This window comes from [Bacillus] enclensis (assembly GCF_001456935.1).
Classification (GTDB): Bacteria; Bacillota; Bacilli; order Bacillales; family Bacillaceae_B; genus Rossellomorea; species Rossellomorea enclensis.
This window is the reverse complement of record NZ_KQ758484.1, coordinates 368,135-425,805: the sequence shown is the minus strand read 5'-3', so window position 1 is coordinate 425,805 and position 57,671 is coordinate 368,135. Positions and strand designations below refer to the sequence as shown.

Sequence of the window (57,671 nt, the reverse complement as noted above, 5' to 3'; positions counted from 1 at the left end):
CAGTGTACTATCTGTCTTAATACAGTTAAAGTATATAACATGTTCTTCCATTTTAGAAGAGTTTTTTGGAAAAATTTTCGGGGAGCGTGACAACGGTGTTGATTTCCGTGCCGGCGTGTTGAAATATTTTAAATGTCGCACCCAATATCCTTTGGAATCCGTCAAATATCATAAGAAGGTACATATTCCAAATAAGGTAATTTATGTTAGCATGGAAAAATACTGCATAAGGAAAGAGGGGGACATCATGCAAGAGAGAGAAGAGCCGATATTGTTGATTAAAGGGCTGCGGAAGAGATATGGAAGCAAGGAAGTGTTGAGAGGTGTCGATCTGGAGGTCCATAAGGGTCAGATCATTGGATATATCGGGCCGAACGGGGCAGGGAAGAGTACGACGGTCAAGATTATCCTCGGTCTCGAGGAGGGGTATTCCGGAGAGGTGCGTCTTTTTGGTGAGAATATTTCTCGCCAGTCGGCAGCGTATAAAAAGAGGATTGGATATGTACCGGAAATGGCCGACTTGTATGATAATCTGACAGCCGAGGAATATTTGACGTTCATCGGTGAGCTGTACGGGCTTGAGCCGGATGACGCCGGGGAGAGGGCTGAAAAGTTGACTGCTTTATTCGGGCTGGAGGAAGTCTATCAATCTCGCATCGCATCCTATTCGAAAGGGATGAAGCAGAAGATCCTGATCATATCCAGTCTCCTGCATAATCCCGACATTCTGTTTTTTGATGAGCCGATCAACGGACTTGATGCCAACTCGGTCATGGTCTTTAAGGAGCTTCTTGCCCAGTTGGCTGCTCAGGGAAAAACCATATTCTATTCTTCCCACATCATGGATGTCGTCGAAAAGATCAGCAGCCGGATCATTCTTTTACATAATGGTTTGATTGTGGCGGATGGCAGTTTCGAAGAATTAAAGAATACGAACAGTGAAGGGACGCTGGAGGAAATCTTCAACCAACTGACCGGTTTCAATGAACATAGAGAAACGGCAGAGAAGATTGTTTCGGTTGTCCAAGGGGTGTAGGGGATGAAGGAATTTCGTACCCTTCTGTTTCTGGACTGGTTCCGGCTGATTTTTGAAAAAATGGGCTTCGACTACCGTGCTTTACGGAGGATCCTCCAGGTGAAATTCACTATGGATCAGCGGCGGGTCCCGACGATCTTTCAACAGCAGGGCAGTAAGGGGAAAGAATCCAAGGATGAAAACCGCTTCATTAAGTCGCTTTGGATTTATGCCCTGTTTGGCTTGTTCCTCATCCCGTTTGTCTTGATGGGAGAAAATTATATTTTTCAGATGAGCATCAGTTTTGCCGTGATCATGTTTATCATCATGATGTCGATGATCTCTGATTTCTCGGTTGTCATCTTGGACATCAGAGATAATAATATTCTGTTCACAAAACCGGTGGAGAAAAAGACGATCAGCCTGGCGAAGTCCATACATGTGTGTGTATATCTGTTCTTTTTGAGCGGGGCAATGACCGTCATCCCGCTGGTTGTCGCGTTGATCAATCAGGGATTTTGGTTTTTCCTCCTGTTCCTGGCAGGAATCATCCTGACCGACATCCTGATTGTCGTGTTCACCGCGCTCCTTTATTACCTTATCCTGAAATATTTTGACGGGGAGAGATTGAAGGATATCATCAACTATGTCCAGATCGGCCTGTCGATCGGGCTGGCTGTCGGTTATCAGGTCGTCGCCACATCCTTTGAATTGGTTGATCTGCAGGTGAACTTCACCGCAGAATGGTGGCAGATCTTTTTCCCGCCGATGTGGTTCGGTTCCTTATTTGAGTGGGTATTAAACGGAGCGGACAATCCTTTGATCATCCTGTTCTCGGGTCTGGCCGTTTTGTTTCCATTTGCTGCATTGGCTCTTTATATCAAAATCCTTCCCTCCTTTGAGAGGAATCTGCAGAAACTCAATTCTCATGGGGGAAAGAAGGCAAAGAAGTCCAATTTGATCGGAAAAAGCCTGATGAATCTCATGTGCAGCAAGGAAGAGCGTGCAATTTACCAATTTGCACATTATATGATGAAGAATGAGCGGGAGTTTAAACTGAAGGTTTATCCCGGACTCGGATTCGCAATCATACTGCCGTTTATTTTCATCTTCAACTTTTTGAGGACGTCTTCTTTTGACGACCTTTCTGTAAGCATGGTGTACCTCTCCATCTATACAAGTCTGACCGTCATCCCGACGGTCGTGATGCAGCTTGGATATTCAGGAAAATACAAAGGGGCGTGGATCTATAAAGTGGCGCCTGTGGAAAAGAATGCACCGATCCACAAAGGGACCCTGAAAGCGTTCCTGGCAAAACTTTTCATCCCATTGTACGTGGTGATGGCGGTATGCTTCCTTTATCTGTTCGGCCTAAAGCTGCTGACGGAGCTTATCATCGTCTTGATCAGTGCGCTCATCTACACGGTTGTTTGTTACAAGCTGCTGAGCAGCGGTCTTCCGTTTTCGGATAGTTTCGATGGGGTAAAACAAAGCGACGGCTGGAAGGTGCTGCCGTTTTATATCATCATCGGTGCATTTGTCGGCCTTCATTTTTTGGCAGTGAAAATGAATTATGGTGTGTATGTCTATTTGCTTTTCCTGTTGGTTGTGAATTTCTTTGTATGGAAATTTTCGTTCAAGGATTGAGATATGAACGGACCATGATTGAGGTGCATAAAAAACAAAGAGCTGGGCATCCCTGTATGGGTGCTTAGCTCTTTGTTTTTGAGGGAAGTATATGGAGAGGATAGACACAATCTGGAGCGGATGTCATATATATAGGAATGCAGACATTTGAGTTTACGCTTAAACATTTCCTTTGACGAAGAAAGTTTCCTTGATGCAAAATAGACGTATCAGAAAAAAGATGGGAGGAACGGGTATATGATGGATTGGTTTACAGCATTGAATCCGACCATGCAGGCGCTGCTGGGCGGAACGATGACGTGGGGACTTACAGCTCTCGGAGCGGCCACGGTATTTTTCTTCACGAAAATCGAAAAACACACGATGAACATGATGCTCGGATTTGCGGCAGGGGTCATGATTGCGGCGTCCTTCTGGTCGCTATTGGCGCCGTCCATAGAATTCAGTGAACAGAACGGACATATTCCATGGCTCGCACCGGCAATCGGATTTCTGCTCGGAGGAGTCTTTATCAGGCTTCTTGACTTCGTGGTTCCCCATCTTCATCTCGGCAACGCCCAGGATAAGGCGGAAGGACCGCAGACGAAGTTCAAGAAATCGACGCTCTTGTTCCTGGCCATCACTCTTCACAACATCCCTGAAGGCCTGGCCATCGGTGTCGCCTTCGGGGCTGCGGCGCTCGGAATCGGTGATGCAACGGTAATCGGAGCCCTCGGTCTTGCAATCGGAATCGGAATCCAGAATATGCCCGAGGGGGCTGCGCTCTCAATCCCATTGCGGGGAGAAGGAATGTCACGTGCGCGTGCTTTCAATTACGGCCAGCTTTCTGCCATCGTGGAGCCGATCTCAGCCGTCCTCGGGGCGGCCGCCGTCATCCTTGTCCAGCCCATCCTGCCCTATGCACTGGCATTCGCGGCAGGAGCGATGATCTTCGTCGTCGTCGAAGAGCTCATCCCCGAATCACAATCCTCCGGAAGCACCGACCTCGCGACACTCGGTCTGATGGCCGGGTTTGTTGTGATGATGATTTTGGATGTTTCGTTGGGGTGAATTTATTATAGTTTGTTAATGAGGTGTGCAGGTTGGGCTGCACGCCTTTTTTATGGTTTAAGAAATGTCATCAGCAAGGTGGACCCTTGAGGTGTTTACTAAACGGACTGCAGCGATAGATCATGGAGGGTTTGTTGGGTGTAAGGAGATATGACGTTTCTTAGGGTTTTGTGTAAAAAGCTCCTTTACCTTTACCGTGAGGGATCAAGCCGGAATTCTGAAGGATATGAAAGGCCACTTTACGGGAAGGAAGGCAAAGGAAGCGTCTTAATTCATTGTTTGTCATTTTACTGTTTACCAAAAGGAAATAATCTTCAATGGCTTTCAGGTGACCAGATGGGGACTGCTTAGAACATTTTGGACATAGCCAGGATTTACTGATTCTTATCATCGGGAAGTGTCCGCAATGCTCACACTGGACCCCCGGGAGGATTTCCTTCTTCGTAAGGTTATACGTTTGCAAGTAATTCGAAGGGGCATCTTCGTGATGGGTAAGAATGAGCTTCTTGATCTTTTTCAGTGTTTTATCTGTCAAAGTGTTCGTTTTGTAGAGATGGTTTAATTGTATAATCCGGTCGATGACATTTTGAGAATGAATGATATTAAGATATGGAGATTGGGCTTCCGGGCGGGAGGTATACTCAATGGTAGTGGATGGATTGCTGATGACGACGAGGTATTCGATGGGGAGCAGGGGTATCTTATGAAGCGATAACCACTTTTGAAGGAAGTGCTTTTGCCGTCTGACTTGGGAAATCGGATCGATAAATCCTTCTTGTGTGTCTTTGTAAATCCTTGTACATTGTTTGATCTGTGGGTCGATCCTGACGATTCCGGAGACGTTTTTCACTTCAATAGCCAGGATGTAGTAAGGAGTCAGCAGGAGGGTATCGATTTGAAAGTAGTGGGGGTCGAGCGGAAGGCGGATGTCGAAGAAGAGCCAGTAATTTTTCCCGGTCAGGAAGCTCAAATGATAATCGACGGCTTTTTCACCGTTGTAGCCGGCCTTTCTTTTCTTCAAATCAAGCTCGATCAGGGGCTTTGTTTCATGAAAGGGGGCGAGCCGCGTCAATAAAGCTTCGTTTTCCAGTATTTTTAACGGGATTGTTCGTTCTTTTAGTATCAAAACATCACTCCTTAAAGGTTGATATAGGTTTATTCGCCATAGAGAGGGAAAATCCCTCTATTAAATTTGTAATAAATGGAATATTATTGTAGATATGATCCATTTTAAGGATTTATGTTCCATTCTGGAGAAATATGTTCCATTCTGCGAATTTATAATCCATTTTCGAAATTTATGATCCATTCTAGAAATATATGATCCTTTAAGAATGATTCTAATTAACAGAGGTCGGCCATGCTATGCTACCTCAACTATGGGGCTGGGTGACAAGCCGGAAAACACCAATACGAACCAAACCCCAAAGGAACATACATATTCACTACAAAAACCCAAAAAGGAGCACCCAATGAAAATCGGACTAATCAGACACTACAAAGTAAAAAGGGGATATCCGAATTCAATCGTGTCCTCGGCTGAATTGATGAAGTGGGTGGAAGAATATGAAGCTTCAGATGTAGAAGAAAATGATGTGGATCTGAACGGGATTGAATGGAAGTCCTGCTATTCGAGCAGCATGCAGCGAGCGGAAATCACGGCACGCAGCATCTACGACAGGGATATCATTTTCCTGGATGAATTAAGGGAGGTTCCGTTATCACCGCTATTTCCTCCGAAGCTGAAGCTGCCGTTGTTCATCCATTTGCTCGGCATCCGCCTGGCATGGTGGTTCAATCATCCATCACAGGCTATAAGTAAGAGAGAGGTTCTGAAAAAAATAAACAAGGTCATAGACAGGGTCATCTCAGAGAATCAGGATGTATTGATTGTCGGGCACGGCGGAGTGATGATGTTCATGAGAAAGGAACTGATCAGGCGCGGGTTTTCGGGTCCTGCATTCAGAAGGCCGCAAAATGGTGTGGTCTACCTTTTTGAAAAAGAAAATGAAAAAGGATGATTCCAACCCGCGGGCTCATCCTTTTGTTCATTATTAACTATATCACGCGGACCCCGGAGACGCTTCACAGAGTCTAAACACTCAAATCAAAACAGCCGGGCCGTTCAAGGAATCGATTTATCAAGCAGGATCAGCTAGGCCGTTTGTGACGCCTAGAATTTCGCGCCAAAAATCAGTCTTGAACCAACAGCAAAATCTTGCCTTCATCCAGCTTTTCTTCGTACTGATCGGCTTCCTCTTTGGAAAAGCCCATCTCCTGAAGCTGGTTGCGCAGTTCGTCGCCTTTGCTTAAGATCATATTTCCGACAGCTGTACCGATGCCCGTTTCCCTTGCGCCGATTTCATTCGCGTTCGCATTGTCGGCCACACGCTCTGTGCGGTCATCGTCATGTGATAGTACATATAGGTTCTTTTTGCTTATGCCTTGAGAAGATAATTTTTCAACTTCAGAAATCAGTTCCTTATCATTGTAGAATTCCTTAACAGTTGGTTTCAAGTGAATCTCCTCCATAGTCATTTTCGTTTACAGTCGTTCTTTTCCCGTTTTGTAAAAAGATAAACATGGCCGCCTCGCGATTTCAGAAGGGCAGAATGGGGAATAGTTAACCATATCAGTTTATACAGAAAGGAAGGGATGGAAGGTGAAAGAGCAGCATACCCTTGAAGAAATAAAGAATACGATACATTCAGAAAAAATGGTGCTTTTATATATTTCACGGCCGAATTGCTCTGTGTGTCATGCTTTGCTGCCGCAGGTGGAAGAAGTGTTGAAAAAGTATCCAAGCATAAAGGCTATACATGCGGATGCGGAAGAAGTTCCTGAGATTGCAGGAGAGTATTCTATTTTCACGGTACCTGTTTTGATTGTGTTTATCGAAGGGAAAGAGATGATGAGGAAGGCCCGATTTGTCCCGATCGATGAACTGGACAGCGGATTATCGAGGATGATCTCCGCTCTTGAAGATTAAACAAACGTTTGATTAAAAGAACCGGGTCCTTGCGCTGCAAGGGATGAGGGAGTTAAACGATCGTTTAAGATTATTCTGGAGGGCTGCCTCCTCGTGGCAGCCCCGTCCTGTCAGTAATAGTGACACTGCATGCTTATTCTAAAAACAGTTCAAAAAGTAGCTCTTTTGTCATGTCCTGCTGAATAGGTATATAATAGAGATAATACACGGAAGATTCAGAATTATTTCCGTAGGAAGGAGGGAATGGATGCTGAGGTTGTCCAGAGCAAGTAAAGTTACCATTTCAGTTGCTGCTATTATTCTATTTATCGCTGCCAACCAGATTACGTTTGTTCAACACTTTACTGCCCGAGCGGCCACCAAACTTTATGTGGGATGGAAGTATAACCATCTCGACCTTGAATACGAAGACGTGGAGTTTTCTCCGCAATTCGGCGATTACTCGGTTGCCTATAAAGATAAAGAAGGCAGAGTCTATGGTTTCATGGTTGCCCCTAAGTCGATGCCGGTTATCATCTTGCACGATCCGCTTAATGAAAGTCCTTGATCGTTTCCTTCAATTTCATGTCCGCAATTTCTTTTACTATTGAATGTTTTCGTGTATAATACGAACTGAATTATAATTTAATAAACGTAACCACAAGGGGAGCGATTTGCTGAGAGTGAACGGCACTGCCTGTTCTGACCCTTTGAACCTGTTAGTTAGTACTAGCGTAGGAATGTGGATGATATAGGATCACTATGCCTATTTGAATTGACTGACTCTCCCTTATGGTTTCGTTTTAAAAAAGGGGAGATTTTTTTTATGAAATCTTTAAGTTTGGTCGTCATGATCGAAGCTGCATTGATGGCTGCATTTGCGTTGATTCTGGACCTGCTGCCGTCGATTGATCTTTCGCCGAGTATTTCCATTTCGTTCTCGATGGTGCCTATCTTCATCCTGGCATTCCGAAGAGGGGTGAAAGCGAGCCTGCTGGCCGGATTTGTGTGGGGTGTCCTGCAGGTGGCGCTCGGCAATGCGTGGATCGTCACACCTGTTCAAATGATCATTGAGTATTTCATTGCCTTCACGTTCATTGGATTTGCGGGTGTCTTTGTCAACCGCATCCAGCAGTCACTGCGTTCCGAAAATAAATCCAAGGTGTATGCCTGGATTATCGCGGCAACCGTACTTGGCAGTGCGGCCCGTTATTTCTGGCATTTCATCGCCGGCTTCATTTTCTTTAAAGAGTATGCGCCGGAAGGCATGTCGCCGATCCTGTTCTCACTTTTTGCAAACGGGGTGACGATGCTCGGTTCGGCAGTGTTGTGTTCAATCGTGCTTGTCCTCTTGATTGCCACTGCTCCGCGCCTGATCAGGCAGGGTGTGAATGCACAGCATGATCAGCGGAAAGCTTCATAAATACGTGTAAGGCCAGCCGATCCCAAATCCGGGGTCGGTTTTTTCATGTCTTCATTGCTTAGAGGCACACTTATCCTATAAACTATACCTATTCAAAAAATGCGCATGGAGAGATCTTATGGAAGCAAAAATGATAAGAAGGTATGACATAATGGAAGTTTGTCTGCTGGCAGGAAAGATCATGCTGCAGAGCGGGGCGGAAACGTATCGGGTCGAGGATACGATGATGAGGATTGCGGCTTCCTACGGGATCAAAGAATCGCACAGCTATGTGACACCGACCGGGATCATCTTTTCCATCGAAACGGATGAACCGACCAAAACCAAGCTGATCCGCATCAATGAGCGGTCGACCGATCTTGAAAAAGTCACCCTTGTGAACGGGATTTCAAGGAAGATCAGCGAGGGCTTATACAGCATAGAAGAGGCTTACAGCGAGCTGGAGGAACTTGAGAAATCGGATCATTCCTATTCCTTTTTGGTTCAGGTTTTTGCCGCATCAATCGCGAGCGGATGTTTTCTGATTATGTTCCTTGGAAGATGGGATGATTTTATCCCAGCGTTCATTACGGGAGGTGCCGGCTATATGAGTGTCGTGTATTTGCATCGGTTCGTACCGATTAAATTCTTTGCAGAGTTCCTTGCGTCGTTCATTATCGGGATCCTATCCTTTATGTTTGTCCACTTCGGGGCGGGACAGGAGCTGGATAAAATCATCATCGGTTCGGTCATGCCGCTTGTACCCGGGCTTCTGATCACAAATGCCGTCCGCGACCTGATGGCAGGCCATCTGGTGTCGGGATTATCTAAAGGGGCGGAAGCGTTTTTGACCGCGTTTGCGATCGGGACAGGCATCGCGGTGGTATTCACCATCATATAGTGCCGAACATGATTAAAAGGAGTGAATAGGGATGTTCATCATCAACCATCTGATCACCAGTTTCATCGCCGCTGCAGCATTCGGCATCATTTTTAATGCTCCGAAAAAGTCCCTGTTCAAGTGCGGGATCGTCGGAATGCTCGGCTGGGTCATCTATATGCTGATGTTTCTGAATGAAACGGATGCGGTCCTCGCCACGCTGCTCGCGTCATTTGTTGTAGCGGTCATCAGCCAGTTCTTTGCTAAAATGTATAAAACACCTGTCATCATCTTCAGTGTGGCAGGGATCATCCCCCTTGTGCCGGGCGGCCTTGCTTATGATGCCATGAGAAACTTCGTGGAAAATGACTACAATGCGGCAATCACCCTTGCCGCAAAGGCGTTTATGATTTCGGGTTCGATCGCGGTCGGGCTTATCTTTTCGGAGGTCATCAATCAAATCATACGCAATGCCAGGTTCAATGCAAGTGCTCGGAGAATGAGATAGACATTAAAATGACCTTGGGTACAGGGTCTTTTTTTTATGGAGAATTATCCGTGAGCTTGTCCTGTAACTTTCTTCCACTTTATCCGTCTAATGTGAAAATAGAACATAAAGGTGGGTCAACCATATGAAGAAACCCTATTTCTATCTCTTAATCCTTGCGGGAATCGTGTTGTGTGCTGCTTCTGGACTTTATTTTTATTTGCAAAAGCCATCGGTCATGGCAGAGGGAAGTATTGATGGAAAGCTGATGGTGATGGAGGAAAATCCGTGGAGCCTTCAGTTCTCGGCCCCGGTCAGGAAAAGTACCGTCAATTCGAAAAATATTTCAGTCAAGGATTCCGATGGCCGTAAAGTCGACGTTTCATTCAAACTCGACGATGATCTTAAAACTCTATATATCGAGCCCCCGGCCGGCGGTTATCCGGATGAGCCCCGCCATTTCACTCTTTCAGTCACCTCCGGCCTCAAGACGAAAATGGGATATTCCTACAGTGGAGACACGAATTTGACCTTTGCCGTTACGGAAACCCTGCCTGCATTCGATTCAACCAAAGAATTAACCAATTATTTTAAAACCATCGCAAAAAGACAAAAAGCACAGCAAAAAGCAGAGTTCAGCCTTTTCCGCAACAGCAGGACCGAATCATCTGAAGACAAGGCGGCATCCGGGGAAAGTTCCGGATCAGCCCACTCGGAAACGAATAACCAGGTTCAGGGTGTGGATGAAGGGGATATCGTCAAAACAGATGGGACATATATCTATCAGGTGAAAAACGGGGAACTTGTCATCTCTAAGGCAGTTCCGGCCGACAGCATGGAGGTTGTCTCTAAAGTGCCCTTCAAAGAAAATATCAATCCCCGGCATTTATTCCTGGACAGGGACAAGGTGGTGGTGATTGGTGACAGCTGGACTCATTACGTTGAGCCCAAAGCAGCTGATGACATCATCCGCCGCCCGGTACAAGGCTCAGCATTTGCGATGGTTTATGATATCTCAGATAAAGATAAGCCGGTATTTGAACGGAAGGTAGAAGTGGAAGGGCATTATATGACGTCCAGGAAAATAGGAGAGAACATTTATTTTATTGCCAATTTATATCCCGATTATTGGATGGCCGACAAGAATTCAGATATCGATTTGAGACCGAGGGTGATGGATAGTGAATCCGGTGAAAAACTTACACCCATTCCACTCAGCCGGATCAAATACTTCCCGCAGTCGATGCAGCCGAACTATACAATGATTGCATCTCTCAACATTGCTGATCCTAAAGGAGAATTCAACGTCCAGACATATCTGGGAAGCGGAAACGGGATGTATATGTCAAAAGAAAATCTTTATATTGCCGTTGAAAAGGTTGGGGATCCGGACAAATGGGACGTATCAAGTACGGAAGTATATAAATTTGCCGTGAAAAATTCAAATGTAACATTTAAAGCTTCCGGAAATGTGCCGGGAAGAATTCTGAATCAGTTCTCCATGGATGAACATGAAGGGTATTTCAGGATTGCCACAACGGATGGAGAGGTATGGAACGACGACCGGCCTTCTTCGAATGCCCTTTACATTATGGACGGAAACATGAAGAAAACGGGTGAAGTCACCGCTCTAGCGAAGGGTGAGCGGATTTATTCTGTAAGATTCATGGGGGATAAGGCGTATATCGTCACATTCAAGCAGGTGGATCCGTTGTTTGTCATCGACACGGCTGATCCTGAGCAGCCAAAGGTACTAGGGGAATTGAAGATTCCCGGTTTCAGTACGTATCTCCATCCAATCGGAGAAAATCATTTGATCGGTTTCGGGTTCGATACCAAGATCATGGATGATGGTAAATCATTTAACGGTGAGCCCCGGATCACACGGAACGGTATGAAAATCTCATTGTTTGATATTACGGATTTCAATAATCCCAAGGAAGCTGACACAGAGATCATCGGGGGTGCAGGCACCCATTCACCCCTCTTGGAGGATCATAAAGCGCTCTTTCGTGAGCCTACAAGGAATTTATACGGATTTCCTGTCTCTGTCTATCATGACAAAGAAGGAAGCGAATATGAGCAGGTATTTGATTACCAGGGTGCGCTGCTATATGAAATCACGCCGGAAAACGGGATTGAACGAAAGGCAGTGCTGACTGCGGAAGAAGGAATGCGGAAGGATATCTATGAAAGCTGGGAGAATAATGTCCAGCGCCTTCTCTATATCGACGATCATGTGTATACTTTATCCAATCAAAAGATTGACGCGTACTCGCTGGGTGATTTTAAAAAAGAAAGCTCGCTGATGATCGAGTAAGCCGGGGGGAAGGGACTAAACTAAAAAGCTACAATATAAAGACGAACAATATCAGTATAGGTTTTTTTATACCGCTAATGATTTCCGTGCAAGACTTCGCTTTCCGCGGGTAGCACGTGAGCCTCCTCGTCGCTGCGCTCCTGCGGGGTCTCACCTGTCCAGCTGCAGGGCTTAGAGGCACATGTCATAAGTCAAACCGGCCAAGAAGGCAAAGAACGCCTTCGTGGCCGATTCGTCTTATGCCACACGCCTCTGAACAAAGCCCTTCCGCTTTTCTTATAAGCTACTCTTCCCGCAGGAGTCTTCGCCTTGCACTCCAATCAACCGCTAGATAGGCTGGAAAAGCTAAATGTAATGTGAACAATTATAAACCCGAACTGATTTGCCTCATCGTGTGCAAATTAGTTCGGGTTTTACTTTGATTCAAATACCTTGGTCCCGGCCACTTTCCTTATACAGCAGGTTCTACACTTGAAAGTTCAGAAAAAGTTTCACGTGAAACCTTTCATCCGTGTCATATGGGAAGAGGGGGGCTTGTGAACCTATTATTGAAGTCACCAAACTACCCACCAACATTAAAAAGCGATATCATGGTACATATATACATATGATAAGAACGAGAGCGCAAGGGGTGTGTGAAATTGAGGATAATCGGTTTTTTGAAGCCCTATCGGTGGGCGATGGGGATTGCTTGGACATTGATGCTTGTAGAGCTCGCTGTTGAGCTTTTGAATCCATTATTCATGGCGAAGATCATTGATCAGGGAATCTTGAAGGAGGATATGGATGTGGTGCTCTTATGGGGCGGGATCATGGTCGGAATGTCATTTCTTTCATTTCTCTCCGGAGTGACGAATTCCTTCTTTGCTGCCCATACGAGCCAGGGCTTCGGATATGATGTGCGTGAAAGTTTATATAAGAAAATACAATCGTTTTCGTTTGCGAGTTTCAACCGGCTGCCTGCATCATCGCTCATCACGCGGCTGACAAATGATGTGAGGCAGCTCCAGAACACGATTTTTATGAGTTTACGAATCATGCTCAGGGCACCGCTGCTTGTCGTCGGATCAACCATCATGGCTTTGATTGTAAACGTGAAGCTGGCCGTCATTCTGCTCATCGTGATCCCTGTCCTGTGGCTGTTCTTATTGTGGGTCCTTAAGAGAGGGTGGAGTTTATTTGAAAAGGTACAAAAGCGGCTTGACCGGGTAAATGAAGTGATGAAGGAAAATTTGTCCGGCATCAGGCTCATCAAAGCCTATACAAGGGGAGAGCATGAGGAAAAACGATTCCACGGCGCCAATGAAGATTTAAAAGACAGGACTGTGAGCGCCCTAAGGTTCATGGAAATCATCATGCCCTTGTTGATGCTGGTGATGAACGGCGCCATCCTGGTCATCCTCTGGTCGGGGGGGACGGCGGTGAATACCGGCAGCGCGCAGGTGGGCGAGGTCGTGGCGATCGTTACATATGCGACGAGGATTTCTTCCGTATTTTCCATCTTTTCATTTATCATCACGAGTTTCTCGCGGGCACGTGCTTCTGCGGACCGGGTGGAAGAAGTGCTGAATACAGAAGTTGATTTAAGGGACGGACAAGAAGCGAGAATTGAAAATAAAGTCACCCGCGGGGATGTTGTGTTCGATGGAGTTTCCTTTCAATATCCTGAAACGAGGGGGCTTGTCCTCCAGGATGTCTCATTTCATGCCGCAGCAGGGGCGGCCGTATCCGTGCTGGGGGCGACCGGTTCAGGAAAGTCGACTCTGTTTCAGCTGCTCCCGAGAATGTATGACACGACGGAAGGTGAAATTAAGGTAGACGGCCATCCGCTGCGATCGTTTACGTTGGAAAATCTGAGAAAAAGCATCGGGTATGTTCCTCAGGAAGCGGTCCTCTTTTCCGGTTCGGTGAGGGAAAATCTTTTATGGGGAAAAGAGCATGCTTCTGATGAAGAAATGATCGAGGCTGCCAAGGATGCACAGATCCATGATACGATAGTGAATCTGAAGGATGGGTATGAAACGGAACTGGGGCAGAAGGGAGTGAATCTTTCGGGAGGTCAGAAGCAGAGGCTGTCGATTGCGAGGGCGCTGATCAGAAGACCGAAAATCCTCCTGCTGGATGACAGTACGAGTGCACTCGATTTGAAGACGGAAGCGAAACTGCTGGAAGCGATCAAGAAATATGATTGCACCACGATCATCATCACACAGAAAATCAGCACGGCGATGGAGTCGGATTCCATCCTTCTTCTTGAAGACGGAGTGGTCATCGGGAACGGATCCCATGAAACCCTTCTGAAAGAATCGGAACTCTATCAACGGATTTATCAATCTCAGTTCGGGGAGGTGCACCATGTCCAGGCATATGAGAAAAAAGCTCGGCAAGGATGACAAAGCAAGGGATACGAAAGGGACACTGCGAAGATTATGGGTTTATCTGTCAAAGATGAAAGGCCTCCTTTATCTCGTCATCCTGATGGTCATCATCAGTTCTGCAGCCTCCCTTCTGGGTCCGTTTTTAGTGGGCAGGGCCATCGATGATTTCATCGTCACGAAAGATGCCTCTGGGATCATCACCCTTCTTGCAGGCCTGGTGATCGTCTATATCCTTCACTCGGCATCTGTCTGGTTCCAGAACTACTGGATGATCGGTGTGGCCCAGGACACTGTCTACCGATTGAGGAAGGATTTGTTCCACCGGCTGCATCTGCTGTCAATCCCTTTTTTTGATAAAAGAAAGCACGGGGAGCTCATGAGCAGGGTCACGAATGATATTGATAATGTCAGTAATACATTGAATAGTTCCTTCATCCAGATCATTTCCAGTGTGCTGACACTGGCAGGAACCGCAGTAGTCATGCTGTGGTTGAGTCCCCTCTTGACGCTGATCACGCTCACGATCGTCCCTCTCATGGTACTCGGGATGAAATGGATCACGAAGAGGACAGGGCCGCTGTTCAGGCAATACCAGCACAATATCGGTGAGCTGAATGGGTATATCGAAGAAACGATTTCGGGACACAGCATCATTAAGACGTTTTCGAGGGAAGAGACCGCGATTGATGAATTCCAAGGGAAAAACAAAAAACTCCGGACGGCAGCATATTGGGCAGATACATATTCAGGTTTCATCCCGAAATTGATGAATATGCTGAACAACCTGAGCTTTGCCGTCATAGCCGGCGTCGGGGGGATCTTTGCGCTGAATGGCATGGTCACGATCGGTGTGATTGTGATTTTTGCTGAATATGCAAGGCAGTTCACCCGTCCGCTCAATGAACTCGCCAATCAATACAACACATTGTTATCAGCCATTGCAGGAGCTGAGCGTGTTTTTCAAATCATTGATGAAGAAGAAGCAAGGGATGAAGAGAATGCGGAAGAAATACATTCACTCCATGGGAAAATTGAGTTCCATCACGTTCATTTTTCTTATGGACAGGATGATTCGACCCTTCAGGATGTTACGTTTTCCATCAACCCGGGTGAAACGGTGGCCCTTGTCGGACCGACCGGCGCCGGGAAGACGACGATCACAAACTTGTTATCCCGATTTTATGATCATAATCAAGGCAGGATCCTGATTGACGGCCGGGATATCGAGACGCTCACCCGTAAAAGTCTTCGAAGGCAGCTTGGGTTTGTGCTTCAGGACAGCTTCCTCTTTCAGGGGACGATCATGGAAAACATCCGCTACGGAAGGCTTCTCGCATCTGACGCGGAAGTGGTGGAGGCTGCGAAATTGGCAAATGCGCATTCCTTCATCGAGAAGATGCCGAAAGGATATAACACGGTTCTCAGGAACGACGGAAGCGGCATAAGCCAGGGACAGAAGCAGCTGTTGTCGATTGCACGGGCAATCCTGTCAGATCCATCGATCCTCATACTTGATGAAGCCACCTCAAGCATCGATACCATTACGGAGCTGAAGATCCAGGATGCGCTGAAAAACCTGATGAAGGACCGTACATCAGTCGTGGTCGCCCACAGGCTGAACACGATCCGCCAGGCCGACCAGATACTCGTCCTCGACCAGGGGCGGATCATCGAAAAAGGAACCCATGAAGAGCTGCTGGCGCAAAAAGGCTTTTACCACGGCCTCTATCACAGTCAGTTGAAAGAGACGAGTTAATAAAAAAATGAAGGATCTTATTAGTCAAGAGAACGCTCTTTAGTCAACAGGTGAAGATGCTCTTCGACTTCAGTGAAGGAGAAAAAACTTCTCGAGAGGCTATGAACTGGCCAATTCTCAAATTAAGTTATAAATTATGAAAGAGGTTGGTACAAAAATATCTTGGCCAAATAAAAACCCGCACTAATCTGCATCTCTGAATGGAGAAAAGTGCGGGTTTTTATAGTCTTTTACAAATGGACTATATTTTTTAGTTGTTCCAGCGGTTGATTGGAGTGCAAGACGAAGACTCCTGCGGGAAGAGTAGCTTATGTGAGACCCCGCAGGCTTGCCGAGGAGGCTCACGGGCTACCCGCGGAAAGCGAAGTCTTGCACGGAAATCATTAGCGGTGATAAGAGCCTATACACTAAATTGTATCCTTCGTTTTGAACGGGCCTCTTCATAAATGGACAAAGCCCCCAGTAAGCGTCGGCGCTTCCTGAGGGCTTTTAAAATTGGTGAGGGACTGAACTTCCTGTCAGTGCTCCCTCCATCATGCCTTAATCGGAAAGGCATGTTCTGTAACTTGCAACATCACAAGTAATATATTTATTTCCTTTAAACGTATTCAGATAATAAACAGCCGCGGGCAATTCCTTGAGTCGTTTGATGAACCTAAACGACGTAAGCCCTACCTCTCTTACATCCTTACGGCTCCGAAGCCGATCCAGTGTGAATAAGTACATATCAAAACAGAATAGAATTACAGATTATCTGCTCTAGTCGTTTTAATTATGTCACAAGTTAACAATGATTAAATATATCATGCATTTGATTACTTGTCAACATTATAATTCAAGTGTGTGCGGCGACCCTTCATCATCATTCATCAATCGGATGGTATCAGGAGTGATTTTCAACACGATATAATTGGGATCATCCTTGCCGTCGAACCACTTTTCCATATGCTCATTCCAAAGCTTCTCCTTATATTCCCGTGACTCTTCGATCGATGCCTTTCCCTGGATTTCAACAAAAGTATCCCCGTATCCTTCGCCTTCATACCCGAGGAGGATATGGACATTCGGGTTCTCCTCAATTTCTTCCGTTTTATGTGTTTCTTTGCTTGTTGGTGTATAAAGAGTCAGATCATCATTGAAAAAAGTCATATAGCGTGAATGGGGTTTCCTGCCTTTTACCGTTGCCAGCGTCCCCACCTTGCTTTCCTCAAGGACTTTCATTATCTGCTGTTTAAGCTCAGTTTGATTCATCAATGCCATCTCCTTGTTCTGGTATATCCATACTATTCCTTAACAAAAGAAGAAATAAACATATGGATGTGTAAAGCTGGAGGCCGGTTGGGTATAAAGAAACTAACAGAGATGCGGCCGTTTCCGCCAGAGCGTTCCGAATGCGGAGGGGCGGCCGATGAAAAGGATGATGGAAGTGCTGCCGAAAGATTTGGTTGAACAATGCAAAAAAAGAATGGAGCCATACAATTGTGAAGGGTTTGTTTATGGCCGCGGTCCTGAGAATCCAGAAATCATGATCGTGGGGGAAGCCCCTGGAGAAACGGAAATTCATAATGGAATTCCTTTCAGCGGCAGGGCGGGGAAGGTCCTGAACGAATTTTTTGAATACCTGGGTGTTTCGCGGGATGATATTTATTTTACTTCTACAGTGAGGAGCAGACCTTTTAAAATCGTACACAAAGAGGGCCCGGATGGTGAAATCATCGAAAAGAAATACAACCGGGCGCCGAATATGAAGGAACAGCTTGCCCATGCGCCGATTGTCGATTATGAAATCCGCCATGTAAAGCCGAAGCAGATTGTAACCCTCGGCAACATCGGCCTGCAGAGGCTGCTTGGTAAGAACTATAAAATCTCGGAAGTCCATGGGAGACTGATCCAGGCGCCGGTCCGCAGGCTAAAAGATATGAATACAAACGAATGGACTCTCAGCGAAGAGGAATATTCAATATTTCCGACCTTTCATCCAGCGTCCATCTTTTATAATCGGTCCCTGCTTGAAAAAGTATATGAAGACCTGGATGAGCTGAAGAAAATCTTAACCAGCAAGAAATGATAAAGGAGGCATAAGATGCTTATTGGCAGTCTATATGGCATTTACCGTATCCTGGTCGTCGGGATCCTCGCATATATCTCACTGGTCGCATTGTTGAGGTTATCGGGAAAAAGGACGCTGTCTAAATTAAATGCCTATGACCTTGTGGTAACCGTTTCGATCGGGGCAATCCTGTCACAGATCCTTTTGAATAAGAAAGTGCCCTTGATAGAAGGTGTGGCCGCTATAGTACTGTTAATTACTTTACAGTTTATCGGTACCTGGATGTCTTCCCGCTCTGAAACGTTCAGCACCCTCCTTAAATCATCGCCGGCGCTTCTTTATTACAAGGATCAGTTTCATGAGAGAGTTCTCAGAAAGGAACGCATTACAAAGAGGGAAGTTCTTCAGGTGGTGCGAAATGCCGGTTACGCATCCCTGCAAGACGTGAATATAGTCATTTTGGAAAGTGATGGAGGATTTTCGGTAATCGGCCACACTGCTGAAGAAGATTCTGATTCACTTAAACATGTATTTGGATATGGGGAAGGGAAAAAGGACTGAATTCGTAAATTGAATTCAGTCCTTTTTCGTGGATTAATATGTGCAGGCAGCACTGCTGCTTCGACCTGTACATGCTTAAGCACCCTTCATTTCTTATTTAAATTTTCCTGAGCCATCCTCACTAACTCCTTGACCATATTCCCGCCCATCCGGCCGCCGATCTTCCCAGCCTGTTCGGAAGTCAGTTTCCCGTTGTAGCCGTTATCCAGAGGGATTCCCTGCTCCCTGGCAGCTTCAAATTTCGCTTCCTTCGGGTCGCTTACACCTGAAACCTTTGCTTTCAGCTGATCCATTGCCAGCCGGGCTTCTGGCACTAAAAGTTTTCTTCTCGACATGATATAACCTCCTTTTGACATTAGGGTGCCCAAAAAATTTTTTTATACAGGCCGGGTACTGCTATGAAAGGGTTTTGGAGTATAACGGCTTTTTTACGGAGAAAAAAAGATTGTCTAATTTGTGTCAAATAAAATATAATTCTTAATAGTTAGATAATTTTTGGGAGAAAAGGGGGAAACACTGTGGAAGAAATTGTAGGCAAATTGGTGGGTATTCTTTGGTCACCCGTGATGATTTACTTTTGTTTAGGTGTAGGTCTTTTATTTTCTATCTTAACAAGGTTTTTGCAGGTGCGTCTCATTAAGGACATGGTGGTTCAAATGTTTAAAGGGAGCAGCTCGAAATCCGGGGTATCCTCATTCCAGTCTCTGGCACTATCCTTGTCAGGGCGTGTAGGGACAGGGAATATTGCAGGTACGGCAACCGCCATCGCATTCGGCGGACCGGGTGCTGTCTTCTGGATGTGGGCCATCGCTTTCATCGGGGCGAGCAGCGCCTTCATCGAATCGACACTGGCACAGATCTATAAAGTGAAACAGGATGGGGAATACCGCGGGGGACCGGCGTATTATATTGAAAAAGGGATCGGTGTGAAGTGGTATGCAGTACTATTTTCACTGGCTACACTCCTTGCGATCGGGGTATTGATGCCGGGGATCCAATCAAACTCCATTGCACAGGGACTTGATAATGCGTTTGGAGTTAATACGTCCGTGACAGGAATTGGATTAGTCATCCTTCTTGCCGTGATCATCTTCGGGGGAGTTAAGCGTATTGCAGGTGTAGCTTCCTACGTCGTGCCATTCATGGCTGTTGCTTATATCCTTCTGGCTCTTGTGATTGTGGGGATGAACATTGGAGAGATTCCTGGTGTCATTTCACTTATTTTCAAAAGTGCATTCGGTGCAGACGCAGCATTCGGAGGAATCATCGGAAGCGCGATTGCCTGGGGCGTAAAACGAGGAGTCTACTCCAACGAAGCAGGTCAGGGTACTGGACCTCACCATGCAGCAGCAGCTGAAGTATCCCATCCGGCCAAACAAGGTTTGGTGCAGGCATCTTCCGTTTACATTGATACGCTTCTAGTTTGTTCGGCAACGGCATTCATGATTTTATTTACAGGTGCCTATAACGTAGAAAAACCTGACGGGACTGCGATTGTCACGAATCTGGAAGGCGTTGAGGCAGGTCCTGCTTATACACAGGCAGCGATTGAATCAGTCATTCCCGGCTTCGGTGCAGGGTTCGTTGCGGTCGCACTATTCTTCTTTGCCTTTACAACCATTATGGCATATTACTATATGGCTGAAACGAATGTAGCATATTTATTAAGAGGCAAAAACGCCAAGCCGGCCATTTTCATTCTCAAGCTTGTCTTGCTTGGAGTCACATTCTACGGAGCCGTAAAAGAAGCGGCGCTTGCATGGGCACTTGGGGATATCGGGCTTGGCCTCATGGTATGGCTCAACCTGATTGCCATCCTGATCCTTGCAAAGCCTGCTCTTCGTACCCTCAAGGATTACGAAGCACAGAAGAAGCAGGGGCTTGATCCGGTCTTTAACTCGACAAAGCTTGGTATCAAGAACGCTGAGTATTGGGAACAGGAATACAAGGTGGATAAAGAAGAGAACGCTTCATAACACAGGAAAAAACCTGCTGCATCGTCAACATTGCAGCAGGTTTTTTGTGTGCTTTCAAATCTGGCAGGTGTCACGAAACGACGAATAATAATTAATCAGATTGGTTTAATGGGACAAAATCTTTGTTTACTTAAAATAGATTGATTATCATAGAAGTAAGTCAATGTCGGCAGAGGAGGATTTTTAGTGGATTTATATGAATCATATCTTCAAAACGATCGTCAGCGAAAACTGCTGGAAATGGCAGGAAAGCTGGCTGATACATTTTCTGCACGTGCTGAAAGGTTTGACAGGGAAGAGGCTTTCCCATTTGAAAATTTCTCTGATATAAAGAAATCAGGTTATGCGTCCTTGAGCGTGCCGAGGGAATATGGCGGGGAAGAGATCAGTTTGTATGAAATGGTGATGCTTCAGGAAAGGCTGGCCACAGGGGATGCCGCTACATCGCTGTCAATCGGCTGGCATATCGGCGGGTTAATGGAACTCACTGAAAACCGTCCCTGGAAGGAAGAAACGTTCAAGAGCCTATGTGCAAAAGTCGTCAAAGACAAGGCGCTTATAAACCGGGCGGCAACGGAGCCGGCAACCGGAAGCCCGACCAGGGGAGGCCTTCCTGAAACAAAGGCGGACCAATCCGAAGATGGATGGATATTGAACGGACGCAAAACATTCACCTCGATGGCCAGGGTGCTGGATTATTCTTTGGTGTCGGCTCGAATCGGTGAATCCGGTGAGAAAGGATTCTTCCTTATCGATCATACTCAGGAAGGGGTATCGATTGAAGAGACCTGGGATACCATCTCTATGAAAGGTACGGGCAGTGATGATCTCGTCCTTCAGGATGTAACTGTTGCAGGGAATGCCCTGGTAGAACGGGACAGTGATGCACGTGATTCCCGGGAGGAGCTGCCGAAAGCATGGCTGCTGCATATCCCGGCCTGTTATATAGGAGTCGCGATTGCAGCCAGGAATGAGGCCATCAATTTTGCCAAAGAGTACTCTCCCAACAGCCTGCCGGGTCCGATCAAAGACGTTCCGGAGGTCAGAAGGAAAATTGGAGAAATTGAACTGGAGCTCTTCAAAGCAAGGCAGATTCTTTATTCAGTCGCCGATAAGTGGGATAAGGAACCGGATAAGAGGCACGGGATGGCAGCAGAGCTTGCCTCTGTAAAGCATATCGTGACAAACAGCGCTTTCCGGATTGTCGACACCGCCATGCGGATCGTCGGGGCCAGAAGTCTGTTCAGATCAAACCCTATGCAGAGGTACTACAGGGACGTAAGAGCAGGTCTCCATAACCCGCCGATGGATGACATGGTCATCTCCATGCTCGCTGGTAAAGCGTTAAAAGAATAATAGCCGTTATAAAAGGATCGCAGGAACAATGGTTCCACGCGATCCTTTTATACTTGCAGTGATTTCTCCAAGACGTTTTCATGCTGTTTTTCCAATACATGCAGTTCATTCAGCTCCTCCAATAAATCATGGATGGACAGCAGTTCATATAGTAAGATTGTCTCGCAGGAAAAATAATGCCTGATCGATTCCATGGTTCGGTTGTGAAGCTCCTCATGATCCTCCCAGAATTCCTGAAGCAACTCTTTCATCAAGAGGAAATGTCCATCCTCCATGTCATAAGAAGGATGATGGAGGATATTCTTGAGTGAATGAACAGCCTGGAGAATCTTATCCTTCTCCTGAGGAGTAAAAGACTTATCATGCACAGGGAGATAGATGAGATTGCCGATATGAAAATGGATCTGCCTTAACAGGTTGAGCTTCTTGAAATGATAATGATGGTTCCGCAGGGCTTTCCGGCTGGAACGGTGGAGCTTCATTTCTTCTTTTTCATATTCACACAGAAGATTTGTTTTATCGATCTCACGCGTGATGTCAGTGAAGATCATCTTCGTTTCCAGGTGCAGGGAGTTTCCCTTAATAACTTCGTTCACTCTTCTTTCTAATAAGTTCCCCGTTTTTACATATAAGTCATGGATATTCCTGCTGATGATCGGTGAATATTTAGGCGGAAGGATCCACAGATTGACCAGGGTGGATACGATCAGTCCCAAACTGGTTGTACCCAGCCTGATAAAGAATGTTGCAACATAATGATCATGAATCGTGGGAATCATGGCTATACCGGTCAAAGTAGCAACAAGTATCCCGGCATCAAGACGAAGCTTGTGGCAGGTTATGATCGTCAGGATGGCAACCAGTGCATACGTGATTGCGTGATCTCCGAGAAGCGGGGAAATGATCACCGCAAATAACGCACCCAATGCAGATGCGGGAAATCGGACAAACGCTTTTTTAATGGAATCTGCTGCTGTCGGCTCGATTGTCACAATGGCCGTAATGACAGCAAACATAGCGGGCCAGTTTAACAGTTCGCAGACAAAGGCCGTCAAAAAAACCGCAATCCCGGTCTTCGCAATCCGTCCCCCCGCAAACCTGAAACGTTTAAGAAAATTCATATAAGACTACCCTTTCAAAAAATCAATCCTATTACTATTATAAAGAAAATAGTGAAAAAATGAAAAAAACCATAAAACAAAAAAGAACTGTCCGGAATGAACAGTTCCTTTATATGAAATTATCTAAGAGGTAACGGCCGTAATCTGACGTGAATCGACCGGGGCATCAAGTTTTCATTCTGAGCCTCTTTCAAATACGTGAACATTTGTTTTCCGGCAACTGAGTTTGCCGAGTGAATCGTGATGGATTCAGCGAACAATTGATACTTCACCATGTAATGCACGAGCATGAGACCATTTCTCGTCTTGCTCTCCAAGTCATGATCCAATGAAAGATGAGAGATGGGAAATCTCTTCAGCAGGTCTATACATTCATCGATGTCTTTTGCCAGAACGTAACCTTGTGGACAGTGTCGGTAATCATCTAAAAACACATTTACTGTCATAGATATTCTACTTTCGTTGATTTGACTTACCTTCACCCTAACAGACTATGGGTGATACTTATATAGGCACAAAGGACTAATGGGTTTTAAAGTTATTGTACAAGTATAATAATCGATTTGTCACGAATATCAGAAATTGTTGTGAAATGTCGAAGGGAAAATAAAGCTTTTTTCCTTGATTACAATTACTTAGTTATCGAGCAGTTTCAAAAGCAGGTCAGGCCTGTCGGTTATGATCCCGTCAGCGCCGGCGTCAATCAGGCGTTTCATTGTCTGCCGGTCATTAACTGTCCAATAATGGACACGCAGGTTTAAGCGGTGAGCTCCGTTGATGAGAACAGGATCTGTAAAATCGATTTTTCCTTTTTGCAGCGGCAGCTGAAACCCTTGTACTTTCGGTTTATAGAGATTCCTCAATAAAAGCTTGTGCAGAATAACAAATTTTTTCACTTCTTGTGTGCCTGCCTGGACGGCAATCCTGCCTTCGGATGCAAGAATGAACCGGTCTACGATGCTTTGGTCGAATGAAGCAATTAGTACGTTGTTTTCCATATTATATTCTTTAATCAGCCCATTCAGCTTTTGGATGATCTCATCCACTCTTTCAGGAGGATTATCGTCTTTAACTTCAATATTCATTTTCATTTCGGGGAAACGCTGGAATACTTCTTCAAGGGTCGGGATATAGACGCCTTTACCTCGAAATGAATGTTCTCTTTCTTCATTCTTAAATGTATATCCGGCGTCCAGACGCTGCAGTTCTTCCAGTGTATAGTCTGCAACCAGCCCCTGCCCGTCGGTGGTGGCATCGACAGTTGGGTCATGGATGGTCACCAGATGCCCGTCCTTGGTTATATGTATATCCATTTCAAGTACATCTACCCCAAGCTTTTCAGCGTTCCGGAATGCTTCTATTGTATTACCGGGTGCAAGCAGCTTTCCGCCTTGATGTGCAATCACAAGCGGCTTTCTCTGTTCATTTTGAAAGAAAGGAAAGGTTTGTCCTTTATCTGCCGGCAGGAAATAAGCGATGCAGAAGAATATCCCGATAAAAAGGATAAGCGAAATCCAGTAAAAAGGTTTGGTCCGTATAAAGGGAGAGGGGCTCGATTTAAGATTATTCATAGACAGTCATCCTTTATTGTAGTAGTTCGTGTGAATTCTTCTTCCTTAATATCTATTAACGAAGGGGCCGGGACATGAATGGTTTTTCTTTTAATTTTCCAAAGGGACTTCTGGATCAGTGAGAGAGGAGTCAGCAGTGAACAGGAAAAAGTGAAAAAGGATATTTGTGGCAATAACGTGAACTTAAATTCTTTTGAGAGTAAAAAAATTACTTTAAAGGGAAATTATTATTGTTTTAAAGCGTAATATATATTACTCTATAAAGTAAGGAGGCGATTTCAAATGCAAGATCAATTATCATTGAATGTTTCATTGCTTCGCCGCAGAGTGCCGAATTTGACTACAGCTGCGAAAGCGGTGGGTCTTAGACCCGCGACAGTATCAAATCTTTGCACCGGCAAAATATCCGTCGGCCGTGCAGAAGTGAGAACTCTGGTCACGCTGGCCAATCTTGCCAATTGTTCTCTGGATGAATTGATTATTCAAGGAGGGAAATTAAGTATGATTGAAACGGGAATAAAAACAGTGGATTTATTTGCTCCAATCGTAAAAGGCGGAATCAACGGTTTTGTTGCGAGGGCACAGGTGGGGCAGCTCGTTGTATTGGCAGAAATCACCCAAAACTTAAAAGAAAAAGGTTTTGAGACCATCCTGTTGGCACCAGATAAAGAATTCACAGGGTTAAGCGATCTTGAAGGGTTTATTGACGCAAAAGTGCATTCCATCGAGGATGCATTTGCTGAGGTCTCATTGAGGGATGAGAAGGCGAAGGTCATTCTGCAGGTAGACCGCTCATTTGTGGTTTCCGGTGATCTTTATCAGCTGCGGGAACGGTTTGAAGCGGAGGGTTATCCTGATATCACGACCATCCTGTTCGACCCAAGCGGAACGGCAGTGGATGAAGACGATCCATACGGCCCGCTTGATACGATGTGTTATTTCGATATCGACTTGGCGAGCCGGGGCATCTATCCAGCTATCCATCCTGTCCAGTCCACATCTTTATTGATGGAAGAGGACTCACTGGAGGATCGTCACAGTAAAGTGAATCGCAAAGCGAAAAAACTGCTAAGACGTTATAAAGAAATCAGGGTTCTATTAAACTCTCTCGGTAAAGATAAGATACCTGAAGCGGATCTTGAGCTTTACGCCATCGGAGAAAGACTTGAAGCCTATCTCAGCCAGCCGTTTCATGTTGCAGAAGAATTCACACGTATTAAAGGAGAACGGGTCTCCGTGCAGGACAGTATAATAGATATCGAAAAAATCCTTTCAGGTGATTACAATCATCTCAAACCTGTAGAATTAAAGTTTAGGGGAAGGTTATGATAAATCACTAAAATAGGAGTGGATTTGAAATGAAAATTCATACTATAAAACCAGAGCGATCTACCTTACATGGCTCATTTTCGAAAGAATTTGAACCGGTTATTACCATTGAGTCCGGCGAAACACTTCATATTTCAACACTTGAAGCAGCATGGGGATTAGAGCCGCATCGGAAAGATCGTCAGCGTAAACGATTCGAACCCCGAGAAAATCCGATAGACCAAGGGCATGCTATGATTGGTCCTATCTCAATTAATGGTGCTGAACCAGGGATGGCGTTGGAGATACAAATTAACGATATACGCCCTGGGAGCTGGGGGTGGACATCTGCGGGAGGTTTCCCTTCTGAAAATAATAATAGATTAGGACTGGCTGAAGGGGAAGAATACCACCTTAACTGGCAGTTGGATACGGAACAAATGGTTGGTCAAAGCAATAAAGGTCACCAAGTAACTTTGTCGCCATTTATGGGGATTATGGGGATGCCCCCAGATGAATCAGGAATTCACTCTACATCTCCACCTAGATATTGTGGTGGAAATATTGATTGTAAAGAATTAGTTGCAGGGAGTACGCTTTATTTGCCCATTTCGGTTTCAGGTGGTTTATTCTCTGTTGGTGACGGACACGCGGTGCAAGGTGATGGAGAAGTAGCTTCACCAGCATTAGAATGCCCCATGGAGCACGTAAGTTTGACGCTTAGTGTTCGCGATGATGTGAAAATTGATTTCCCCAGAGCCAAAACCCCCACTGGCTGGGTTACGATGGGTTTTCATGAAGACTTGAATGAAGCGACGATGATTGCTCTAGATGAGATGCTCTCATTAATGACGGAGCTGTTAGAAATGGAACGAAAGGAAGCGATGGCTTTAGCAAGCTTAGTTGTCAATCTGCGCATCACACAAACTGTTAATGGTGTTAAAGGGGTGCACGCACTATTGCCGCATGGGGCAATAAGAAAATAATGACCATTTTCTTTTTTATTACCTTAAAAGAGGGACTATTCTTGTGATAAGGATAGCTCTTTTTTTGATTGGTGAGCCTGGATGAAATGCTTTCGAACTAATTACTCCATTTACCGTACATATGTTCCATGATAGGATAGAAGAAATGAATGATGAAACCTAGCGTACAGGCAACGATGACAGTCCCGATGCCGACTGCTCCGTGAAAGACCATGGCGAGCGTGATGGCTATGGCTTCGTTCAGCAGGCGTGCATTACGGAGATTGAGGCCGAAGCGGCGGTGGAGCGCGATCATGAATGTATCCATCGGACTTGAAGGGAGCTTTGCCTGCAGGTAGATGGAAATGCCTAAGCCGAGGATCAATATGCCGGCGAGGACGAATGACAGCTGCTGAGTAAAGCCTGCAGGCTCAACTTGTGATAGACCGGTTTTAATCCAAAAGTCCACCATCATACCTATAAGAAATATGGACAGGGCAGCGGGCCATTCAATTCTTTCCCTTAATAATAGCGCATTGATGACGATGAGAAGGCAGCCATTCAGAAAGATGCATGTCCCGATACTGAGATGAAACAAGTAAGACTCCCCTACGGCCAGTGCATCCCATGGAGCTGCTCCCAGGTTTCCTTTTATGATGAGTGAGACCCCAAAGGAAAGGCATAGGAGTCCGATGCAGTAAAAGGTGAATCTTACTTTCATTCTATTTTCCTCCGTTCGATCGAAAATGTATCTATTATCAACGATATGAGTTGTCCCAATAAGTTAGAAGAATAATTTAACGAAGGTCGTGGTGAGGCGTGGTGGAAAAAGTGAAAGTGTCCGTCAGGGAACTGGTGGAGTTCGTTTATAGAGAAGGAAGCATCGACTTGAAATTTCAGGCCCGTTCTTCAATGACGATTGGGACAAGACTGCATCAGCTTCTGCAGAAAGGGTACAAAGACGGCGATGAGAAGGAAGTATTCCTGAAGGGTGAAATCATGTCAGATGAGCTTTCTTTTATCCTGGAAGGCCGATGTGACGGGATTTTGTACGAGGGAGAAAAAGTTAAGATCGATGAAATAAAATCCTCCGCAAAAGACCTTTCGGATATTGACGGGGGTTCCCGTGTCCATTGGGCGCAGGCAGAGTGCTATGCCTATTTGCTGGCCAGGGACAGAAACCTCGAATCCATCGACGTTCAGCTGACCTATATTCAAGTCGATACAGAACAAGTGAAAATCCTTGAAAGGACATATCGTTTCATCGACCTTGAAGATATCGTCCGAAATACGCTCATTGCATTTACACCATTCGCGAAAGTGATGTTGCAGAATAGAAAAAGATTCAGGGAAAGCATCTCTGAGGTTTCTTTCCCTTTCCCTTCTTTCAGAAAAGGGCAGAAGCAGCTCGCCGGGGCGGTTTATAAAACGGTTGGTGAGGAGAAAACACTTTACGCAAATGCACCAACCGGCACCGGGAAGACGATATCCACTCTTTTCCCGACAATCAAAGGGATGAACGGCGATGGGCCGGAAAAATGGTTCTATCTGACGGCAAAAACGATTACCAGGACGGTGGCAGAGGAGGCGCTTTCCCTTCTTGAGGAAAAAGGACTCCGCCAAACCTCCGTGACGATAACGGCCAAAGATAAAATCTGTTTCAAGGAAGAAACCAACTGTCAGAAAGAATACTGTGAATTTGCGAACGGCTATTATGATCGAATCAATGGTGCCCTCCTTGATATACTTGATCAAGAAACAATTATGACGCGCGAGATCATTGAGCGGTATGCAAGGAAACATAAGGTATGTCCTTTTGAATTTTCAATCGACCTATCTTATTTAGTCGACGGGGTGATCTGTGATTACAACTATGTGTTCGACCCGAAAGTATCGTTGAAAAGATTAAGCGATGAAAGCAGGAAGAACTCTGTTCTTTTAATAGATGAATCGCATAATCTCGTAAACAGGGGGAGGGAGATGTTTTCGGCAGTGTTGAGCAAGTCCTCATTCCTTGACGTGAAAAATCTGTACCAGGAACACGGGGCTCTAAAGAAAAGCATCCAGGCTGTTAATAAACAATTCATTTCATTAAGAAAAGAAATGCAAGGAAAAGGTGAATGGAAAAAAGATATGGATCAGGAGCTTCTGGAGGAAGTAGAAGCTTTTGTGGAAACGGCAGAAAAGTGTTTGGGAGAGACAGGCAAAGAGTGGTCCCAGGGTTTTCTGCAGTTATACTTTGATTCCCTTCACTATGTGAGGATATCCAGGATATATGGGGGAGAACACCGATTTGTCCTTGATTCGCAAGGGACGGATCTGACTGTGAAGCTCTCCTGCATCGATCCTTCCAGGTTGATATCTGATGTGAAAAAACCATATCACTCCTCCGTCTTCTTTTCAGCTACCCTGCATCCGTTTTCTTATTACTTCCAGCAGCTGGGGGGAAGTGAAGAAGATTACCGATTCCTCATTCCTTCGCCTTTTGAAAAGGACCAATGGAAAGTGGAAATCGATCCGATATCGACACGGTACAGGGACAGGGAGCGCACACTGCCGAGAATCGTCCAATCCATTGCCGATTGTATACTGTATAACAAAGGTAATTTCCTCGTATTCTTTTCCTCGTATGCCTATATGAGGGAAGTATATGAGAAGTTAAAGGAGCTTTCACTTGATGCTGAATTTCTTATTCAGGAAACGATTATGAGTGAAAATGAGAGAGAAGAATTCCTGCAGTGCTTTCAGGCAGAACCAGAGAAGAGAGTAATCGGGCTCGGTGTACTGGGAGGAATCTTTTCTGAAGGCATCGATTTGAAAGGGGATCGATTGAATGGAGTGGTTGTTGTAGGTGTCGGTCTCCCGCAGCCCGGGCTGGAACAGGATATGATGAAAGAGTTTTACGGGGAAGACGGAAAGAACGGATTTGATTATACGTACGTTTATCCAGGGTTAAACAAGGTGTTCCAGTCAGGTGGGAGGCTGATTCGTTCGGAAAAAGACAAAGGGGTTTTGCGGTTGATCGATGACCGTTATCTGACACCGAAGTATAAAGCCCTCCTGCCTGAAGAGTGGACACCATTCGAAGTCATAAAAAAATAAGGAAAGACCGGTCAAAAATACGGTCTTTCCTTATTTTTATAATTTAACTGAAAGAAGGATCTTTCAGCAGACGGTCAAATTCTTCAAGGTGATGCGTTTCATCCGCAATCATATCCTCAAGCTTGATGACAAGCTCCGTCAAGCCAAGCTCCTCAGCCTGCTCTTTGCGTTTTTTGTAGCGTTCAATTGTGTCAGCTTCCGCTTTGCGGCCTTCCACAAGCATTTCTTTCACGTCATCTGTCTGTTTGACAGGAGCGGGAGTCGTTGTGGGATCTCCGCCTAATGTTTTGATTTTTTCTGCTAAGTATAAAGCGTGACCTTGTTCATCAGGAATTTCCTCTTCGAAGAAAGGCTTCAATATCTGACGATAAAGTCCGCTGACGACTGCAGCATAGTTCGTATATAGAATGACTGCTGCATATTCGTTAGCCAGGTCTTCATTTAATCCATCGATTAATTCTTTTTTCTTTGCATCCATTATGTTACCACCTTTTGTTAATTGTTTATATAGAGTATTTACCCGGAGAGCCGGCAAGTAAACATATCCAATTGGATTTGAACACTCTTTGTTATTTTGTCTTGAATCAGGGTTTCTAAACATTTTGGTGTAATATCCTGGACCGTTCCTTTTCGCTTCAGGCATTTGCTTTCCGCGGGGAGGAAGTCAAGCCTCCTCGTCGCTGCGCTCCTGCGGGGTCTCGACCTTTCCTCTCTTCCCGCAGGAGTCAAATGCCTTCCGCTCCAATCCACTCCGGGTTTTAAGTTAGTGTTAAGGTACCACCAATCAATTTCCTTCAAAACAAATATAGTTATGATGACCGTTTACTTCTCTGGGAAAATGAATTTGGGAATCAATTATGAGTCATCTCCATCTGTTGATTGGTGTACAAGACGAAGCCTCCTGCTGAAAGCGAAGTCTTGTACGGAAATCAACAGCGGTGATAGTACCCCACAAAATCTTCGGAAGTTTGATGAATATCTTTTTGGCGGAAGGAAAATCCTAATGTTAGAAATATGAAAGCGGAGGCGGGGTGCCGCCGGAGCTTGATAAAAAATGGAGGTAGTTTGAGATGGCAAGAAAAATTGGTGTTGAAGAGTCTCTTACAAATGTTGTGGAAGCTTTGCGTGCAAAAGGACATGACGTTGTTGAACTTAAGCAGGAATCAGATGCGCAGGGCTGTGACTGCTGTGTTGTGACTGGATTGGACTCAAACGTGATGGGCATCCAGAATACTGTCACTCAAGGTTCAGTCATTGAAGCAAGCGGGATGAGTGCTGATGAAGTTTGTCAGCAAGTTGAAAGCAGACTTCAATAATTCATAGTTAAAAACAGGGCCGCAGCGTGCGGTCCTGTTTTGTTGTTTCCGGACATTATCCAATCTGAGCCAAAGGCTGATTCCGTATATGTTCCTTTAAGAGGTCGGGGGCAGTCAAATAAAGCATTCCGTTTCCTTCGAGTGTCTTTGGGAAGTTCAGCGGCACTGTCCGTTTTATGAGCTGTGCATAAAGTTCCGGTTCAGACAGCGGACGCTCAAATGCTGCCTGTTCATATTGTTTGATGAGGGCAAGAGCACCGGAAACATGGGGAGCAGACATGGAAGTTCCGCTTAGCTTGGCATATTTATCACCCGGAATTGTAGATAATATTTTCTCGCCGGGGGCAACCAGATCCACTTCGTTATTAGAATTGGTGAAGTAGGAAGATTTCCGCTGCAGATCAATCGCTCCGACAGCAATGACTTCATTATAGGAAGCCGGATAGGAGAATTCATCGGTCGAACTGTTTGAATCGCCTTCATTTCCAGCTGCGCAAACGACTGATACGCCGGCCGCAACAGCTTTTTGTATCACTTCATGCAAAGGTTTATAATCCGTCGGACCGCCTAGGGACATGGAGATGATATCAGCACCTTGATCGATCGCATATTGGATGCCATTTACGATCCAATCATAGTCCCCGCTCCCACGGCTTCCTGCCAGCACTTTTATGACAAGCAGTTCTGCAAGCGGCGCAACCCCGATGACGCCGTTTCCGTCTTCGTTCGCTGCGATGGTTCCGGCAACATGTGTACCATGTCCGCTGTAATCCGTCACATTGTTTTCATCTCCGTCATCATCATCCGTGAAATTCCTGACGCCTTTTACTTTTCCTTTAAGGTCAGGGTGATCGACGTCACAACCCGTATCTAGGACCGCAACCGTAATGCCTTTTCCTTTATAACCATTTTTCCATAAGGTTGGAGCTTGGATTAAATCAATGCCTTTGGGAATCTCATTCGTATCAGCCAATTTTTCTTCCATGAAATATGGAATCAACCTGATTTCACCTTGCATATCAATCCCTCCCGAAAATGGTAGTATACATTGAGGTAAAGAATCTGAAGTTTCTGAAAATATAACATTTTTCGGACGAGTTTTCCAGTGTAATTGGTAATAGGAAAATAAAACCATTTACTGGAATAACAGACAGGCTCAAATTATGAAGGCGGAATTTTAAACAAACGTTTGATTAAACCCCGGAAGTGTTGATGAATAAGGGGTAATCAATTTTAAACAAACGTTTGAATGAATTTGTCATGAACGTCCTTATCTTTTCATAAAGTGGTTATGAAGCACAGAGAAGGAGGCGGTATCAATGAATTATTATCAATACGGCTATCCTGCCTATTCATATTATCCTTACAGGAATATTCCCGAAATGGCATACGCCATGATTCAGGGAGGCCCTCTTGCTCCGAAGATAAACGGTTATGTCTTCTTCAGGGAAGTACCGAATGGAGTGGAAGTTTTCATAGAGGTGCACGGGCTGCCTCAATATCAGCAAGGCAGCGGGGATAAAAAACCTGTAGGGCCCCATGGCTTTCACCTCCATGAAAAAGGGGTCTGTGAAATCGGAGACAAGTCAGATCCATTTCAATCTGCAGGCGGACATTGGAATCCTGACAAGCAGCCGCACGGAAACCATGCAGGTGATTTCCCGGTCCTGTTCTCCAACGACGGGTACAGTAAGATGTCCTTCTTCACAAACCGGTTCAGAGTGGAAGATGTCATCGGGAAAGGCGTCATCATCCACCAGAATCCGGACGATTACCAGTCACAGCCCTCGGGAGATGCAGGGAAGAGGCTGGCGTGCGGCGTGATCATGAAATATGGGATGTGAAAAAGCGGACCTTCATCAATGAGGTCCGCTTTTTCTTTATTTTATATAATTCCAAGTACATCAAGCATGACGGCAATGATCAGAATCGGGGCGACGAAACGGATCAGGAAATACCACGTCTCGAACAACCCTCTCTTCAACGAACTGCCGCGCTTCAGTTCTTCATACAGCGCTGTCTTCTTCATCTTAAGCGGGATGAAGATGGCGATGAGCAGGGAACCGATCGGCAGGAGTACGTTGCTCACTGTAAAGTCAGCCAGATCGAAAATCGTCTTCCCGAAAATGATGACATCCGCAAGTACACCGTATGATAAGGCAGAAGGAATACCGAAGACGAAAATCGCCAAACCGACGATCCATGACCATTTTTTCCTCTGTGCAGGTTCCCCTTTGGAAATGGCCGAAACGATGATCTCAAGCATCGAGAAAGCAGATGTCAGGGCTGCAAACAAAAAGAGTACCAGAAAAGCGATAAAGAAAAGCATTCCGAACGGCAATTGATTAAAGATGGTCGGAAGTACGTTGAATAACAGGACAGGTCCAGCACCCGGTTCAAGCCCGAATGCGAATACAGCCGGGAAGACGGCCAGGCCGGCAAGCAGGACGATGAAAAGGTTCATCGCAACAATCGACCCCGCTGAACGCGGCAGGCTTTGATCTTTCGGCAGGTAAGAACTGTAGGTGACCATCACCGATACCCCGACGCTCAGTGTAAAGAATGACTGCCCCATTGCTTCAAGGATCGTCTGGGACGTCACTTTGGAAAAATCGGGCTGGAGAAGGAACGTAATCCCTTCCATCGCTCCATCAAGCGTAACGGCACGGATCACGAGAATGATGAACAGGACGAAGAGTGCCGGCATCATGATTTTGCTTGCCCGTTCGATTCCATCCTGTACCCCTTTTGCAACGACTAAAATCGTCATAAGGATAAAGATGAATTGTACCAATATGCTCAATCCCGGATTAGAAATCGTGGCGCCGAAAAGCTCGCCATACTGTTCTGAGCTAAGACCGTTCATCTCTCCAGTGACGGCTTTGAACAAATAGGCAACGATCCATCCCCCGATGACGCTGTAGAAAGATAAAAGGATGAAAGATGTAACCATCCCTAGAATCCCTACCCAGTGCCACTTCGTACCCGGGGCTATTTTTTTGTAAGAATCAACCGCATTGCTCTGGGCAGTCCTTCCTATGGAGAACTCCGCAAGCAGTAGTGGAAGGCCGAGAAGTAAGGTAAAAAGTATAAAGATCAGGAAAAAAGCTCCGCCTCCATTTTGACCTGCGGTGTAAGGGAATTTCCAGATGGCCCCGAGGCCGATTGCCGACCCTGCAGCGGCAAGGATGAATCCAAGTTTTGATGACCATTGTTCACGTTGACTCATATACAATCTCCTTTCTGTTCGATTTGATTAAATTAATAAGAAATCAACCTTGCATTTTAGAATTGGCCAGCTCCAGCGCCTAGCCCCTCGAGACGTTTCGGTCCGCCCACTGAAGTCAAAGAACGACTTCAATGTTCGGCCCTCCAACGCTTGTCGGGGCTGAACAAGGCGCTTCCGCTTTTCGTAGTGTTCCGCATAAAGACATAAAAAATCGCCCCTACGTATCGTAGGGACGATTGAATATCGCGGTACCACCCTAGTTATGAGAAAATATTCTCATCACTTTAGTAAAATAACGGCTGTGCCGTCTTTTGATCTCGTCAAAAGAAGCTCCAGAATCGAAATTCGCTACCCATCTTTGTACCGGTTTCCACCAACCACCGGCTCTCTGTCACAGGGAAATGATCACTACTAGTTTCCTTCAAAGCTTGTTCAATATTAGGTTATTCAAGTTTTATCATGAAACGAAACAACTTGTCAATAAATTTCGAAAATACAAATTTTGTATGTACTTCATGGAAAGGATTACATCCCTCGCCTGCGCGTGATTGTATCGGGCTTCTTTCTCTTGTACAATAGCTAACAGAATCCAAATGAAAAATATGATCGGAAAAGGTGTTTTTAATGGGAAAAATCATTGTCATCGGAGCAGGCATCCTTGGCGCTTCCACAGCCTATCATCTCGGTAAAAGAGGAGCAAGGGTCACGCTTGTGGACAGGAATGAAAAGGGACAGGCTACGGATGCAGCCGCAGGAATCGTCTGCCCGTGGCTGTCGCAGAGGCGGAATAAAATATGGTACCGGCTTGCAAGTTCCGGGGCGGGATACTATCCATGGCTGATCCGGGAGCTCGAGGAAATGGGCGAGACGGAAACAGGTTACAAGCGGGTGGGGGCGCTCAGTCTTCACACAGACGAGAGAAAGCTTGACAAGATGATCGAACGCGCGTTGAAACGCAGGGAGGATGCGCCTGAAATTGGCGATATTATCAAGCTGAACCCTTTCGAAACACAAAAACGCTTCCCATTGTTGTCGGAAGAATTCTCCTCTGTTTTTGTCAGCGGTGCTGCGAGAGTGGACGGCAGGGCGCTTCGTCATGCATTGGTCCGTGCTGCAGAAAAGAGGGGTGTGACGATTCTTAATGGAAATGCGTCTCTTTTAACAGAACAAAACCGGGCTGTCGGTGTGAAGATCGGTGAAGAAACGATAAAAGCTGATAAAATCATCGTGACTGCAGGAGTATGGGCTAAGCAGTTGTTCGCAGAAGCGGGGATTGATTTCCTCGTTTCCGCGCAAAAAGCACAGATCCTCCATTTGAAAGCTAAAGAAGAAGAAAGCGGCTTTTGGCCAGTCGTCATGCCGCCGGGCAGCCAATATCTCCTTGGGTTCCCCGAAGGCAAAGTGGTGGCAGGGGCGACCCACGAAGATGAAGCGGGTCTTGACCTTAGCGTGACAGCGGGAGGGGTGCATGAAGTCCTTCATAAAGCGATTGAAACCGCCCCTCATACCGCCGATTGTACCATTGTTGAAACAAGGGTCGGGTTCCGTCCGTTCACTCCGGGCTTCCTGCCGGTATTCGGTGCCGTACCAGGATTCGAAGGAGTATTTACAGCGAACGGACTAGGTGCATCCGGGCTGACTTCCGGACCATTCCTGGGCTCGGAGCTCGCCAAACTCGTCATGGGGGAGGAAACGGAACTCGATCCAGCCGATTATCCGGTGGAGGGTGCCATTGGATAGCGGCAACATTCCATCCTGAGTCACGATTTTCCTCTATCTTCTAAACGGCCGGGCCTTTATAATAGAGGGAGTGTCTAATTTTTAAAAAACAATAGTTTATATAGAAAAGGTGTAGTCATATATGAGTTTATTATCTGTAAAGAATTTAACCCACGGTTTCGGTGACCGTGCGATTTTCAATGATGTATCGTTCCGCCTGTTAAAAGGGGAGCACATCGGATTGATCGGTGCGAACGGCGAGGGTAAATCGACCTTCATGAATATCATTACGGGCAAGCTTGAGCCGGACGAAGGAAAAGTCGAATGGGCAAAGCGTATCCGCATCGGCTATCTCGATCAGCATGCCCAGCTTAAACAGGGGATGACGATCCGTGATGTATTGAAAACGGCATTTCAGTATCTGTTTGATATGGAAGCAGAAATGAATGAACTGTTCGGGAAGATGGGGGATGCCTCCCCTGAAGAGCTGGAAGAACTGCTTGAAGAGACCGGCACGCTTCAGGATGCATTGACGAATAATGATTTCTACATCATCGACGCAAAGGTGGAAGAAATCGGCCGCGGGCTGGGTCTTGATGATATCGGTTTGGACAAAGACGTCCACGACTTGAGCGGAGGGCAAAGAACTAAAGTCCTGCTTGCCAAGCTCTTACTTGAAAAACCGGACATCCTGCTACTGGATGAGCCGACCAACTATCTTGATGAACAGCATATCGAGTGGCTGAAGAGATATCTTCAGGAGTATGAAAATGCGTTTATCTTGATCTCGCATGATATCCCGTTTCTGAACAGCGTCATCAATTTGATCTACCATATGGAAAACCAAGAACTGAACCGCTATGCAGGGGATTACCATGAATTCAAGAAAGTCCATGAAATGAAGAAGCAGCAGCTTGAAGCCGCTTATAAAAAGCAGCAGCAGGAAATGAAGGATCTGAAGGATTTCGTGGCACGCAATAAAGCCCGTGTATCAACACGGAATATGGCGATGTCCCGTCAGAAAAAGCTTGATAAGATGGACGTCATCGAATTGGCAGCCGAAAAGCCAAAGCCTGAATTCAATTTCAAGTTGGCGAGAACGGCCGGCCGTGTCATTTTCGAAACGAAGGATCTGGTCATCGGGTATGATACGCCGCTTTCCAAGCCGCTCAATTTGAAAATGGAGCGCGGACAGAAGATTGCCCTTTCAGGTGCAAACGGAATCGGTAAGACGACGCTATTAAGAAGCATTTTAGGGGAAATCCGTCCGATCTCCGGTTCAGTCGAGCTTGGGGACTACCTGCATATCGGCTACTTCGAGCAGGAAATCAAGACCCAGAACTACAACACCTGCATTGAAGAAGTGTGGAATGAGTTCCCGTCCTTCAATCAGGCTGAAGTACGTGCGGCCCTTGCAAAATGCGGCCTGACAACCAAGCATATCGAAAGCAAAGTGGAAGTGCTGAGCGGAGGGGAAAAAGCGAAGGTGCGCCTCTGCAAACTGATGAATAAAGAAAGCAACGTCCTCGTCTTTGACGAGCCGACCAACCACTTGGACGTCGAAGCGAAAGAAGAGCTGAAACGTGCGTTGAAGGAATATAAAGGCACGGTCCTCCTCATCAGTCACGAACCTGAATTTTATAATGATGTGGCGACTGAAGTGTGGAACTGTGAGTCTTGGACGACGAAACTGTTTTAATAAGAGATGAAGAATGCTCCCTTTTGAAAGGGGGCATTTTTTTGATATACCTCGCATCTGCTTAGTTTAGTGGAAATTCGACAATTCGAGCATAAAAACAAGATTCCGAGCATATTTCTTCCGTATTCGAGCATATCAATAAAATTTCAAGCATAAAAGCAAAGTTATCGCGCATATCATTTGCCAGTGATGCCGTGTACGTGTCGAATCTTGTAGAAAAATCTACAGCTCGCACATATATCCCGGGTTTCGCACATATATGAAAAATTCCGCACATATATCCTTGAACCTTTTCAATCTCTGTGCACGAACTGTATCATGCACCTGCCTATAACCCCAGGGTTCCCTACATGAATGACAATTTCCATATACCAATACCAATACACACAAATACTTACAACTTGCTAATAGATCCTCTTTCCTATGTAAATCCAACACATTTTCCATGTTTTAATTTTCTGAAAATATATTGACATTTTCCAGTAAAGACGTTATCTTTTGAGTAGTTGAATATAACACTTATTTTAATAAACGAATTAATAACGTTATATGATTATAGTTTTACATAAGGGGAGGCATGGATATTGATTCTGCATGAGATTGAAACGGCCGGTCGAGATCAGATGGAAAGCCTGCAGCTGGAGCGTCTCCGCAAGACTGCCAGCCTGGTTTATCATTCCGTACCTTTTTACAGGGACCATTTCGAAGCAAGGGACATCCACCCGGATGATATCCGGTCTTTAGAGGACTTAAAAATGTTACCGCTTACAACAAAGAAGGACCTGCGTGATCATTATCCTTTCGGGATGTTCGCGGTGGGACAGGAAGAGCTGGTGAGGGTGCATGCTTCTTCCGGGACGAGCGGGAAGCCGACGGTGGTCGGTTATACGCAGAAGGATATCGACATGTGGGGGGATATCGTCGCACGGGCAATTGCGATGGCAGGTGGCAGACCCGGCAGCGTGCTCCACAATGCTTATGGATATGGATTGTTCACAGGGGGCCTCGGACTTCATTACGGAAGTGAGAAACTCGGGATGATCACCGTGCCGGTTTCGGGCGGGAATATGGATAGGCAGATTACATTGATCGAGGATTTCAAGCCGACCGTCATATGCGGTACCCCTTCTTATGTGCTGAACCTGGCCGAGACGATTGAATCGCAGGGGAAAGATCCGGCCCGGCTTTCACTACAAGTCGGAATCTTCGGGGCTGAACCCTGGTCCGATAAGATGAGGGAGACACTTGAAGGAATCCTTGACATAAAAGCCTGTGATATTTACGGGCTGAGTGAGGTCATCGGTCCCGGAGTCGCCATGGAGTGTCCCGAAGCGCAGGACGGCCTTCATATTGCAGAGGATCATTTCCTGGTTGAAGTCATCAACCCGGATACCCTTGAACCAGTTGCTGACGGAGAAGCAGGGGAACTCGTATTCACAAGCTTGACCAAGGAAGCATTCCCGATCATCCGCTACCGGACAGGGGACATTGCGTCCATCCAGCGCGGGTCTTGCCCATGCGGAAGGACGACTGTCAAGATGTCCAGGGTGAAGGGGCGCGTCGATGACATGCTCATCATCAGGGGCGTGAATGTCTTTCCTTCTGAGATGGAGCATCACCTTTTTGAGCTGAAGGAACTTGCTCCCCATTATCAGCTTCACCTGAAGAAAAAGGGAGCACTCGATACAGTGGAGCTTCATGTGGAAGTCAGCCCGGAATATTATGCGGGGCTGTCAGGAAATATCGGACATGAAAAAGTCGGTGAACTGATTACGAAAGTAAAACGGGTGATGAAGAACGGTTGCCTTGTGTCCATGGATATAAGAGTGAGGGCGCCGAAGGAAATACCGAGGTCGGAAGGAAAGGCTATCCGGATCGTGGATCTTCGGGAAGAAGCGGTTCTTCCGTAAAAAAATTTGCTCTATAAATCTATTACATTCTTAAAGATAATCGTGAAAACAGTGTGATAAAGGAGGCAGTGCAATGAGTCTGCAGATGACTGAAGAAGAACACATGGCACGCTTTATGAAAAAAATCGAAAATGATGAAAAAATCGAGGCGGATGACTGGATGCCCGATGAATACCGCAATGCGCTGATCAAGTTGATTTCAATGCACGGGATCAGTGAGATCATGGGGGCCCTCCCCGAGAAGGAGTGGGTGCCGAAAGCACCGTCCCTCCGCAGGAAGCTCGGCATCATGGCCAAGGTCCAGGATGAGATGGGGCACGGACAGCTTCTCCTCCGTGTGGCTGAGGATCTGATGAAGCCTTACGGAAAAACCAGGGAACACATCATGAGGGATTTATTTTCAGGAGATTTGAAGTTTCATAATGTCTTCCATATGGAAGCACCGACGTGGGGCGATGCGGGACTGATAGGATGGCTCGTCGACGGCGCCGCAATCATCTCGCAGACCAATATGCTCGGCGCATCTTACGGTCCCTATGCCCGTGCCTTGAAGCGCATATGCGCGGAAGAAGTGTTTCACGCGCAGCATGGCGAAGCGATCATCATGGCGCTTGCAGAAGGGACGGATGAACAGAAAGCCCTCGTGCAGGATGCGGTCGACCGCTGGTGGGAGGCACTGCTGATGTTCTTCGGACCTGCCGATGCAAAAACGACCGGATCATCCAAACAGGATATCACCATTAAATATAAGATTAGGACGAAAACAAACGAACAGCTCCGCCAGGATTTCTTCACGAAATATGTACCGCGGATGCTGTCATTGGGCCTTACGCTTCCTGACGAAACGATGTATTACGACGAAGAGCAGGAGCTGTGGATTTATAAGCAGCCTGACTGGAGCCGTTTTAAAGAAATCATCCGCAATAACGGGCCGAAATCGAAGGAACGTCTTCGCCTGCGGGAGTTATCCTATGACAACAACGCCTGGGTGAGGGAAGCACTGAGCCCAAGCGGGAGAGTCGGTTAGAAAGGAATGAGGCAGATGTCTGACAAGGGGCAGAATTTTTACCAGGAGTTTGAAGTGTTCAGCAAACGTACAGACGGGGCGCAGATGCAGCATCAATTCAGTCTGCTTGCCCCCAACCATGAATTGGCGATGGTCATGGCGCAGGAGAATTTCATGAGAAGGGAGCCGGTGGCGGACATTTGGGTCGTCAAACGCTCGGACCTCAGAAAGATGACGCCTGAAGAAAGGGAAAGTGTAAAGCGCCTGGATAATAAGGATTACCGGAATGCAAAAGGATACGGCTACCTTAAGAAGAAGTGGCGGCAATATGAACAGGAGATGCTTGATGAGAAAGAGATCATGTCCTGGGGAGAGTTGGTGAAGAAAAAATGATCGTAAAAAGTCCGGATGACATCCCGAATAAAGAATACAAAGAAGCGCTGCTGAGCCTGCTCTATCAGCTTGCAGATGACGATTTCATCCTTGCGTACCGCGGATCTGAATGGCTGGGGCTTGCTCCTCATATCGAGGAGGATGTCGCATTCTCTTCCATCAATCAGGATACGATGGGTCACGCGACAATGTATTATCAGCTGCTTGAAGAGCTTGGTGAAGGGAGCCAGGATTCACTGGCCCATGCCCGTCCTTCCGGAGAAAGAAGGAACGCGGTTCTTTTAGAGGAAGTGAACGGACCGGGGGACTATTTGACGGAACCACGCTACGACTGGGCATTTACCGTGGTCAGGAACTATTTTTACAGTGTGGCTAAAAAGGTTCGGATCGATTCATTGAAAAACTCTTCATATGAACCATTGGCTGATCTCGCCATTAAGATCAATACGGAATTATACTATCATCTCCTTCACTGGAAAACGTGGTTCCTGCAGCTGGTGAATGCCGGCGGGGAAGCAGGGGCGAGAATGAAGGAAGCAATGGAAAGGGTGCTCCATGAGTTTCAGGGAGTCCTGACACTTGGACCACAAGGCAAAGAAATGTCCGTTATGGGATTGATCGAAGGAGAAGAAAATCTCAAAAAGCGCTGGGAGCTCGCCATTCAGCCCGTCTTCCAATCTGCGAATCTCGCATTTCCGCCGAAAACCGGCATGAAAAAAGGAGACGGCCGCCAAGGAGAGCATACATCAGACCTGGATCAGGCATTATCCATTCTCAGTGAAGTGTATAACTCAGATCCGGCAGCAATCTGGTAAAGGATGATCAGAAATGAGAGAAACGATTTGGAATGTCCTTCACACGGTGAAGGATCCGGAAATCGATTCAATAAGTATCGTAGATTTGGGAATGGTGAATAGAATTATAGTGGGCGATGGGCCGGTGACCATCGAACTGCTTCCTACATTCATGGGCTGCCCGGCACTCGACATCATTAAATCCAATGTGGAGGAAGCCTTCAGGGACCAGTTGGGAAATACGGGAGTCGAAGTGAAGTTCGTCTATTCCCCGCCCTGGACCTCGAGCCGGCTGACCGAAAAAGGACGAGAAAGCCTGAAGGAATTCGGCATTGCACCGCCGCCGAAGGACTTCACGGGAGAAGAAGACTGGCAGATCCACTGCCCATACTGTGATTCTCCCTATACATCCATGGAAAACCTCTTCGGGCCCACCGCCTGCAGAAGCATCCTCTACTGCAAACAATGCAAAAACCCGTTCGAAGCCATGAAGCCTATTTCGACCATGATGTGATCAGAAAAGCGGAGGCAGAGTGATCGACCCGACAAGCATAAGCTAAATGGGCCAGGAAGTTCGCCTCTTGGACCATTTAGCTTAAGACCTCTCAGGTCTAACCGGCAGAACTGGACATATGAAAAACGGAAGGGATCACTTGGTCAGTTCTAAAGAGGATTGGTTAATCTTCAATATTAACCGAATCCAGCGGTTGATTGGAGTGGAAGACGAAGACTCCTGCGGGAAAAGTAGCTAGTGTGAGACCCCGCAGGAGCGCATGCGACGAGGAGGCTTACGAGCTACCCGCGGAAAGCGAAGTCTTCCACGGAAATCAAAAGCGGTATAAAAACAAATTTTTAAATAATAAGGAGAGATTAACAATGGTAAAACTAATCGCATTATACAAACACCCTGAAAACAAGGAACAATTCGACGAGCACTACTTCAATACCCATGCCCCGATCACATCAAAAATCCCTGGTCTTAAAGAAATGAAGGTTACGAGAATCACAGGTTCCCCAATGGGCGGGGAAGGCAAGTACTACCTCATGTGCGAGATGTACTATGAAAGCCATGAAGCACTTAAAGCAGGACTTAAATCCGACGAAGGAAAAGCTTCAGGAAAAGATTTGATGGGCTTCGCTGCCGAACTGGTCACGCTCATGATCGGTGAAGAAGTGGATGAGTAAGCACGAATACATTGCAGTCAGCGAAAGGGACGGGCTCGGATTCATCGAGCTTAACCGTCCCAAGGTGCTGAACGCCATCAATCGCCCCATGGTTTCGGAAATCGTTGAAGCTTTTGAGGAGTTTGACCGCAATGACAATGTGAAAGTGATCATCCTGTCCGGAAAGGGGAGGGCATTCGCCGCAGGAGCCGACATTGATGAAATGTCGGAAGACGGCGCCATCGACCTTGAACTTCTCAACCAGTTTACGGAATGGGACCGCCTCGCGTGGATCAAAAAGCCGGTCATCGGCGCTGTCCAAGGCTTCGCTCTCGGCGGCGGATTTGAACTCGCGCTTTGCTGTGACATGTTGTTTGCCGCTGAAGACGCCAGTTTCGGTTTCCCCGAAGTGAATCTCGGTGTGATGCCGGGCGCTGGAGGGACCCAGCGCCTGACAAAGCTCATCGGTAAATCAAGGGCGATGGAATGGCTCCTCTCAGGCGACCGCTTCACGGCTCTGCAGGCACTCGAATGGGGTGTCATCAACCGTGCAATCGCTCCGGAACTATTAATGGAAGAAACAGAGAAGTTCGCGAAGAAACTGGCCTCCAAGCCGCCGCTTTCCATACGGTTGATAAAAGAATCCGTACATAAAGCGGTTGATTATTCCCTTTACGAAGGAATGCAGTATGAACGGAAGAATTTCTATCTTCTTTTTGCCTCCGAGGATCAGAAAGAAGGCATGAAAGCGTTCGTGGAAAAACGCAAACCACATTTCAAAGGAAAGTAAGGAGGCTGCATCGTGTACGAAACCATTAAATATGAAGTGAAAAATCATGTAGCCTGGATCACCCTGAACCGGCCGGATAAATTGAATGCGTTCATTCGCCAGCTCAATCTTGAAGTTGCAAAGGCAGTCAAGGAATCATCCCGTGACAAGGATGTGAGGGCCGTCGTCATAACGGGCGAAGGGCGTGCATTTTGTTCGGGGCAGGATTTGAGTGAAGTGGACGAAGAGATGGATCACGGGGAAGTGCTGCGGAATAACTACGGACCCATGGTGAAGGAAATCGAAGCCTGCGAGAAACCCGTGATCGCCGCGGTGAACGGTGTGGCGGCAGGGGCCGGTTTTTCATTGGCTCTGGCATGCGATTTCAGGATTGTATCAGAGAAAGCAAGCTTCGTTCAAGCGTTCGTCCATGTCGGTCTGGTCCCGGATTCAGGAAACCTCTACTACTTAACGAATCTGGTAGGCTATGCAAAAGCACTGGAACTCGCTGTTTTTGGTGAAAAAATCACTGCAGACCAAGCTGAAAAGCTCGGATTGGTGACGAAGCTTATCCCGGTTGAAGGATGGCAGGAAGAAACAACGGCCTTTGCAGAACGGATTGCCTCCATGCCGACGAAGGCAATCGGACTCATGAAAAGGCTCTTGAAAGGAAGTCATGATGTATCCTTCCATGAATACTTAGAAAAAGAAGCCTTTGCCCAGCGAATCGCCGGTCAAACCCAAGACCACCGCGAAGGCGTCACCGCGTTTCTTGAAAAACGAAGACCAGCTTTTCACGGTAAATAGATTGCTTTTGATTTAAGGCTGCAGCCAGCGTTTGATTGGAGTGCAAGACGAAGACTCCTGCGGGAAAAGCGAGTTAGGTGAGACCCCGCAGGCTTGACGAGGAGGTTCACCAACCGCCCGCGGAAAGCGAAGTCTTGCACGGAAATCAAAAGCGGTGTTTAGCATACTAAAATGAAAAAGGAGATGGGACGATGTCTACAGTAAAAGAACAAAGCTTTGAAGTACTTGAAATGAAAAGAGAGCATTATTCATTGGTGATCAACGGTCAGCGTATGGAAAGTGAATCAGGGGAAACGTTCACGACGTATAATCCTGCAACCGGCGAACCGATTGCAACGGTATCACTTGCTTCCGTGGAAGATGCAGAAAAAGCCGTCCAGGCTGCAAGGAATGCATTTGATCACGGTAAGTGGAAGAAGTTCCCAATCAACAAACGTTCCCGAGTACTGAATAAGATTGCCGGTATTATGCGTTCCCGCTTCAATGAACTGGTTTCACTTGAGATCATGGACAGCGGAAAATCGTTATCTGCAGCTCAAGGCCAGGTCATGCAGGCAATCGAAGACTTCGAATTCTACGCAGGAGCGATTGTGGGGCACCGCGGAACAGTGAACAATGTACCCGGTCAATTCACAAACACAGCAGAAAAAGAGCCTGTCGGTGTCTGTGCGCAGATCATTCCTTGGAATTATCCGCTCATGATGGCGGCCTGGAAGATCGCACCCGCGATTGCGTCTGGATGCTCTGTCGTCGTAAAGCCTGCGACACTTACTCCATTAACTGCAATTGTCCTCGGTGAAATCTGTATCGAAGCAGGAGTTCCTGAAGGAGTCGTAAATATTGTACCGGGGGCCGGATCCTCAGTCGGAAACTACCTTGTTGAGCATAAAAAAGTAGACAAAGTGGCCTTCACGGGTTCAACACCGATCGGGAAAAATATCATGGAGAAGGCTTCTCAAACCCTTAAGCGTGTGACATTGGAGCTTGGAGGCAAATCTCCGAACATCGTCTTTGATGATGCAGATGTAGACGCAGCGGTGGACGGATCGCTGTTCGGTATCTTCTATAATACTGGACAGTCCTGTGAAGCACGCTCAAGGCTTTATGTTCATGAAGACATTTATGATGAATTCATGGAAAAATTCGTCGAGAAGACGAAAAAGCTTGCGCTTGGAGATCCGCACGACAAAGGGACTCATATCGGTGCGATCATCAACCAGGGTCAGGTCGATACCATCCACAGCTACGTGGAATCAGCCAAAGAGGACGGCGCCACCATCGTGACCGGAGGGAAGCCGGCAACTGTGGAAGGTTTCGAAAAAGGTTACTGGTATGAGCCGACAATCATCACGGATGTCACTCATGACATGAAGGCTGTAAAGGAAGAAATCTTCGGACCGGTTGTTGTGGTCATGAAATTCAAAGATGAAAAAGAAGCCATCAAGATGGCCAACGACAGTGAATACGGACTTGGCTCAGCTGTATGGACACAGAATCATGGCCGCGCGACACGAGTATCGAAAGCAATCCAGGCAGGTATTGTCATGGTGAACTGCCCATTCTCCGCATTCCCGGGCACACCGTTCGGAGGTTACAAGCAATCAGGATTCGGCCGCGAACTTTGTGTTGAAACGCTGGATCTATATACAGAAACGAAGAGCATCATCTCTTACTTCGGTAATCGTTCGCTGAATCCGTTCGGCGTATAAAATAACAGCTTGATACAGGGGTTGTCCTTTCCGGGTCAACCCCTTATTGCACTAAAGGAGGAATAACAATGACACAGCATATCGTGGTTGTAGGTTCAGGGGTTATGGGAAGAGGCATTGCCTACGTAAGTGCCGTCGGGGGCTTCAGAACCACCCTGGTGGATATAAAGCAAGAACAGCTGGATCATGCCAAATCGGAAATTCAGGGCATTTTTGAAAAAGGTGTGGAAAGAGGGAAGATCACCGGTCAGGAATATATGGAGGCACGCGAACAGCTTTCATATTCCACCAATCTCTCGATCACAGTCCGTGATGCAGATGTCGTCATCGAAGCGGTGCCGGAGAAGGCGGATATCAAGCGCGGGGTTTTTGAAGTGCTGGATGCGCATGCTCCTGACTACTGCTATCTTGCAACAAACACTTCAACGATGAGCCCGACAGAAATCGGCTCATTTACAAAGCGTCCGGAAAAAGTCATTGCCATGCATTTCTTCAACCCTGTACATAAAATGCCGCTGGTGGAGATCGTACGTGGACTGGAGACAAGTGATGAAACGGCCGAAGTGATTGAACAGGTTGCGCGCCTGATGGGCAAGGAAACAGTCGTCATCAATGAGTTTCCCGGTTTCGTTACAAGCAGGATCAGCGCACTGGTCGGAAACGAAGCCTTTTATATGCTGCAAGAAGGCCTCGGTTCACCGGAAGAAATCGATAAGGCCATCAAGCTGGGTCTGAATTATCCGATGGGTCCGTTTGAGCTTGGGGATCTTGTCGGATTGGATACGCGCTTGAACAACCTGAAATATCTTCATGAAAAGCTTGGTGAGAAATACCGGCCGGCACCGCTTTTGGAAAAGTACGTCAAGGCGGGGAGACTCGGCAGGAAATCCGGCAGGGGCGTGTATGATTACTCGGAAACGAAAGAAAAGGAGAGCCGGCCATGAAGGAAGTAGTCATTGTAGATGCAGTGCGCACACCGATCGGAAAGTATAAAGGAGCATTGAAAGATGTCCGTCCGGATGATCTTGGGGCAATTGTGATCAAAGCACTGGTTGAACGAAATGACATGATGCCGATGGATGAGATCGAAGAGGTTGTGCTAGGTAATGCCAACGGGGCAGGGGAGGACAATAGAAACGTAGCACGTATGTCCGCCTTGCTGGCAGGACTGCCTGTTGAAGTTGGAGCGACGACGATCAACCGGCTGTGCGGCTCCGGGCTGGATGCGGTGAATTATGCTGCACGTGCAATTCTTGCCGGGGAAGGGGATATTTTCATTGCCGGCGGGACGGAAAGTATGACACGGGCACCCTTTGTCATGGCGAAGCCTTCCAAAGAATTTCCGAGAGGCAATATGGAAATGTTCGACACAACTATCGGGTGGCGATTCGTCAACTCGCGCCTGAAGCAGAGATACGGGACGGATTCCATGCCTGAAACAGCTGAAAATGTAGCAAAGCAATATGAAATCACCAGGGAGGAACAGGACCGCTTTTCCTTTGAGAGCCAGATGAAGGCGAAGCATGCAATGGAAGAAGGGCGATTCAGCGACGAAATCGTTCCAGTGGAAATCACCGACCGAAAAGGGAATGTCACCACTGTTACAGTCGACGAGCATCCCCGTCCCCAGTCAAGTATGGAAAAGCTCGGTAAGCTCTCCCCGCTATTTAATGAAGGAACAGTCACGGCAGGGAATGCGTCAGGAGTGAATGACGGAGCATCCGCGCTGTTATTGATGAGCAGGGAGAAAGCGGAGGAACTAGGCCTGAAACCGCTGGCACGGTATATCACCTCTGCGACTGCGGGACTGGAGCCTTCAGTCATGGGACTCGGGCCAATCTATGCAACGCGCAAGGCACTGAAGCGTGCAGGCCTTTCGCTTGATGAAATCGGGCTGGTGGAGCTAAACGAAGCGTTTGCGGCACAGTCGATCGCCTGCATGAGGGATCTCGGACTTAACGCGGAAATTGTTAACGTCAACGGCGGGGCAATTGCGTTCGGTCACCCGCTTGGTGCAAGCGGTGCGAGGATTCTGACCACCCTTGTACATGAAATGAAAAAGCGAGGAACCCGCTACGGCCTCTCGACGATGTGCATCGGTGTGGGGCAGGGGATTGCAACGCTGGTGGAGCAGGTGGAATAGTTTTTGTTAAACAAAAATAAGGAAGGAGGCGTCCTTCCTTTATTGTCTGCTCGTCTTTCGTTTTAACTTTTTATTGACCTTCCTCATGATGAAGTAGCCTGCGTTGATATAGACGGCGAGGATCAAGAATTCATACCATAATGCCAGGTATGTTTCAGTGGTGATTGGCGTGAATAAGTTTGCTGCGGCGAGTCCGGCATACAGGGAAATTCCCAGCACAGCCGTGTCCATCAAGGACTGATAGGGGGACAACAGATCTTTTAAGTATGTTCCTAAAAGAATAAGTGCCATGGCTGAAAAAAAGAGGCTATGTACATTGTCAAAGGACTGATCACGCCCTACCTCCCAGCCAGGGATCCAAAACAGTGCGGTTAAAAAGGAACTAACGGCAAGGAATGCTGTGAGTTTCTTCTTTTTATATGCCCATTTCGAGTTACTTGTTTCTTCTCTTTTCTGGTAAGAGTCAGGGCGCCATTGAGGATGAGTGCTATGTTCTTTAGTCACAGCCATTACGTCAGGAAGCTGGGAATTGGATGTAAGCTGCTTTTTCTTTATATCCCCATAAAATAACTTATAATCCTTATGAGGTATATCCTTTAAATCCAGATCAGTAGTGTATACAGGAATAGTGTGGTCGTTGAACAGTTGCAGCCATTTGGCCAGGTCTTCCTGAGTTTCCGCTAAGAATAGTAAATACTGGTCGGTTTGTTTATCTTTATATTGAATGACTATGTTTGCAGCGACCCTGAATCGAATCGTGCGGTCTGTACTCCTGGATGAAGTCCAAGGCAGATATGCATAGCCTATTAATGCCTCGGTCATATTTTGATATGGTACAGCCTTTTCTTCCATTTTCTTTGTTTCCTTATTGAATAATCTTTGGACGTAACCTTTTTCATCCCACCATGATTTATGAGCGGTCTTTCCTTCAATTGTATGATATTTTTGTAGATCCATATGCTCTCCTTCAAAATAATCTTTATATACTTTACGAACTTACCATATATAAGTTTCACTAATACTCTACCATTTTTGAGATTGGATCTGCCTGAAAGCTTTTCTAATATGAATTAAATTATGATATGATAATATTTAAACGTAAAATAAACGGTATAATATATTTTGGAAAGATAGTAAAAAGGAGAGGCATCAATGAATACCAGATCAATGATTTTTACCCTTTACGGGGATTACATACGCCACTATGGAAATAAAATTTGGATCGGCAGTCTCATCCGGCTGCTGAATGAATTCGGCCATAATGACCAGGCCGTCCGGGCGGCGATCTCGAGGATGAACAAACAAGGCTGGGTACAGGCGGAGAAACAAGGGAATAAAAGCTATTATTCGTTGACAGAGCCCGGTGTCGACCGCATGGAAGAGGCGGCAAACAGGATCTTCAAGCTCAAGCCGCAGGACTGGGACGGGAAATGGAGAATCTTCATGTACAGCATCCCTGAAGAAATCCGCAGCATCCGTGATGAACTTCGAAAGGAACTGGTTTGGAGCGGGTTTGGAACGCTTTCGACTTCGACGTGGATTTCACCGAACAATTTGGAAAAACAGGTTCAGTCGCTGATCAAGAAATATGATATTAAAGAATACGTCGATTTCTTTATAGCAGAATATCAAGGTCCGAATGAAAATCAGCGGATCGTCGAAAAGAGCTGGGATTTAAAAGAGATCAATGAACGTTACCAGGATTTCATTGCTCACTACAGCCAGCAGTATATGATTGATAAAAACAAAATTAAAAAAGGCGATATGAGCGACGCGGAATGCTTTGTGGAACGCACGAAGCTCGTACATGAGTATCGTAAATTCCTATTCGTCGATCCCGGACTGCCTGAGGAGCTTCTTCCGGAAAAGTGGCTTGGGTCCCATGCAGCCTCCTTATTCGCCGAGTACTACAAAGAACTCGCGGAACCGGCATCCCGCTTCTTCGAAAGTGTATTCGAAGACGGAAACGAACTGAAAAATAAAGATCGAAGCTACGATATCATGACCCATCCTTTATTGCTGGATTAAAAAAAGTGTTTTAGCATATGTTAAACCCGAACTAAATGGCTTTTTTACTGCCAAATTAGTTCGGGTTTTAGTTTTCATTTATGCTTGTTGGCGTCTTCACAGCGGTTGATTGGAGTGCAAGACGAAGACTCCTAACCGAAATGCGGAAGGGCTTTGCTCAGAGGCGTGTGGTATAAGACGAATCGGCCTGCAAGGCGCACTTGGACGGTTTGGCTTATGACATGTGCCACTAAGCCCTGAAGCTGGACAGTTCTTATCCTGAATAAGGAGAGGAGGCTCACCAACCGCCCGGGGAAAGCGAAGTCTTGCACGGAAATCATTAGCGGTTTTAAGTATCGATTATCATTTTACTAGAATAACGAAAGTTACCTCTTGTCTAAATTTTTGTAAACGTATAACATGAATTTAACGAAGGGGGATTATAATGAATAACTTAACGGGGATTCTCAATATTGATGTTCCCATTCTTCAGGGGGGGATGGGGAATATCAGCAATGCTCCTCTGACTGCAGCCGTTTCAGAAGCAGGTGCACTGGGTACGATCGGCGTTGGTACAATGGACGTCGATGAAGTTGAAAGTATAATCATAGAGACAAAGAATCTTACAACAAAACCATTTGCGTTAAATATTCCGATCGCCATCACTCCTCATTTACAGGAGATGGTCCGCCTGGTGGTTAAACATGGGGTCCCAGTCGTATCCTTATCGGCAGGAAATCCGACGCCGCTCATCCCATATTTTCATGAACATGGTGTGAAGGTCATCTGTGTGGTCGCTTCAAAGAAACAGGCGGTGAAAGCAGAACAAGCAGGGGCGGATATTATCGTGGGCGAAGGATATGAAGCGGCTGGGATCAATTCCAACCTGGAAACGACGACCCTTGCCCTCATTCCTCAGCTCGTTGATGCCGTCAGTATCCCCGTGGCCGCTGCAGGAGGCATCGGGGATGGAAGAGGGCTTGCGTCCATGCTTGCACTCGGAGCAAGCGGGGTTCAGATGGGGACGCGCCTGATCGCGACAAAGGAAGCGCCGTTTCATGAAAACTATAAAACAGCGCTTTTGAATGCAAAGGATGACAGTACGGTGATTGTCGGGCGCTCAGTCGGAAAAGTAAGAAGGGTCATGAAGGCTCCTTACTCTGCGGAATTGCTGCAAAAAGAGAAAGAAGGCGTTCCTGCCGAGGAGTTCGGAAAGCTTACTTCAGAAGATTTTCATAGAATCGGTGCACTGGAAGGGAAGCTGGACCGGGGTTTCATCAATGGGGGACAGATCTCCGGACTGGTATCGGATATCCCGACAGTGAAAGAGTTGATAGAGAAAATGATGAGAGATGCAGAGGGCATTTTTACGCGGTTAGTGAATCACAAAGTTAAATGATGGAGAAGAGGCATGTTCCTTTTAGGGGGGCATGCTTTGTTGTTGGAAGCAATCTTCAATACAACAGATGGGCACTGGCCAGACAACGGGTTATCGACCGTTTATCGATTTTATCGTCCGTTTTTTGAGATATCTCCTAAAACCTTTTTTTTATCGATCATAATATCAATTTATCGTCCGAAATTTTAATATATCGACCATTCTACAAAATACGACACTATTCGCGCTCACCACGAAAGCAACACCCTTCCCTCCCGGTCACACTATTAAAAAATCAAAAATTCATCTAGATATTCAGACCCAAACCGTCTATACTAGTATTAATTTTTAAATTTTCGGAATATTATTGACTATTTTGTGACGGTGATGATAATATAACGTTGTATTCACGAAGGTGGCATTTTTTATTACAATGGGGATCTAGTAGTCTATTAGACTATTAATCATAAAATTTTTCAAGAGAAAAAGGGGGATATCAATGAAGAAGAAGAGTTTGTTGTTCGGTGCCATGACAATGCTTCTGGGTATGACGATATTATCCGGATGCGGCAGCAGTGAAAAGAGTTCGGCAGATGATGGTGACAAGAAATATGTCATCGGTGTCACCCAGATCGTAGAACATCCTTCCCTGGATGCTGCATTTGAAGGATTTAAAAAAGCATTGGAGGAGAACGGCTTTAAAGAAGGCGAAAATGTTGAATACAATGTTCAGATAGCCCAGGGAGATCAAAGTAATTCACAAACGGCGGCCAAGAACCTTGTGGGTGACGGCGTAGACCTTATCTTCGCAAACTCAACCCCAAGCGCACAGCATGCGCTCAATGCCACAAAAGAAATTCCGATCGTTTTCACTTCGGTGACGGACCCAGTGGGTGCTGAATTGGTGAAATCGTTTGATGAGCCAGGCGAAAATATCACGGGTACGACGGATACTCATCCTGAAGCGATTTCCAAGACCCTTTCTTTTGTCACAGACGAAATGAAAGCGAAAACAATCGGTATCATTTATAACTCCGGTGAACAAAATGCTGTCGTTCAGGCAGAGGAAATCAATAAGTTTGCCAAAGACAAAGGAGTCAAAGTCGTAGAAGCTTCCGTTTCCACATCAGCGGATGTCAAGCAGGCAGCTGAATCCTTGACAGGGCGGGTGGATGCCATTTATATCCCTAAGGACAACACGGTGGTATCAGCACTAGAGTCGGTCATCGGTGTTGCGAACGAAAAGGATATCCCTTTATTCGTGGGTGAACTAGATTCATTGAAAAAAGGTGCGATTGCAGCAAGCGGCTTCAATTACGAAGATCTTGGTTACGAAACGGGAATGATGGCCGTCAAGATTTTGAAAGGTGAGAAAAAACCGTCTGAAATTCCTGTACAGGCTCCGCAAAATTTCGAGTTGATGTTTAATAAAAAAGCAGCGGAAGAGCAAGGTGTGGAAGTGAAAGATTCATGGTCTGATTTAGGAAAATTTCTTGAAGAATAAGGGAGGATGAAGATTCGTGCCAACAGCAATATTCGCATCCTTTGAATCTGGAATCATATACGCAATTATGGCCCTTGGAGTCTACCTGTCCTTTCGGATATTGGATTTTCCTGATTTAACGGTGGATGGCAGCTTCGTGACCGGGGCTGCTGTCGCCGCCACCATGATTGTCAGCGGCTACAATCCCGTTACAGCAACACTGACAGCAATCGTAATTGGATTTGCAGCGGGGTGCATAACAGGTCTGCTTCATACATTTGGAAAAATCAATGCATTATTATCAGGGATACTGATGATGATTGCCCTTTATTCCATCAACCTCAGGATCATGGGACGATCGAATGTCCCTTTATTGAACCAGGATACAGCTTTTACAGGTGTTGAAAGTGTATGGGCACCGCTCGGCATCGATACAGCGCTCAACAAGCTCTGGATGGCAGTGGGACTTGGGGAACCTCTCCCGGGGACGTGGAGCATCCTGTTCATCATGGTGATCATCACACTCGCCATCAAGTTCCTGACGGATGCTTTCTTGAAAACCGAGGTTGGTCTGGCGCTTCGAGCAACAGGCGACAATCAGCGGATGATCCGCAGCTTTTCCGCCAATACAAATCTTATGATCATACTTGGACTTGGGATTTCAAACGGCATGGTGGCGCTGTCGGGTGCACTGATCGCCCAGTACAGCCGTTTTGCCGATGTCGGAATGGGGATCGGGATGATCATCATCGGTCTTGCTTCTGTCATCATCGGTGAAGCGTTATTCGGGACAAAGACGATCGCACGCACGACTCTTGCCGTCATAGGCGGTGCAATCATCTACCGGCTGGTCGTCAGTATGGCACTCCGGGTTGAGTTCCTTGAAACCGGGGACATGAAGCTGATCACTGCGGTCATCGTCATCCTTGCTCTGATCATGCCGAAAGTGATGGACAGATACAAGGATAAGAAACGTAAAGCACAGCGTATGGCGGAAAGAATGAATAAGGTTCCTCTTACTGAAAGGAAGGGTGATGACGGTGCTGCAATTAAATCGAATTCATAAAGTTTTCAATGAAGGCACACCGGATGAGAAAATCGCCCTCGACGATATCCAGCTGACCATGAAACCGGGGGACTTCGTCACGGTCATCGGAAGTAACGGTGCAGGGAAATCGACTCTCATGAACATCGTATCGGGAGTCCTGCTTCCGGATGTTGGTAACGTCCTCATTGATGGCCATGATGTTTCCAGGGTATCGGAGTATAAGCGTTCAAAGCTGATCGGACGCGTCTTCCAGGACCCGATGGCAGGGACGGCCCCTTCCATGACGATCGAGGAGAACTTGGCGATGGCTTATTCCCGGAACCGGACAAGAACCTTCCGGATCGGTGTCACGAAGAAGAGGAAAGAATTTTTCAAAGAAGTACTCGAAACCCTCCATCTCGGTCTCGAGAACCGGCTTAACGCAAAAGTCGGAATGCTGTCCGGCGGGGAGAGACAGGCGCTGTCCCTTTTGATGGCGACTTTCACCGAGCCGTCGATCCTGCTGCTTGATGAACATACCGCAGCACTTGATCCGGCCCGGGCCGATTTGATCACGAACCTGACGAAAGAAATTGTGGAGAAATATCAGCTGACAACCCTGATGGTCACCCATAATATGCAGCAGGCACTCGATCTCGGCAACCGCCTGATCATGATGGACAAAGGACAGATCATCCTTGAAGTCAATGAAGATGAGAAGAAACACCTCACAGTTGAAGGACTTCTCAATGAATTCCAGCGGATCCGCGGCAGCAAACTCGCAAGCGACCGCGCGCTTCTATCCTAAAAAGAGATTGGATCATAATCATTTTAGTCAAAGTATACCCCGAGCAAATTAGCTCGGGGTTTTAATTTTGTTTAAATATAGTGAGATGTTAGTCCATTCCAGCGGTTGATTGAAGCTGGACAGTTACGCCCTGTTAACGTGACGAGGAGGCTCACGGGCTACCAGCGGAAAGCGAAGTCTTGCACGTAAATCATGAGCGGTATGGGGGGTCAAAATGCAGGTTTATGAAATGTTTAAATTTTAACAATATATTGACTATTTATAATACTGAATGTTATTATATCGTTAAATTAACGTTATATGAAAATGTATGATGCGTTGGTTTAAAGGGGGAAAGCGATGAAGTCCGGTTTAGCTGAAGGACATACTGCGACGATCATGACGGAAGTGTCCCCTTCCATGCATGCCCAGTTCGAAGGAAGTGTGGTGCATCCGGTTTATTCAACCGTTTCGATGGTCTACCACATGGAATGGGCGTCCAGGAAAATCATTCTTCCTTTTCTGGAGGAAGATGAGGAAGGCATGGGGGCGAAAGTGACTGTTGAGCACATGGCTCCAGCAGGCACCGGTGCCAGTCTTGAAATTAAAGCCGCGGTCATTAAATACGAGAAAAATATCATCGTGACGGAAGTGATTGTGAGAGATTTCAAGAATGACAGGATCATCGGCAGGGGAGAGGTCAAACAGGTTGTCCTGCCCAAAGAAAAAATAAGAGAAAGAATCGAACGTATATAATTTTTGAGCTCTAATCTGTAAGCGTTTACAAAAGGTCTGGGGGAATCGGAATGGATATGTTTGAACAAATCAAGAACCATGAACAAGTTGTTTTTTGTAATGATGAAGATACAGGACTCAAAGCCATAATCGCAATACATAACACGACACTCGGCCCGGCACTCGGCGGCTGCCGCATGAGGCCGTACGGCTCAGTGGATGAAGCGTTGAACGATGTGCTTCGCCTGTCAAAGGGAATGACGTACAAATGCGCTGCGGCAGACGTTGATTTCGGGGGAGGAAAGGCAGTCATCATCGGTGACCCTGCGAAGGATAAGCATCCTGAATTATTCCGTGCCTTCGGTCAATTTGTGGAATCCCTGAACGGCCGTTTCTACACCGGAACAGACATGGGGACAGAACCTGAAGATTTTGTCTATGCACTGAAAGAAACGAATTGCATAGTAGGTGTCGATGAAGTATACGGAGGAAGCGGAGACTCGTCGATCCCGACTGCAATGGGGGTCATTTACGGACTGCAGGCAACGAACCAGACCATCTGGGGATCAAGGGACCTGCACGGGAAGAGCTATGCGATCCAGGGCCTTGGGAAAGTCGGTTATAAAGTGGCCGAGCGCCTCCTGGATGAAGGGGCGGATCTGTATGTGACCGATATCAATCAAGGTTCGATTGATCAGCTGGTATCAAAGGCGAAAAGCATGGGAGCGGCCATCAAAGTCGTATCAGGCGATGAAATTTATTCAGTCGATGCCGATGTCTTCGTGCCGTGTGCAATCGGCGGAATCATTAATGACGACACGATCGACCAGCTGAAAGTGAAGGCAGTCGCAGGGTCAGCCAACAACCAGCTTCTCGACCTGTCCCATGGGTTGAAGCTTCATGAAAAAGGAATCCTTTACGCCCCGGATTACATCGTCAATGCCGGCGGATTGATCCAGGTGGCAGATGAATTATACGAACCGAATAAAGAGCGGGTCCTTCAAAAGACAAGTGCCATCTATAACACACTTCAGAATATTTACCTTCAAGCAGAGAACCAGCAGATGACCACAATGGAAGCAGCGGACCGCTTCTGCGAAGACCGCATCCACTCCCGCTCAAGAAGAAACAGCTTCTTCTCACACATGAAACGGCCTAAATGGGCAGTAAGGCAATAAGAAAAGCGGAGGTGGCTTGCTCAGCCCCGACAAGCATAAGGCAGGGGTGCCAAAAAGGCGTTCTTTGCCTTTATGGCAGCCATGGCTTATGACCTCGAGGGGCTAGCCGCCGGAGCTGGACAATAAGAAAAACGTAGGCGGCTCGTTCAGAGGTGACAAACATAAGATGAAGGCGTATTTTGCCTTCATGGACCATTTGGCTTATGACAAGTGCCTCTAAGCCCTGGAGCTGGACAATAAAAAATAAGCACCACACGAGGTGATGAAATGATCGAGGATTTTCCAATCGTCCAGGTGATGGACAATCAAGGGGAACTTATTCAAACCGAATATGAAAACGAGATTTCAGAAAACATGGCCCGGCAGTTTTATCGTCATTTGATCAGGATCCGAACCTTTGACCGTAAAGCAGTCAGTCTTCAAAGGCAGGGAAGGATTGGCACATATGCACCATACGAGGGCCAGGAAGCCTCGCAGGTCGGGACTGCCCTCGCACTGAATGAGA

55 protein-coding genes, 1 riboswitch and 1 other annotated feature (1 of these 57 cut by a window edge) are annotated in these 57,671 nt (G+C 46.5%); of the genes, 43 read left to right on the top strand and 12 right to left on the bottom strand.

What is annotated here, in order from left to right; genetic code table 11:
- Positions 1-247: 247 nt before the first annotated feature.
- The 3 genes from AS034_RS14840 to AS034_RS14830 all read left to right on the top strand — a co-directional run bounded on the left by AS034_RS14840 (position 248) and on the right by AS034_RS14830 (position 3,712).
- Entirely contained in the window at positions 248-1,036 is a 789-nt protein-coding gene (locus AS034_RS14840) for an ABC transporter ATP-binding protein (RefSeq protein WP_058299081.1), read from the top strand.
- 3 nt (positions 1,037-1,039) lie between these two features.
- Positions 1,040-2,662: a hypothetical protein gene (locus tag AS034_RS14835; protein WP_058299080.1), complete on the top strand. Its 1,623-nt coding sequence runs from the start codon at positions 1,040-1,042 to the stop codon at positions 2,660-2,662.
- A gap of 237 nt (positions 2,663-2,899) precedes the next feature.
- Positions 2,900-3,712, top strand: a complete 813-nt coding sequence (locus tag AS034_RS14830) for a ZIP family metal transporter (RefSeq protein ID WP_058299079.1) — start codon at positions 2,900-2,902, stop codon at positions 3,710-3,712.
- Positions 3,713-3,872: 160 nt separating this feature from the next.
- Here the strand turns inward: AS034_RS14830 and AS034_RS14825 are convergent, their stop codons facing one another.
- Complete coding sequence (locus tag AS034_RS14825; protein ID WP_058299078.1) at positions 3,873-4,838, bottom strand: nuclease-related domain-containing protein; 966 nt, start codon at positions 4,836-4,838, stop codon at positions 3,873-3,875.
- Positions 4,839-5,184: 346 nt separating this feature from the next.
- Between AS034_RS14825 and AS034_RS14820 the strand changes: the two genes are divergently transcribed.
- Entirely contained in the window at positions 5,185-5,733 is a 549-nt protein-coding gene (locus tag AS034_RS14820; RefSeq protein ID WP_058299077.1) for a histidine phosphatase family protein, read from the top strand.
- 172 nt (positions 5,734-5,905) lie between these two features.
- Here AS034_RS14820 and AS034_RS14815 read toward each other — a convergent pair whose 3' ends face one another.
- The gene (locus AS034_RS14815; protein ID WP_032085495.1) at positions 5,906-6,229 is read right to left on the bottom strand and encodes a YflT domain-containing protein; all 324 of its coding nucleotides are present in this window, start codon (positions 6,227-6,229) and stop codon (positions 5,906-5,908) included.
- 112 nt (positions 6,230-6,341) lie between these two features.
- Here AS034_RS14815 and AS034_RS14810 point away from each other — a divergent pair, with 112 nt between their 5' ends.
- The 9 genes from AS034_RS14810 (at position 6,342) to AS034_RS23185 (ending at position 16,349) form a co-directional block, all read left to right on the top strand.
- The gene (locus AS034_RS14810) at positions 6,342-6,701 is read left to right on the top strand and encodes a thioredoxin family protein (protein ID WP_141687727.1); all 360 of its coding nucleotides are present in this window, start codon (positions 6,342-6,344) and stop codon (positions 6,699-6,701) included.
- A gap of 247 nt (positions 6,702-6,948) precedes the next feature.
- A complete protein-coding gene (locus AS034_RS14805) occupies positions 6,949-7,248 on the top strand; it encodes a hypothetical protein (protein ID WP_032085497.1) in 300 nt (99 codons plus the stop codon).
- A gap of 85 nt (positions 7,249-7,333) precedes the next feature.
- A riboswitch (TPP riboswitch) is annotated at positions 7,334-7,438 on the top strand.
- A 68-nt stretch (positions 7,439-7,506) separates the two neighbouring features.
- Positions 7,507-8,103: an energy-coupled thiamine transporter ThiT gene (gene thiT / locus AS034_RS14800; protein ID WP_032085498.1), complete on the top strand. Its 597-nt coding sequence runs from the start codon at positions 7,507-7,509 to the stop codon at positions 8,101-8,103.
- Positions 8,104-8,221: 118 nt separating this feature from the next.
- Positions 8,222-8,983, top strand: coding sequence for a threonine/serine exporter family protein (locus AS034_RS14795; protein WP_058299075.1), 762 nt, complete (start codon positions 8,222-8,224; stop codon positions 8,981-8,983).
- 31 nt (positions 8,984-9,014) lie between these two features.
- Complete coding sequence (locus AS034_RS14790; RefSeq protein ID WP_032085500.1) at positions 9,015-9,470, top strand: threonine/serine exporter family protein; 456 nt, start codon at positions 9,015-9,017, stop codon at positions 9,468-9,470.
- Between the two features lie 124 nt (positions 9,471-9,594).
- On the top strand, positions 9,595-11,769 hold the full coding sequence (locus AS034_RS14785) for a beta-propeller domain-containing protein (RefSeq protein WP_058299074.1): 2,175 nt from the start codon (positions 9,595-9,597) through the stop codon (positions 11,767-11,769).
- 680 nt (positions 11,770-12,449) lie between these two features.
- Complete coding sequence (locus AS034_RS14780; protein ID WP_058299159.1) at positions 12,450-14,162, top strand: ABC transporter ATP-binding protein; 1,713 nt, start codon at positions 12,450-12,452, stop codon at positions 14,160-14,162.
- Positions 14,125-15,903: an ABC transporter ATP-binding protein gene (locus tag AS034_RS14775; RefSeq protein WP_074440030.1), complete on the top strand. Its 1,779-nt coding sequence runs from the start codon at positions 14,125-14,127 to the stop codon at positions 15,901-15,903. Before AS034_RS14780 ends, AS034_RS14775 begins: the two co-directional genes overlap by 38 nt.
- 266 nt (positions 15,904-16,169) lie before the next feature.
- A complete protein-coding gene (locus AS034_RS23185; protein ID WP_074440029.1) occupies positions 16,170-16,349 on the top strand; it encodes a hypothetical protein in 180 nt (59 codons plus the stop codon).
- Between the two features lie 382 nt (positions 16,350-16,731).
- On the opposite strand, the gene AS034_RS14770 is transcribed toward AS034_RS23185, so the two are convergent.
- Positions 16,732-17,154, bottom strand: a complete 423-nt coding sequence (locus AS034_RS14770; protein WP_058299073.1) for a pyridoxamine 5'-phosphate oxidase family protein — start codon at positions 17,152-17,154, stop codon at positions 16,732-16,734.
- Positions 17,155-17,320: 166 nt separating this feature from the next.
- Here AS034_RS14770 and AS034_RS14765 point away from each other — a divergent pair, with 166 nt between their 5' ends.
- Entirely contained in the window at positions 17,321-17,971 is a 651-nt protein-coding gene (locus AS034_RS14765; protein WP_058299157.1) for a uracil-DNA glycosylase, read from the top strand.
- Between the two features lie 15 nt (positions 17,972-17,986).
- Positions 17,987-18,514, top strand: a complete 528-nt coding sequence (locus AS034_RS14760) for a DUF421 domain-containing protein (RefSeq protein ID WP_032085504.1) — start codon at positions 17,987-17,989, stop codon at positions 18,512-18,514.
- Between the two features lie 86 nt (positions 18,515-18,600).
- Here the strand turns inward: AS034_RS14760 and AS034_RS14755 are convergent, their stop codons facing one another.
- Positions 18,601-18,849 carry an alpha/beta-type small acid-soluble spore protein gene (locus tag AS034_RS14755; protein WP_032085505.1) on the bottom strand — a complete coding sequence of 83 codons (249 nt, stop codon included), beginning with the start codon at positions 18,847-18,849 and terminating at the stop codon, positions 18,601-18,603.
- 231 nt (positions 18,850-19,080) lie between these two features.
- Here AS034_RS14755 and AS034_RS14750 point away from each other — a divergent pair, with 231 nt between their 5' ends.
- Both AS034_RS14750 and AS034_RS14745 read left to right on the top strand, forming a co-directional pair.
- Entirely contained in the window at positions 19,081-20,490 is a 1,410-nt protein-coding gene (locus AS034_RS14750) for an alanine/glycine:cation symporter family protein (RefSeq protein ID WP_419184988.1), read from the top strand.
- Between the two features lie 186 nt (positions 20,491-20,676).
- Complete coding sequence (locus tag AS034_RS14745) at positions 20,677-21,846, top strand: acyl-CoA dehydrogenase family protein (protein WP_074440028.1); 1,170 nt, start codon at positions 20,677-20,679, stop codon at positions 21,844-21,846.
- 47 nt (positions 21,847-21,893) lie between these two features.
- Here AS034_RS14745 and AS034_RS14740 read toward each other — a convergent pair whose 3' ends face one another.
- The 3 genes from AS034_RS14740 to AS034_RS14730 all read right to left on the bottom strand — a co-directional run bounded on the left by AS034_RS14740 (position 21,894) and on the right by AS034_RS14730 (position 24,538).
- On the bottom strand, positions 21,894-22,967 hold the full coding sequence (locus AS034_RS14740) for an aromatic acid exporter family protein (protein ID WP_058299071.1): 1,074 nt from the start codon (positions 22,965-22,967) through the stop codon (positions 21,894-21,896).
- 119 nt (positions 22,968-23,086) lie between these two features.
- Positions 23,087-23,413 (bottom strand): cyclic-phosphate processing receiver domain-containing protein, encoded by a 327-nt coding sequence (locus AS034_RS14735; protein ID WP_032085509.1) that lies wholly within the window; start codon positions 23,411-23,413, stop codon positions 23,087-23,089.
- A gap of 189 nt (positions 23,414-23,602) precedes the next feature.
- On the bottom strand, positions 23,603-24,538 hold the full coding sequence (locus tag AS034_RS14730) for a glycerophosphodiester phosphodiesterase family protein (protein ID WP_058299070.1): 936 nt from the start codon (positions 24,536-24,538) through the stop codon (positions 23,603-23,605).
- A gap of 282 nt (positions 24,539-24,820) precedes the next feature.
- On the opposite strand from AS034_RS14730, the gene AS034_RS14725 reads away from it, so the two are divergent.
- Both AS034_RS14725 and AS034_RS14720 read left to right on the top strand, forming a co-directional pair.
- On the top strand, positions 24,821-25,867 hold the full coding sequence (locus AS034_RS14725; RefSeq protein WP_058299069.1) for a P-loop NTPase family protein: 1,047 nt from the start codon (positions 24,821-24,823) through the stop codon (positions 25,865-25,867).
- A gap of 29 nt (positions 25,868-25,896) precedes the next feature.
- Positions 25,897-26,832, top strand: a complete 936-nt coding sequence (locus AS034_RS14720) for an acetamidase/formamidase family protein (protein ID WP_058299068.1) — start codon at positions 25,897-25,899, stop codon at positions 26,830-26,832.
- A gap of 97 nt (positions 26,833-26,929) precedes the next feature.
- Here AS034_RS14720 and AS034_RS14715 read toward each other — a convergent pair whose 3' ends face one another.
- Positions 26,930-27,532 (bottom strand): YczE/YyaS/YitT family protein, encoded by a 603-nt coding sequence (locus tag AS034_RS14715; RefSeq protein ID WP_058299067.1) that lies wholly within the window; start codon positions 27,530-27,532, stop codon positions 26,930-26,932.
- A 101-nt stretch (positions 27,533-27,633) separates the two neighbouring features.
- Between AS034_RS14715 and AS034_RS14710 the strand changes: the two genes are divergently transcribed.
- On the top strand, positions 27,634-29,913 hold the full coding sequence (locus AS034_RS14710; RefSeq protein WP_336433373.1) for an ATP-dependent DNA helicase: 2,280 nt from the start codon (positions 27,634-27,636) through the stop codon (positions 29,911-29,913).
- A gap of 43 nt (positions 29,914-29,956) precedes the next feature.
- Here the strand turns inward: AS034_RS14710 and AS034_RS14705 are convergent, their stop codons facing one another.
- Complete coding sequence (locus AS034_RS14705; RefSeq protein WP_032085513.1) at positions 29,957-30,391, bottom strand: ferritin-like domain-containing protein; 435 nt, start codon at positions 30,389-30,391, stop codon at positions 29,957-29,959.
- A 592-nt stretch (positions 30,392-30,983) separates the two neighbouring features.
- Here AS034_RS14705 and AS034_RS14700 point away from each other — a divergent pair.
- Entirely contained in the window at positions 30,984-31,229 is a 246-nt protein-coding gene (locus AS034_RS14700) for a YkuS family protein (protein WP_058299065.1), read from the top strand.
- Positions 31,230-31,284: 55 nt separating this feature from the next.
- Here the strand turns inward: AS034_RS14700 and AS034_RS14695 are convergent, their stop codons facing one another.
- Positions 31,285-32,247, bottom strand: a complete 963-nt coding sequence (locus tag AS034_RS14695) for a S8 family peptidase (RefSeq protein WP_058299064.1) — start codon at positions 32,245-32,247, stop codon at positions 31,285-31,287.
- 301 nt (positions 32,248-32,548) lie between these two features.
- Here AS034_RS14695 and AS034_RS14690 point away from each other — a divergent pair, with 301 nt between their 5' ends.
- Positions 32,549-33,073 carry a superoxide dismutase family protein gene (locus tag AS034_RS14690; RefSeq protein ID WP_058299063.1) on the top strand — a complete coding sequence of 175 codons (525 nt, stop codon included), beginning with the start codon at positions 32,549-32,551 and terminating at the stop codon, positions 33,071-33,073.
- Positions 33,074-33,114: 41 nt separating this feature from the next.
- On the opposite strand, the gene AS034_RS14685 is transcribed toward AS034_RS14690, so the two are convergent.
- Positions 33,115-34,458 (bottom strand): sodium-dependent transporter, encoded by a 1,344-nt coding sequence (locus AS034_RS14685; protein ID WP_032085517.1) that lies wholly within the window; start codon positions 34,456-34,458, stop codon positions 33,115-33,117.
- Positions 34,459-34,683: 225 nt separating this feature from the next.
- Positions 34,684-34,892, bottom strand: a binding site (T-box leader).
- A gap of 190 nt (positions 34,893-35,082) precedes the next feature.
- Between AS034_RS14685 and AS034_RS14680 the strand changes: the two genes are divergently transcribed.
- The 13 genes from AS034_RS14680 (at position 35,083) to AS034_RS14620 (ending at position 48,571) form a co-directional block, all read left to right on the top strand.
- Positions 35,083-36,198: an NAD(P)/FAD-dependent oxidoreductase gene (locus AS034_RS14680; protein ID WP_058299062.1), complete on the top strand. Its 1,116-nt coding sequence runs from the start codon at positions 35,083-35,085 to the stop codon at positions 36,196-36,198.
- Between the two features lie 121 nt (positions 36,199-36,319).
- Positions 36,320-37,876 carry an ABC-F family ATP-binding cassette domain-containing protein gene (locus tag AS034_RS14675; protein WP_058299061.1) on the top strand — a complete coding sequence of 519 codons (1,557 nt, stop codon included), beginning with the start codon at positions 36,320-36,322 and terminating at the stop codon, positions 37,874-37,876.
- Between the two features lie 584 nt (positions 37,877-38,460).
- Complete coding sequence (locus AS034_RS14670; RefSeq protein ID WP_058299060.1) at positions 38,461-39,786, top strand: phenylacetate--CoA ligase family protein; 1,326 nt, start codon at positions 38,461-38,463, stop codon at positions 39,784-39,786.
- A 73-nt stretch (positions 39,787-39,859) separates the two neighbouring features.
- A complete protein-coding gene (gene paaA / locus AS034_RS14665) occupies positions 39,860-40,813 on the top strand; it encodes a 1,2-phenylacetyl-CoA epoxidase subunit PaaA (protein ID WP_058299059.1) in 954 nt (317 codons plus the stop codon).
- 15 nt (positions 40,814-40,828) lie between these two features.
- Positions 40,829-41,185 carry a 1,2-phenylacetyl-CoA epoxidase subunit PaaB gene (paaB, locus tag AS034_RS14660; RefSeq protein ID WP_032085522.1) on the top strand — a complete coding sequence of 119 codons (357 nt, stop codon included), beginning with the start codon at positions 40,829-40,831 and terminating at the stop codon, positions 41,183-41,185.
- Positions 41,182-42,000, top strand: coding sequence for a 1,2-phenylacetyl-CoA epoxidase subunit PaaC (gene paaC, locus AS034_RS14655; RefSeq protein ID WP_058299058.1), 819 nt, complete (start codon positions 41,182-41,184; stop codon positions 41,998-42,000). Before paaB ends, paaC begins: the two co-directional genes overlap by 4 nt.
- A 13-nt stretch (positions 42,001-42,013) precedes the next feature.
- Positions 42,014-42,493, top strand: a complete 480-nt coding sequence (gene paaD / locus AS034_RS14650; protein WP_058299057.1) for a 1,2-phenylacetyl-CoA epoxidase subunit PaaD — start codon at positions 42,014-42,016, stop codon at positions 42,491-42,493.
- A 362-nt stretch (positions 42,494-42,855) separates the two neighbouring features.
- Entirely contained in the window at positions 42,856-43,164 is a 309-nt protein-coding gene (locus AS034_RS14645) for an EthD family reductase (RefSeq protein ID WP_032085525.1), read from the top strand.
- On the top strand, positions 43,157-43,933 hold the full coding sequence (locus AS034_RS14640) for an enoyl-CoA hydratase/isomerase family protein (protein ID WP_032085526.1): 777 nt from the start codon (positions 43,157-43,159) through the stop codon (positions 43,931-43,933). The genes AS034_RS14645 and AS034_RS14640 overlap by 8 nt, the downstream gene beginning before the upstream one ends.
- A 12-nt stretch (positions 43,934-43,945) precedes the next feature.
- Positions 43,946-44,719 (top strand): enoyl-CoA hydratase-related protein, encoded by a 774-nt coding sequence (locus AS034_RS14635; RefSeq protein ID WP_058299056.1) that lies wholly within the window; start codon positions 43,946-43,948, stop codon positions 44,717-44,719.
- A 191-nt stretch (positions 44,720-44,910) separates the two neighbouring features.
- Entirely contained in the window at positions 44,911-46,428 is a 1,518-nt protein-coding gene (locus tag AS034_RS14630) for an aldehyde dehydrogenase family protein (protein ID WP_058299055.1), read from the top strand.
- Positions 46,429-46,496: 68 nt separating this feature from the next.
- The gene (locus tag AS034_RS14625; protein ID WP_032085529.1) at positions 46,497-47,372 is read left to right on the top strand and encodes a 3-hydroxyacyl-CoA dehydrogenase; all 876 of its coding nucleotides are present in this window, start codon (positions 46,497-46,499) and stop codon (positions 47,370-47,372) included.
- On the top strand, positions 47,369-48,571 hold the full coding sequence (locus tag AS034_RS14620) for a thiolase family protein (protein ID WP_032085530.1): 1,203 nt from the start codon (positions 47,369-47,371) through the stop codon (positions 48,569-48,571). Before AS034_RS14625 ends, AS034_RS14620 begins: the two co-directional genes overlap by 4 nt.
- A 39-nt stretch (positions 48,572-48,610) precedes the next feature.
- Here AS034_RS14620 and AS034_RS14615 read toward each other — a convergent pair whose 3' ends face one another.
- Entirely contained in the window at positions 48,611-49,528 is a 918-nt protein-coding gene (locus tag AS034_RS14615; protein ID WP_058299054.1) for a hypothetical protein, read from the bottom strand.
- A gap of 195 nt (positions 49,529-49,723) precedes the next feature.
- Here AS034_RS14615 and paaX point away from each other — a divergent pair, with 195 nt between their 5' ends.
- From paaX to pdhA, 8 genes are all read left to right on the top strand, one after another.
- On the top strand, positions 49,724-50,599 hold the full coding sequence (gene paaX / locus AS034_RS14610) for a phenylacetic acid degradation operon negative regulatory protein PaaX (protein ID WP_058299053.1): 876 nt from the start codon (positions 49,724-49,726) through the stop codon (positions 50,597-50,599).
- Between the two features lie 424 nt (positions 50,600-51,023).
- Positions 51,024-51,977: an NAD(P)H-dependent flavin oxidoreductase gene (locus AS034_RS14605; RefSeq protein ID WP_058299052.1), complete on the top strand. Its 954-nt coding sequence runs from the start codon at positions 51,024-51,026 to the stop codon at positions 51,975-51,977.
- A gap of 478 nt (positions 51,978-52,455) precedes the next feature.
- Positions 52,456-53,460, top strand: coding sequence for an ABC transporter substrate-binding protein (locus AS034_RS14600; protein ID WP_058299051.1), 1,005 nt, complete (start codon positions 52,456-52,458; stop codon positions 53,458-53,460).
- A gap of 16 nt (positions 53,461-53,476) precedes the next feature.
- Positions 53,477-54,505, top strand: coding sequence for an ABC transporter permease (locus AS034_RS14595; protein WP_058299050.1), 1,029 nt, complete (start codon positions 53,477-53,479; stop codon positions 54,503-54,505).
- Positions 54,480-55,274, top strand: a complete 795-nt coding sequence (locus AS034_RS14590; protein ID WP_032085825.1) for an ABC transporter ATP-binding protein — start codon at positions 54,480-54,482, stop codon at positions 55,272-55,274. The genes AS034_RS14595 and AS034_RS14590 overlap by 26 nt, the downstream gene beginning before the upstream one ends.
- A 339-nt stretch (positions 55,275-55,613) precedes the next feature.
- Positions 55,614-56,009, top strand: a complete 396-nt coding sequence (locus AS034_RS14585; RefSeq protein WP_058299049.1) for a thioesterase family protein — start codon at positions 55,614-55,616, stop codon at positions 56,007-56,009.
- A 50-nt stretch (positions 56,010-56,059) separates the two neighbouring features.
- Entirely contained in the window at positions 56,060-57,166 is a 1,107-nt protein-coding gene (locus tag AS034_RS14580) for a Leu/Phe/Val dehydrogenase (RefSeq protein ID WP_032085535.1), read from the top strand.
- A gap of 267 nt (positions 57,167-57,433) precedes the next feature.
- Positions 57,434-57,671: the 5' end (the start) of a pyruvate dehydrogenase (acetyl-transferring) E1 component subunit alpha gene (gene pdhA / locus AS034_RS14575; protein ID WP_058299048.1), read on the top strand. It continues 833 nt past the right edge of the window; 238 of the gene's 1,071 nt are visible here — the first part of the coding sequence; its start codon is at positions 57,434-57,436; its stop codon lies beyond the right edge, outside the window.

What these genes read in the sequence shown, in the direction of transcription:
- AS034_RS14735 (WP_032085509.1), bottom strand. Translation starts at nt 23,413, where the DNA reads ATGACAGTAAATGTGTTTTTAGATGATTACCGACACTGTCCACAAGGT.
- AS034_RS14775 (WP_074440030.1), top strand. Translation starts at nt 14,125, where the DNA reads ATGTCCAGGCATATGAGAAAAAAGCTCGGCAAGGATGACAAAGCAAGG.
- AS034_RS14820 (WP_058299077.1), top strand. Translation starts at nt 5,185, where the DNA reads ATGAAAATCGGACTAATCAGACACTACAAAGTAAAAAGGGGATATCCG.
- AS034_RS14750 (WP_419184988.1), top strand. Translation starts at nt 19,081, where the DNA reads ATGATTTACTTTTGTTTAGGTGTAGGTCTTTTATTTTCTATCTTAACA.
- paaA (WP_058299059.1), top strand. Translation starts at nt 39,860, where the DNA reads ATGAGTCTGCAGATGACTGAAGAAGAACACATGGCACGCTTTATGAAA.
- AS034_RS14830 (WP_058299079.1), top strand. Translation starts at nt 2,900, where the DNA reads ATGATGGATTGGTTTACAGCATTGAATCCGACCATGCAGGCGCTGCTG.
- AS034_RS14760 (WP_032085504.1), top strand. Translation starts at nt 17,987, where the DNA reads ATGCTTATTGGCAGTCTATATGGCATTTACCGTATCCTGGTCGTCGGG.
- AS034_RS14615 (WP_058299054.1), bottom strand. Translation starts at nt 49,528, where the DNA reads ATGGATCTACAAAAATATCATACAATTGAAGGAAAGACCGCTCATAAA.
- AS034_RS14620 (WP_032085530.1), top strand. Translation starts at nt 47,369, where the DNA reads ATGAAGGAAGTAGTCATTGTAGATGCAGTGCGCACACCGATCGGAAAG.
- AS034_RS14645 (WP_032085525.1), top strand. Translation starts at nt 42,856, where the DNA reads ATGGTAAAACTAATCGCATTATACAAACACCCTGAAAACAAGGAACAA.
- AS034_RS14770 (WP_058299073.1), bottom strand. Translation starts at nt 17,154, where the DNA reads ATGAATCAAACTGAGCTTAAACAGCAGATAATGAAAGTCCTTGAGGAA.
- AS034_RS14700 (WP_058299065.1), top strand. Translation starts at nt 30,984, where the DNA reads ATGGCAAGAAAAATTGGTGTTGAAGAGTCTCTTACAAATGTTGTGGAA.
- AS034_RS14600 (WP_058299051.1), top strand. Translation starts at nt 52,456, where the DNA reads ATGAAGAAGAAGAGTTTGTTGTTCGGTGCCATGACAATGCTTCTGGGT.
- AS034_RS14840 (WP_058299081.1), top strand. Translation starts at nt 248, where the DNA reads ATGCAAGAGAGAGAAGAGCCGATATTGTTGATTAAAGGGCTGCGGAAG.
- AS034_RS14690 (WP_058299063.1), top strand. Translation starts at nt 32,549, where the DNA reads ATGAATTATTATCAATACGGCTATCCTGCCTATTCATATTATCCTTAC.
- paaB (WP_032085522.1), top strand. Translation starts at nt 40,829, where the DNA reads ATGTCTGACAAGGGGCAGAATTTTTACCAGGAGTTTGAAGTGTTCAGC.
- AS034_RS14795 (WP_058299075.1), top strand. Translation starts at nt 8,222, where the DNA reads ATGGAAGCAAAAATGATAAGAAGGTATGACATAATGGAAGTTTGTCTG.
- AS034_RS14715 (WP_058299067.1), bottom strand. Translation starts at nt 27,532, where the DNA reads ATGAAAGTAAGATTCACCTTTTACTGCATCGGACTCCTATGCCTTTCC.
- AS034_RS14580 (WP_032085535.1), top strand. Translation starts at nt 56,060, where the DNA reads ATGGATATGTTTGAACAAATCAAGAACCATGAACAAGTTGTTTTTTGT.
- AS034_RS14625 (WP_032085529.1), top strand. Translation starts at nt 46,497, where the DNA reads ATGACACAGCATATCGTGGTTGTAGGTTCAGGGGTTATGGGAAGAGGC.
- AS034_RS14695 (WP_058299064.1), bottom strand. Translation starts at nt 32,247, where the DNA reads ATGCAAGGTGAAATCAGGTTGATTCCATATTTCATGGAAGAAAAATTG.
- AS034_RS14705 (WP_032085513.1), bottom strand. Translation starts at nt 30,391, where the DNA reads ATGGATGCAAAGAAAAAAGAATTAATCGATGGATTAAATGAAGACCTG.
- AS034_RS14835 (WP_058299080.1), top strand. Translation starts at nt 1,040, where the DNA reads ATGAAGGAATTTCGTACCCTTCTGTTTCTGGACTGGTTCCGGCTGATT.
- paaC (WP_058299058.1), top strand. Translation starts at nt 41,182, where the DNA reads ATGATCGTAAAAAGTCCGGATGACATCCCGAATAAAGAATACAAAGAA.
- AS034_RS14740 (WP_058299071.1), bottom strand. Translation starts at nt 22,967, where the DNA reads ATGAATTTTCTTAAACGTTTCAGGTTTGCGGGGGGACGGATTGCGAAG.
- AS034_RS14640 (WP_032085526.1), top strand. Translation starts at nt 43,157, where the DNA reads ATGAGTAAGCACGAATACATTGCAGTCAGCGAAAGGGACGGGCTCGGA.
- paaD (WP_058299057.1), top strand. Translation starts at nt 42,014, where the DNA reads ATGAGAGAAACGATTTGGAATGTCCTTCACACGGTGAAGGATCCGGAA.
- AS034_RS14805 (WP_032085497.1), top strand. Translation starts at nt 6,949, where the DNA reads ATGCTGAGGTTGTCCAGAGCAAGTAAAGTTACCATTTCAGTTGCTGCT.
- AS034_RS14730 (WP_058299070.1), bottom strand. Translation starts at nt 24,538, where the DNA reads ATGAATAATCTTAAATCGAGCCCCTCTCCCTTTATACGGACCAAACCT.
- AS034_RS14720 (WP_058299068.1), top strand. Translation starts at nt 25,897, where the DNA reads ATGAAAATTCATACTATAAAACCAGAGCGATCTACCTTACATGGCTCA.
- thiT (WP_032085498.1), top strand. Translation starts at nt 7,507, where the DNA reads ATGAAATCTTTAAGTTTGGTCGTCATGATCGAAGCTGCATTGATGGCT.
- AS034_RS14780 (WP_058299159.1), top strand. Translation starts at nt 12,450, where the DNA reads ATGGGGATTGCTTGGACATTGATGCTTGTAGAGCTCGCTGTTGAGCTT.
- AS034_RS14675 (WP_058299061.1), top strand. Translation starts at nt 36,320, where the DNA reads ATGAGTTTATTATCTGTAAAGAATTTAACCCACGGTTTCGGTGACCGT.
- AS034_RS14605 (WP_058299052.1), top strand. Translation starts at nt 51,024, where the DNA reads ATGAATAACTTAACGGGGATTCTCAATATTGATGTTCCCATTCTTCAG.
- AS034_RS14725 (WP_058299069.1), top strand. Translation starts at nt 24,821, where the DNA reads ATGCAAGATCAATTATCATTGAATGTTTCATTGCTTCGCCGCAGAGTG.
- AS034_RS14790 (WP_032085500.1), top strand. Translation starts at nt 9,015, where the DNA reads ATGTTCATCATCAACCATCTGATCACCAGTTTCATCGCCGCTGCAGCA.
- paaX (WP_058299053.1), top strand. Translation starts at nt 49,724, where the DNA reads ATGAATACCAGATCAATGATTTTTACCCTTTACGGGGATTACATACGC.
- AS034_RS14630 (WP_058299055.1), top strand. Translation starts at nt 44,911, where the DNA reads ATGTCTACAGTAAAAGAACAAAGCTTTGAAGTACTTGAAATGAAAAGA.
- AS034_RS14755 (WP_032085505.1), bottom strand. Translation starts at nt 18,849, where the DNA reads ATGTCGAGAAGAAAACTTTTAGTGCCAGAAGCCCGGCTGGCAATGGAT.
- AS034_RS14785 (WP_058299074.1), top strand. Translation starts at nt 9,595, where the DNA reads ATGAAGAAACCCTATTTCTATCTCTTAATCCTTGCGGGAATCGTGTTG.
- AS034_RS14765 (WP_058299157.1), top strand. Translation starts at nt 17,321, where the DNA reads ATGATGGAAGTGCTGCCGAAAGATTTGGTTGAACAATGCAAAAAAAGA.
- AS034_RS14685 (WP_032085517.1), bottom strand. Translation starts at nt 34,458, where the DNA reads ATGAGTCAACGTGAACAATGGTCATCAAAACTTGGATTCATCCTTGCC.
- AS034_RS14680 (WP_058299062.1), top strand. Translation starts at nt 35,083, where the DNA reads ATGGGAAAAATCATTGTCATCGGAGCAGGCATCCTTGGCGCTTCCACA.
- AS034_RS14585 (WP_058299049.1), top strand. Translation starts at nt 55,614, where the DNA reads ATGAAGTCCGGTTTAGCTGAAGGACATACTGCGACGATCATGACGGAA.